The sequence below is a fragment of the uncultured Bradyrhizobium sp. genome (assembly GCF_947648125.1).
Classification (GTDB): domain Bacteria; phylum Pseudomonadota; class Alphaproteobacteria; order Rhizobiales; family Xanthobacteraceae; genus Bradyrhizobium.
The window spans coordinates 1-57,131 of sequence record NZ_CANSMR010000026.1; the positions used below are offsets into that span (position 1 = coordinate 1).

51 protein-coding genes and 2 pseudogenes are annotated in these 57,131 nt (G+C 63.9%); 34 read left to right on the top strand and 19 right to left on the bottom strand.

All coding sequences use genetic code 11. The annotated features are described in order from the left end of the window. Positions 1-103 precede the first annotated feature (103 nt). Entirely contained in the window at positions 104-1,441 is a 1,338-nt protein-coding gene (locus tag Q0030_RS31770; protein ID WP_298376313.1) for an MFS transporter, read from the bottom strand. Between the two features lie 214 nt (positions 1,442-1,655). On the opposite strand from Q0030_RS31770, the gene Q0030_RS31775 reads away from it, so the two are divergent. Next, the gene (locus tag Q0030_RS31775; RefSeq protein ID WP_298376315.1) at positions 1,656-2,687 is read left to right on the top strand and encodes an alpha/beta fold hydrolase; all 1,032 of its coding nucleotides are present in this window, start codon (positions 1,656-1,658) and stop codon (positions 2,685-2,687) included. A 14-nt stretch (positions 2,688-2,701) separates the two neighbouring features. Next, complete coding sequence (locus tag Q0030_RS31780) at positions 2,702-3,649, top strand: fatty acid desaturase (protein ID WP_298376317.1); 948 nt, start codon at positions 2,702-2,704, stop codon at positions 3,647-3,649. Position 3,650: 1 nt separating this feature from the next. On the opposite strand, the gene Q0030_RS31785 is transcribed toward Q0030_RS31780, so the two are convergent. Beyond that, a complete protein-coding gene (locus Q0030_RS31785) occupies positions 3,651-4,262 on the bottom strand; it encodes a TetR/AcrR family transcriptional regulator (protein ID WP_298376319.1) in 612 nt (203 codons plus the stop codon). Positions 4,263-4,413: 151 nt separating this feature from the next. On the opposite strand from Q0030_RS31785, the gene Q0030_RS31790 reads away from it, so the two are divergent. The 8 genes from Q0030_RS31790 to Q0030_RS31825 all read left to right on the top strand — a co-directional run bounded on the left by Q0030_RS31790 (position 4,414) and on the right by Q0030_RS31825 (position 12,074). Then, positions 4,414-5,439: a histone deacetylase family protein gene (locus tag Q0030_RS31790; RefSeq protein WP_298376321.1), complete on the top strand. Its 1,026-nt coding sequence runs from the start codon at positions 4,414-4,416 to the stop codon at positions 5,437-5,439. A 236-nt stretch (positions 5,440-5,675) separates the two neighbouring features. Then, entirely contained in the window at positions 5,676-6,605 is a 930-nt protein-coding gene (locus tag Q0030_RS31795) for a Gfo/Idh/MocA family oxidoreductase (protein ID WP_298376323.1), read from the top strand. A 2-nt stretch (positions 6,606-6,607) separates the two neighbouring features. Further along, entirely contained in the window at positions 6,608-7,678 is a 1,071-nt protein-coding gene (locus Q0030_RS31800) for an aldose epimerase family protein (RefSeq protein ID WP_298376325.1), read from the top strand. Positions 7,679-7,713: 35 nt separating this feature from the next. Then, entirely contained in the window at positions 7,714-8,592 is an 879-nt protein-coding gene (locus Q0030_RS31805; RefSeq protein ID WP_298376497.1) for an SMP-30/gluconolactonase/LRE family protein, read from the top strand. A gap of 53 nt (positions 8,593-8,645) precedes the next feature. Next, positions 8,646-9,392: a TetR family transcriptional regulator gene (locus tag Q0030_RS31810; protein WP_298376327.1), complete on the top strand. Its 747-nt coding sequence runs from the start codon at positions 8,646-8,648 to the stop codon at positions 9,390-9,392. Between the two features lie 19 nt (positions 9,393-9,411). Further along, positions 9,412-10,281, top strand: a complete 870-nt coding sequence (locus Q0030_RS31815) for an ABC transporter substrate-binding protein (protein ID WP_298376329.1) — start codon at positions 9,412-9,414, stop codon at positions 10,279-10,281. Between the two features lie 5 nt (positions 10,282-10,286). Continuing rightward, positions 10,287-11,204 (top strand): DUF1932 domain-containing protein, encoded by a 918-nt coding sequence (locus Q0030_RS31820; RefSeq protein ID WP_298376500.1) that lies wholly within the window; start codon positions 10,287-10,289, stop codon positions 11,202-11,204. 87 nt (positions 11,205-11,291) lie between these two features. Next, entirely contained in the window at positions 11,292-12,074 is a 783-nt protein-coding gene (locus Q0030_RS31825; protein WP_298376331.1) for an SDR family oxidoreductase, read from the top strand. 374 nt (positions 12,075-12,448) lie between these two features. Here the strand turns inward: Q0030_RS31825 and Q0030_RS31830 are convergent, their stop codons facing one another. Continuing rightward, positions 12,449-13,261, bottom strand: a complete 813-nt coding sequence (locus Q0030_RS31830) for an enoyl-CoA hydratase (RefSeq protein ID WP_298376333.1) — start codon at positions 13,259-13,261, stop codon at positions 12,449-12,451. 404 nt (positions 13,262-13,665) lie between these two features. On the opposite strand from Q0030_RS31830, the gene Q0030_RS31835 reads away from it, so the two are divergent. After that, positions 13,666-14,319 (top strand): PilZ domain-containing protein, encoded by a 654-nt coding sequence (locus Q0030_RS31835; RefSeq protein ID WP_298376335.1) that lies wholly within the window; start codon positions 13,666-13,668, stop codon positions 14,317-14,319. 166 nt (positions 14,320-14,485) lie between these two features. Here Q0030_RS31835 and Q0030_RS31840 read toward each other — a convergent pair. Together Q0030_RS31840 and Q0030_RS31845 are read right to left on the bottom strand one after the other, a co-directional pair. Then, a pseudogene (locus tag Q0030_RS31840) lies at positions 14,486-14,620 on the bottom strand (hypothetical protein); the annotation flags it as partial. Between the two features lie 1,214 nt (positions 14,621-15,834). Continuing rightward, positions 15,835-16,059 (bottom strand): annotated as a pseudogene (locus Q0030_RS31845) (winged helix-turn-helix domain-containing protein); the annotation flags it as partial. A 169-nt stretch (positions 16,060-16,228) separates the two neighbouring features. Here Q0030_RS31845 and Q0030_RS31850 point away from each other — a divergent pair. Beyond that, the gene (locus Q0030_RS31850) at positions 16,229-16,453 is read left to right on the top strand and encodes a DUF1127 domain-containing protein (RefSeq protein ID WP_298376501.1); all 225 of its coding nucleotides are present in this window, start codon (positions 16,229-16,231) and stop codon (positions 16,451-16,453) included. Positions 16,454-16,629: 176 nt separating this feature from the next. On the opposite strand, the gene Q0030_RS31855 is transcribed toward Q0030_RS31850, so the two are convergent. Both Q0030_RS31855 and Q0030_RS31860 read right to left on the bottom strand, forming a co-directional pair. After that, on the bottom strand, positions 16,630-18,000 hold the full coding sequence (locus Q0030_RS31855; protein WP_298376336.1) for a (Fe-S)-binding protein: 1,371 nt from the start codon (positions 17,998-18,000) through the stop codon (positions 16,630-16,632). Positions 18,001-18,892: 892 nt separating this feature from the next. Continuing rightward, entirely contained in the window at positions 18,893-19,597 is a 705-nt protein-coding gene (locus tag Q0030_RS31860) for a hypothetical protein (RefSeq protein ID WP_298376337.1), read from the bottom strand. 184 nt (positions 19,598-19,781) lie between these two features. Between Q0030_RS31860 and Q0030_RS31865 the strand changes: the two genes are divergently transcribed. From Q0030_RS31865 to Q0030_RS31895, 7 genes are all read left to right on the top strand, one after another. Further along, positions 19,782-20,402: a class I SAM-dependent methyltransferase gene (locus Q0030_RS31865; RefSeq protein ID WP_298376339.1), complete on the top strand. Its 621-nt coding sequence runs from the start codon at positions 19,782-19,784 to the stop codon at positions 20,400-20,402. Positions 20,403-20,425: 23 nt separating this feature from the next. After that, positions 20,426-20,836, top strand: a complete 411-nt coding sequence (locus tag Q0030_RS31870) for a DOPA 4,5-dioxygenase family protein (RefSeq protein WP_298376341.1) — start codon at positions 20,426-20,428, stop codon at positions 20,834-20,836. 145 nt (positions 20,837-20,981) lie between these two features. Then, positions 20,982-23,363 (top strand): EAL domain-containing protein, encoded by a 2,382-nt coding sequence (locus tag Q0030_RS31875; protein WP_298376344.1) that lies wholly within the window; start codon positions 20,982-20,984, stop codon positions 23,361-23,363. Positions 23,364-23,653: 290 nt separating this feature from the next. Next, positions 23,654-24,610 (top strand): DUF2778 domain-containing protein, encoded by a 957-nt coding sequence (locus tag Q0030_RS31880; RefSeq protein WP_298376347.1) that lies wholly within the window; start codon positions 23,654-23,656, stop codon positions 24,608-24,610. 250 nt (positions 24,611-24,860) lie between these two features. Then, entirely contained in the window at positions 24,861-25,910 is a 1,050-nt protein-coding gene (locus Q0030_RS31885) for an aromatic ring-hydroxylating dioxygenase subunit alpha (protein WP_298376350.1), read from the top strand. An 8-nt stretch (positions 25,911-25,918) separates the two neighbouring features. Beyond that, entirely contained in the window at positions 25,919-26,665 is a 747-nt protein-coding gene (locus Q0030_RS31890) for a GntR family transcriptional regulator (RefSeq protein ID WP_298376353.1), read from the top strand. Positions 26,666-26,677: 12 nt separating this feature from the next. Next, entirely contained in the window at positions 26,678-27,658 is a 981-nt protein-coding gene (locus Q0030_RS31895; RefSeq protein WP_298376355.1) for a PDR/VanB family oxidoreductase, read from the top strand. An 18-nt stretch (positions 27,659-27,676) separates the two neighbouring features. On the opposite strand, the gene Q0030_RS31900 is transcribed toward Q0030_RS31895, so the two are convergent. Then, complete coding sequence (locus Q0030_RS31900) at positions 27,677-29,638, bottom strand: EAL domain-containing protein (protein ID WP_298376358.1); 1,962 nt, start codon at positions 29,636-29,638, stop codon at positions 27,677-27,679. A gap of 266 nt (positions 29,639-29,904) precedes the next feature. On the opposite strand from Q0030_RS31900, the gene Q0030_RS31905 reads away from it, so the two are divergent. From Q0030_RS31905 to Q0030_RS31915, 3 genes are read left to right on the top strand one after another with little or no spacing between them, the layout of a single operon-like run. Beyond that, complete coding sequence (locus Q0030_RS31905; RefSeq protein WP_298376360.1) at positions 29,905-30,900, top strand: VOC family protein; 996 nt, start codon at positions 29,905-29,907, stop codon at positions 30,898-30,900. 1 nt (position 30,901) lies between these two features. Beyond that, a complete protein-coding gene (locus Q0030_RS31910) occupies positions 30,902-32,503 on the top strand; it encodes a bifunctional 3-(3-hydroxy-phenyl)propionate/3-hydroxycinnamic acid hydroxylase (RefSeq protein WP_298376363.1) in 1,602 nt (533 codons plus the stop codon). Between the two features lie 59 nt (positions 32,504-32,562). Further along, on the top strand, positions 32,563-34,176 hold the full coding sequence (locus tag Q0030_RS31915) for a choline dehydrogenase (RefSeq protein ID WP_298376365.1): 1,614 nt from the start codon (positions 32,563-32,565) through the stop codon (positions 34,174-34,176). A 217-nt stretch (positions 34,177-34,393) separates the two neighbouring features. Here the strand turns inward: Q0030_RS31915 and hemE are convergent, their stop codons facing one another. The 4 genes from hemE to Q0030_RS31935 form a co-directional block, all read right to left on the bottom strand. After that, positions 34,394-35,440, bottom strand: coding sequence for a uroporphyrinogen decarboxylase (hemE, locus tag Q0030_RS31920; RefSeq protein ID WP_298376367.1), 1,047 nt, complete (start codon positions 35,438-35,440; stop codon positions 34,394-34,396). A gap of 347 nt (positions 35,441-35,787) precedes the next feature. Continuing rightward, complete coding sequence (locus Q0030_RS31925; protein WP_298376369.1) at positions 35,788-36,078, bottom strand: PilZ domain-containing protein; 291 nt, start codon at positions 36,076-36,078, stop codon at positions 35,788-35,790. Between the two features lie 158 nt (positions 36,079-36,236). Continuing rightward, positions 36,237-37,907, bottom strand: coding sequence for a pilus assembly protein TadG-related protein (locus tag Q0030_RS31930; RefSeq protein ID WP_298376372.1), 1,671 nt, complete (start codon positions 37,905-37,907; stop codon positions 36,237-36,239). A gap of 1 nt (position 37,908) precedes the next feature. Beyond that, the gene (locus Q0030_RS31935; protein WP_298376375.1) at positions 37,909-38,322 is read right to left on the bottom strand and encodes a TadE/TadG family type IV pilus assembly protein; all 414 of its coding nucleotides are present in this window, start codon (positions 38,320-38,322) and stop codon (positions 37,909-37,911) included. Between the two features lie 397 nt (positions 38,323-38,719). Between Q0030_RS31935 and Q0030_RS31940 the strand changes: the two genes are divergently transcribed. Then, complete coding sequence (locus Q0030_RS31940; protein WP_298376378.1) at positions 38,720-39,607, top strand: LysR family transcriptional regulator; 888 nt, start codon at positions 38,720-38,722, stop codon at positions 39,605-39,607. Positions 39,608-39,637: 30 nt separating this feature from the next. Here the strand turns inward: Q0030_RS31940 and Q0030_RS31945 are convergent, their stop codons facing one another. Beyond that, positions 39,638-39,853 carry a SlyX family protein gene (locus Q0030_RS31945; protein ID WP_050401697.1) on the bottom strand — a complete coding sequence of 72 codons (216 nt, stop codon included), beginning with the start codon at positions 39,851-39,853 and terminating at the stop codon, positions 39,638-39,640. Continuing rightward, a complete protein-coding gene (locus Q0030_RS31950; protein WP_298376383.1) occupies positions 39,846-40,598 on the bottom strand; it encodes a rhodanese-related sulfurtransferase in 753 nt (250 codons plus the stop codon). Before Q0030_RS31950 ends, Q0030_RS31945 begins: the two co-directional genes overlap by 8 nt. Positions 40,599-40,782: 184 nt before the next feature. Between Q0030_RS31950 and ggt the strand changes: the two genes are divergently transcribed. The 5 genes from ggt (at position 40,783) to Q0030_RS31975 (ending at position 45,302) form a co-directional block, all read left to right on the top strand. Further along, positions 40,783-42,369: a gamma-glutamyltransferase gene (gene ggt, locus Q0030_RS31955; protein WP_298376385.1), complete on the top strand. Its 1,587-nt coding sequence runs from the start codon at positions 40,783-40,785 to the stop codon at positions 42,367-42,369. A gap of 34 nt (positions 42,370-42,403) precedes the next feature. Further along, the gene (locus tag Q0030_RS31960; RefSeq protein ID WP_298376388.1) at positions 42,404-42,862 is read left to right on the top strand and encodes an FKBP-type peptidyl-prolyl cis-trans isomerase; all 459 of its coding nucleotides are present in this window, start codon (positions 42,404-42,406) and stop codon (positions 42,860-42,862) included. A 46-nt stretch (positions 42,863-42,908) separates the two neighbouring features. Next, positions 42,909-43,898, top strand: coding sequence for a D-2-hydroxyacid dehydrogenase family protein (locus tag Q0030_RS31965; RefSeq protein ID WP_298376389.1), 990 nt, complete (start codon positions 42,909-42,911; stop codon positions 43,896-43,898). Between the two features lie 87 nt (positions 43,899-43,985). Continuing rightward, positions 43,986-44,510, top strand: coding sequence for a cupin domain-containing protein (locus tag Q0030_RS31970; RefSeq protein ID WP_076866333.1), 525 nt, complete (start codon positions 43,986-43,988; stop codon positions 44,508-44,510). A gap of 54 nt (positions 44,511-44,564) precedes the next feature. Next, positions 44,565-45,302 carry an enoyl-CoA hydratase-related protein gene (locus tag Q0030_RS31975; protein ID WP_298376394.1) on the top strand — a complete coding sequence of 246 codons (738 nt, stop codon included), beginning with the start codon at positions 44,565-44,567 and terminating at the stop codon, positions 45,300-45,302. Positions 45,303-45,401: 99 nt separating this feature from the next. Here Q0030_RS31975 and Q0030_RS31980 read toward each other — a convergent pair whose 3' ends face one another. Next, positions 45,402-46,928 carry an amidohydrolase family protein gene (locus tag Q0030_RS31980; protein WP_298376396.1) on the bottom strand — a complete coding sequence of 509 codons (1,527 nt, stop codon included), beginning with the start codon at positions 46,926-46,928 and terminating at the stop codon, positions 45,402-45,404. 216 nt (positions 46,929-47,144) lie between these two features. On the opposite strand from Q0030_RS31980, the gene Q0030_RS31985 reads away from it, so the two are divergent. Together Q0030_RS31985 and Q0030_RS31990 are read left to right on the top strand one after the other, a co-directional pair. Next, the gene (locus tag Q0030_RS31985) at positions 47,145-48,161 is read left to right on the top strand and encodes an alpha/beta fold hydrolase (RefSeq protein ID WP_298376398.1); all 1,017 of its coding nucleotides are present in this window, start codon (positions 47,145-47,147) and stop codon (positions 48,159-48,161) included. 103 nt (positions 48,162-48,264) lie between these two features. Then, positions 48,265-48,702, top strand: coding sequence for a VOC family protein (locus tag Q0030_RS31990; protein ID WP_298376401.1), 438 nt, complete (start codon positions 48,265-48,267; stop codon positions 48,700-48,702). A 77-nt stretch (positions 48,703-48,779) separates the two neighbouring features. Here the strand turns inward: Q0030_RS31990 and Q0030_RS31995 are convergent, their stop codons facing one another. Both Q0030_RS31995 and Q0030_RS32000 read right to left on the bottom strand, forming a co-directional pair. Continuing rightward, positions 48,780-50,225 carry a HAMP domain-containing sensor histidine kinase gene (locus Q0030_RS31995; protein ID WP_298376503.1) on the bottom strand — a complete coding sequence of 482 codons (1,446 nt, stop codon included), beginning with the start codon at positions 50,223-50,225 and terminating at the stop codon, positions 48,780-48,782. After that, entirely contained in the window at positions 50,225-50,896 is a 672-nt protein-coding gene (locus tag Q0030_RS32000) for a response regulator transcription factor (protein ID WP_298376404.1), read from the bottom strand. The genes Q0030_RS31995 and Q0030_RS32000 overlap by 1 nt, the downstream gene beginning before the upstream one ends. 469 nt (positions 50,897-51,365) lie before the next feature. Between Q0030_RS32000 and Q0030_RS32005 the strand changes: the two genes are divergently transcribed. The 4 genes from Q0030_RS32005 (at position 51,366) to Q0030_RS32020 (ending at position 55,050) form a co-directional block, all read left to right on the top strand. Continuing rightward, positions 51,366-53,135, top strand: a complete 1,770-nt coding sequence (locus Q0030_RS32005) for a glycosyltransferase family 39 protein (protein ID WP_298376406.1) — start codon at positions 51,366-51,368, stop codon at positions 53,133-53,135. A 115-nt stretch (positions 53,136-53,250) separates the two neighbouring features. Further along, positions 53,251-53,574: a hypothetical protein gene (locus Q0030_RS32010; protein WP_298376408.1), complete on the top strand. Its 324-nt coding sequence runs from the start codon at positions 53,251-53,253 to the stop codon at positions 53,572-53,574. Positions 53,575-53,639: 65 nt separating this feature from the next. Further along, positions 53,640-53,969 carry a hypothetical protein gene (locus Q0030_RS32015; protein ID WP_298376410.1) on the top strand — a complete coding sequence of 110 codons (330 nt, stop codon included), beginning with the start codon at positions 53,640-53,642 and terminating at the stop codon, positions 53,967-53,969. Positions 53,970-54,150: 181 nt separating this feature from the next. Next, entirely contained in the window at positions 54,151-55,050 is a 900-nt protein-coding gene (locus Q0030_RS32020) for a carotenoid biosynthesis protein (RefSeq protein WP_298376411.1), read from the top strand. On the opposite strand, the gene Q0030_RS32025 is transcribed toward Q0030_RS32020, so the two are convergent. After that, positions 55,040-56,194, bottom strand: coding sequence for a hypothetical protein (locus Q0030_RS32025; protein WP_298376414.1), 1,155 nt, complete (start codon positions 56,192-56,194; stop codon positions 55,040-55,042). The two genes, Q0030_RS32020 and Q0030_RS32025, sit on opposite strands and share 11 nt — an antisense overlap. Positions 56,195-56,196: 2 nt before the next feature. After that, positions 56,197-56,901, bottom strand: coding sequence for a FecR family protein (locus Q0030_RS32030; protein ID WP_298376416.1), 705 nt, complete (start codon positions 56,899-56,901; stop codon positions 56,197-56,199). Positions 56,902-57,131 lie beyond the last annotated feature (230 nt).

Consider the following 57,131-nt stretch of genomic DNA (forward strand, 5'->3'; position numbering starts at 1 on the left):
AGACAAACAAGAAGACAAACAAGAAGACAAACAAGAAGACAAACAAGAAGACAAAGACGGCGGCCGAAGCCGCCGTTGATGTGTTGTTGCTGTTGCGGCCCGCTCAGGCCGCCTTCAGCTGCACCCGCTTGATCTCGCCGACGATGAACAGATAGGCGATCGCCGCGACCAGCGCGTTGGCACCGACGAACACCAGCGCGCCGTTGAACGAGCCGGTGGCGGCGAGGATGTAGCCGATGATGATCGGCGTCGTGATCGAGGACAGATTGCCGAAGGTGTTGAACAAGCCGCCGGAGACGCCGCCGGCTTCCTTCGGCGAGGTGTCGGAGACGACAGCCCAGCCGAGCGCGCCGATGCCCTTGCCGAAGAAGGCGAGCGCCATGAAGCCGACCACCAGCGCCTGGCTGTCGACGTAGTTGCAGGCGACGATCACCATCGACAGCAGCATGCCGCCGACGATCGGGATCTTGCGCGCCATGGTCAGTGAGCCGGTGCGGCGCAGCAGGTAGTCCGAGATCACGCCGCCGAGCACGCCGCCGACGAAGCCGCACAGCGCCGGCAACGTCGCGACGAAACCGGCCTGCAGGATCGAGAGCCCGCGTTCCTTCACCAGATAGACCGGGAACCAGGTCAAGAAGAAGTAGGTCAGCGTGTTGATGCAGTACTGGCCGATATAGACGCCGAGCATCATCCGATTGGCGAGCAACTGGCGGATATGATCCCAGCCGGGGCCGCTGTCCTGCGTCTTGCCGGCCTTCGCCGCGTCCATGTCGACCAGCGCGCCGCCCTGCTTGATGTAGTCGAATTCGGCCTCGTTGATCCCAGGATGGTCCTTCGGCTCGTAGATCGTCTTGATCCAGGCGATGCCCATGATCATCCCGAGCCCGCCCATCACGTAGAACACGTGGCGCCAGCCGTATTCGTGCGCGATCCAGCCCATCAGTGGGGCGAAGATCACGGTTGCGAAATACTGTCCGGAGTTGAAGAACGCCGATGCAGTGCCGCGCTCATTGCCGGGGAACCAGGCCGCGACAATGCGGGCATTGGCCGGGAACGATGGCGCTTCGGCGAAGCCGACCAGGAAGCGCAGCCCGAACAGCAGGGCTACGGCTGCGCCCGCGGAGAGGAACCCGACCAGGCCCTGCATCGCCGTGAAGATCGACCAGACGATGATGCTGATCGCATAGACCCATTTGGAGCCATAGCGGTCGAGCAGCCAGCCGCACGGCACCTGCGCGATCACATAGGACCAGCCGAACGCCGAGAACACGTAACCCATCGCGACGGGATCGAGATGCAGTTCCTTGGAGAGGGCAGGGCCGGCGATCGAGAGCGTGGCGCGGTCGGCATAGTTCACGGTGGTGACGAGAAATAGCATCGTCACGATCAACAGCCGGACGCGGGATCGCCGCGCGTCCGTGGCGGACACAATTGCGCTCATTCGCGCCTCCTTGAAAGATTTCCTCGGGGTCTGTCCTAGAGAGATGACGGCAATGGGTCCAAGCCGAAACGGGTATTGATCGATGCCGATTTTGAATGGATCGGCCCGGTGTCATTCCACCTTCACCGCTCTTGCTTCGATTCCTAATTAATGTACCATAAGTACAGTTATTGAGGGTGCAGCGTCGCGCCCAGCCGATCGAGGTCGAATGCGCATGACCACGTCACGCGACTATGAGGTGTTCGAGGCAGGCAGGGTGACCTTGCAGGGCGGCGCGGTGTTTCCGCAGCTTGCGCTCGCCTACAAGACCTACGGCACGCTGAATGCGGCCAAGGACAACGTCATTCTCTATCCGACGTCGTTCGCCGCGCAGCATTACGACATCGAATGGCTGGTGCAGCCGGGCGGGGCACTCGATCCCGGGCGCTACTTCATCATCATCGCGAACCTGTTCGGCAACGGCCTGTCATCCTCGCCGTCGAATTCGAGCGAGGTGCTCGGCGGCGCGCCGTTTCCCGCCTTCACCTATCATGATGCGATCGCCATCCAGCGCCGGCTGCTGGTCGAGCGGTTTGGCGTGACCAAGCTCGCGCTGGTCTACGGCTGGTCGATGGGCGGCATGCAGGCCTATCACTGGGCCGCGCGCTATCCTGACATGGTCGAACGCGCAGCGGTGGTCTGCGGCAGCGCGCGGTGTTCGCCTTACAACCACGTCTTCCTCGAAGCTGTGAAGGCTGCGCTGACAACCGACCCCGCCTATCAGGATGGCCGGTTCGTCACCAAGCCGACAGCAGGCCTTCGCGCGATGGGGCGGGTCTATGCCGGCTGGGCGATGTCGCACGAGTTCTATCGCGAGGAAGTCTGGCGCGAGGCCGGCTTCAACTCGTTGGAAGACTACCTCGCGGGATCCTGGGACGGCGCCTTTGCGCGGCGCGATGCCGATAATCTGCTGGCGCAGATCGCGATCTGGCAGGCCGGCGATATCAGCCGCTGCAACGAATTCGGCGGCGACCTCGACCGGGCGCTGGCCGCGATCAAGGCGCATGTGCTGCTGATGCCCGGTCGCACCGACCGCTATTTCGACCCGCGCGACAACGAGGATGAACTCGGCCGCCTGGTCAATGCCCGCTCCGCGGCGCTGCATGCGATCCCCTCGATCCACGGGCACCGGGCCGGCAATCCCGTCAACAACGCCGAAGACCGTGCCTTCATCAACGCCGAAATCTCGGCGCTCCTGCAACGCTGACAGGTGAGACGACCATGAGCACCGCAGAGACCAGTGATGTCGGACCCCGCCTGAAGCCGCTCAACCCGCTGACCTTGCGCGACCTGTCGACCAAGTCGAACCTTGCCGGCGCGGTGCGCGCGGCAAGCCACTACGGGATGATCGTTGTTGTCGGCGCGCTGATTTGGCTCGTCTCGTCGCATTACGGCTTGCCATGGGCGTTGCCGCTGATTGCCATCCAGGGTTATTGCGTCGCGTTCCTGTTCATGGTTGTGCACGAGACCGCGCACAAGACGGCGTTCCGCAGCCATGCGCTCAATCTTCTGGTCGGCAATCTGTCCGCCTTCATGATCGGATTGCCTTACCAATATTACTGCCTGTTTCACTGGGACCATCATCGCTACACCCAGGATCCGGAGAAGGACCCGGAGCTGATCGTTGGTCCCAAGCCGGCGTCGGACACCCAGCTCGCGATTGCCTATTCGGGGCTGTTGCAGGTGCTGGTCCGGATTCGGCTGATTTTTCGGCATGCACTCACCGGGAAGGTGATCGTGCCGTGGATTCCGCAGCACAAGCGCGCCTCGATCGTGCTGGAAGCCAGGCTCTATCTTGCAGGCTATCTGCTGTTGTTGGCGGCATCATTTGCGCTGCACAGCGCGATCCTGCTCTGGGTGTGGATCGTGCCGCTGCTGGCCGGTCAGCTCATCCTGCGTCCGTACCTTTACGCAGAGCACACCGGTTGCGAGCGTACGCGGAGTGCATTCGAGAACACGCGCACCACGATGACAGGCCGGATCATGAAATGGTTCGCCTGGAACATGCCTTACCACGTCGAGCACCATGCCTATCCGACGGTGCCGTTCCATGCGTTGCCGAAGCTGAATGCGATCGTCGACGGCCACATCGTGTATCGCGGCCGCAACTACCGCGCCGTGACGCGCGAGACCTGGGCCTGGTTCCGCCGTCAGCGCGCTGTTTCGTGACTCAAGCGTCGGCGCGCGGCCGCAGCACCAGGTTGACGAGATTGCGGGCATAGGCCGACGTCAGCGGCTTGATGCCGAAGACATAGCGGTAGAACAGGCTGCCGTAGATCGCGTCATAGATATCGCCGGGTACGCCCGGCGCGCCGATACTGCCGTCCTTCTGGCCGGCGGCGATGATTTCCAGCATCCTGCTGCGGCGAAGGCCGAGGTAGCGCGCGTAGAACAATTCCGCCGTGCCGGTCTGCGAGATGCATTCCGAGATCACCGCGAGCTGCACGCGTCCGAACTCGCCCTGTAGCGCCTCGACATAGGTCGCGACATGGCGGCGGATGCGGGCCACCGGATGGCCCGCCTCGGGCAGCGGCACCGCGCGCGAAGCCTGGTCGAGGAAGGCATCGATCAGCAAGGCTTCACGCGACGGCCACCATTTGTAGATCGTCATCTTCGAGACATTGGAGTGTCTGGCGATCGCGTCGATGGTAGTGGCGGCAAGGCCGGTGGTCGCCATCAGCGTATAGGCGCTTTGCAGGATCGCGGCCGTGGTCGCGGCAGAGCGTGGCCGGCCGCGCCGCCCCGTTGTCGCATCCGCCGTCACCATCTTGCTTCCCGCCATGGCCGGGATTCGTATCCTGCGTACTTGAATCATTGCGCTGCCTGCGGACATAGCATGAAATCGCCCTCTGTTTCAGATCATCGCCGCCGCTGATACTGTACAACCCGCCAGCGAAGGCTCACCCCAACCGCTCATCCAACAGGAGTATCCCGTGAAGGCCGTCTACAGTGATCTGCACCGCAGCCATGATCCGCAATTCTTCCTGGTCCGTGGCGTGATCCAGCGCACCACCGAGCAGCCCGAGCGCGCCGACCGCCTGCTGGCGGGCCTGAAGGCCGGCAAGCACACGCTGATCGAGCCGACCAAATTCGGGCAGGGACCGCGGGCGCGGGTCCACAGTCCGGAATATCTGAGCTTTCTCGCCGATGCCTGGGACGAATGGTCGGCGCTCGGCAATGCCGGGCCGGAGATGATCGCGAACATGCATCCGGTGCGCAACGCCGGTACCTACCCCACCCACATCGTCGGCAAGCTCGGCTGGCATACGGTCGACACCGCGGCGCCGATCGGACCCGGCACCTGGGCCGGGGCCTGTGCCTCCAGCGACGTCGCGGTCACCGCGGCGCAGATGGTGCTCGATGGCGAGGACGCGGTTTACGCGCTGTGCCGTCCGCCGGGCCACCACGCCTATCGTGATCTCGCCGGCGGCTTCTGCTTCCTCAACAACAGTGCGATCGCGGCCGAGCATCTGCGCCAGAAGCACGAGCGTGTCGCGATCCTCGATGTCGACGTGCATCACGGCAACGGCACGCAGGGCATCTTCTACGAGCGGGGAGACGTCTTCACCGTCTCGATCCATGCCGATCCGTCGTTCTTCTACCCCTTCGTCTGGGGCTATGCGCATGAGCGCGGCGCCGGGCCCGGCCTCGGCACCAATCTCAACATTCCCCTCGCCAAGGGTACCGGCGACGACGACTACATCACGGCGCTCGCGGCGGCGGAGAAGGCGATCCGCTCCTTCGCGCCGACCGCGCTCGTGGTCGCGCTCGGGCTCGATGCCTCCGAGAAGGACCCGCTTGCGGGCCTCGCCGTTACCACTGACGGCTTCCGCCGGATCGGCGAAGCGCTCGCCCGGTTCGGCCTGCCGACCGTGCTGGTGCAGGAGGGCGGCTATCTCTCCGACATCCTCGGTGCCAATCTGACGGCAGTGCTCGACGGATTCGAAGCCGCGCGCTAGCGCGGTTTCGAATGATGCGGCGACCGGTTCGCGTGAAGAAAGCCCGTCAAAACAATGATCTGGAGCATCGGTTGTGATCGATCAGGACCGATGCCCCCGCCATGCGGCGCACAACAAGGCGTCGTGGATTTGCGCCTTGCAACCAAAGTCGGGTCATACCGTTGGTATCCGGCGCTGGCCCATGATCCTGTCTGGCGGCATCGGCCGGCCGGGCGGGCAGTAACGCGAGGACGGTCATGAGCGATCTGCTTCGCATCGCCATCGTCGGTTTCGGGGAGATTGCGTGCCGGCAGCACGCGCCTGCGATCGCGAAGACATCGGGCGCCGCACTCGTCGCGGTGGTCGATCCGGCCAAGAGCCCATCCGGCCTGCCGCATTTCCGCGATTTGAAGGAGTTGCTGCGCGACGGGCCGGAGATCGATGCCGTCGCGCTGTGCACGCCGCCGCAGGCGCGCCACGCGCAGGCCGCCGCTGCGCTGGCTGCTGGCAAGCATGTGCTGCTGGAGAAGCCACCTGGGTCTACGCTCAGCGAACTCACGCCGTTGATCGCGGCCGCGCACGAGGCGGGCCGGACATTGTTTGCGACATGGCACTCGCGCTACGCACCCGCGGTTGGACCGGCGCGGCAATTGCTCGCCGGCCGCACGATCAGCAAGGTGACCATCATCTGGAAGGAAGACGTTCGCGTCTGGCATCCAGGCCAGGCCTGGATATTCGAGGCCGGTGGCTTCGGCGTGTTCGATCCCGGCATCAACGCGCTGTCGATCCTGACTGAGATCCTGCCGCGTCCGGTCTTTGTCAGGAGCGCGATGTTGGACGTTCCTTCCAACCGGGAGGCGCCGATTGCAGCAGTAGTCGAACTCTCCGATGAAAACGGCCTACCGATCCACGCTGAGTTCGATTTCCGCCAGACCGGGCCGCCGAGCTGGGACATCCTGTGCGAGACCGAGGCCGGGCCTGTGACGCTGTCGAAGGGCGGACGGCAGCTGCGCGATGGCAACAGGTTGGTGGTCGATGCCACCGATGAGGAATATCCCACGCTGTACCGCCGCTTCGTCGCGCTGACGTCGGACGGAAAATCCGAGGTCGACCTCGCGCCCTTGCGGCTCGTCGCCGATAGCTTCATGCTGGGGCGACGGCGCCTTGTCGAGGCGTTCGGGGACTGACAATGACATCAGCCAACATTGCTCGCGCGCCCTTCGGCAAATTGCCCGACGGCACCGTGGTGGAGCGCGTGACACTGCGCGGCGAACACGGCTTCGATGCCAGCATCCTCACCTTCGGTGCCACGCTGCAAGCGCTGCTCGTGCCCGATCGCGCCGGGCATTGCGACGACGTCGTGCTTGGCCATGACGAATTCGACGGTTATGTCGCGCAGCGCAAATTCTTCGGCGCGACCATCGGGCGCTATGCAAACCGGATCGCCGGCGGGCGCTTCGTACTCGATGGCGAGACGGTGAAACTTGACGCCAACAACGGCCCCAACGCGCTGCATGGCGGCCCACAGGGGTTTGATCGCAAGCTGTGGCGCATCGTTGAGCTATCAGATGATCCGGGGCCGGCGCTGGTGCTGGAGCGCGAAAGCCCGCATGGCGAAGAGGGCTATCCGGGCAATCTTCAGACCCGCGTGACCTATCGCGTGCGCGACCCGATGGAACTCGCGGTCACCTATGAGGCGACCGCCGACCGGCCGACCTACGTCAACCTCACCAATCACAGTTTCTTCAATCTCGACGGCGCGCGCTCGGGCACGCAAATCCTCGATCACAGGCTGACGATCGCCTCAGATCATTTCCTCGCGGTGGACGCCACCGCGATCCCGTTGCCAGAGCCGCCGCGGCCGGTTGGCGGCACGCCGTTCGACTTCCGCAAGCCGACCGCGATCGGCGCACGGATCAGGATGAATGACGAGCAGCTGCAGCTCGGGCGCGGCTATGACCACAATTTCTGTCTGGCCTCGGGGACAGGCGCTCACCTCGCCGCGCGCCTCGAGGCGCCGCACAGCGGCCGGGTGATGGAGCTGTTCACCGATCAGCCGGGGTTGCAGTTCTATTCCGGCAATTTCCTCGACGGCTCGAGCGCCGGCAAGGGCGATCGGCTCTATCGTCAATCCGATGCGCTATGTCTGGAGCCGCACGCCTGGCCGGATACGCCGAACCGGCCCGACTTCCCGTCGGCGCGGCTCGATCCCGGGCAGGTCTATCGGCGCACCGCAATCTATCGATTCTCGACCATGTGAGTGATGCCATGACCGACCGTGCCGCCGAGCCGCTGATCGAACAGGTGCCGACATCGGTGCTATCAGCCGAGCGCTGTCATCTCGGCGAGGGCCCGACCTATGACGCGGCGACCGACACCGCATGGTGGTTCGACATCCGCGAGCGCCGCCTGTTCGAGCATCGCTTTGCAAGCGGCCGCACCGTCATTCACGCGCTGCCGAAAATGGCGAGCGCGTTGGCGCGGATCGATAGCGAGCGGCAGCTGATCCTCACCGAGGATGGGCTTTACGTCCGGCAGGTCGCCAGCGGCCGGCTGGAGCTGTTCGCCGCACTCGAAGCCGACAATCCGGTGACGCGCTCCAATGATGCGCGCGTGCATCCGTCGGGCACGTTCTGGCTCGGCACAATGGGGCGTCAAGCAGAGCACGGCGCCGGCGCGATCTACGCGCTCCATCACGGCCGTATCACGCGGCTCTATCCCGGGATCACGATCCCCAATGCGATCTGCTTTTCGCCCGCAGGCGACGTCGGCTATTTCGCCGATACCGCGACCAACGTGCTGCATCGCGTACCGCTCGATCCATCGACGGGATTGCCGACCGGCGAGCCGATCGATTTGATCAGACATCAGGGCACCAGTGGGCTCGACGGCGCGATCGTCGATGCCGATGGAATGATCTGGAACGCGCGCTGGGGCGGTGGCTGCGTCGATGTCTACGACCCCAGCGGCCGGCACCTGCGCTCGCTGAAGGTGCCGGCGAAGCAGTCGAGCTGCCCGGCCTTTGTCGGCCGCGATTTTTCGCGCGTGCTGGTCACCTCGGCCTGGCAGGACATGGACGAGGCACAGCGCGCCGCCGATCCCGGCCACGGTCAAACCTTTCTGCTCGATGCCGCGGCACGCGGCCGTGCCGAGCCCGACGTCAAACTGTCCTGACCCAACTCGCCGCCTTGTTGACGTGACCTGAATATTTGGACGATAGTACAAATATGGTCCGTAAACCTGCCAAGTCCGGCATGAAGGCCGACGCCAAGGTCGCCAGCACGCGCAAGCCGAACATGCGCGAGGCGATCCTCGCCGCAGCGGAGGAGCTGTTCTCGACCTACGGCTTCAACGCCGTCTCGGTGCGCGACATTGCGCAGGCCGCCGGCGCCAATCCCGGCAGCGTGACCTATCACTTCAAGACCAAGGACGGCCTGCTGCTGGAGATCTATCGGCGCCATTGCGGCCCGATGAACCGGCGGCGCTCGGAGCTCCTGGCGGCGGCGCGGCGGGTCCGCGACCTGCAGGACCGGCTGGAGGCGATCGTGCGCGCCTATGTGCTGCCGGCCTTCACCTCGGGCAGCGATCTTACCGGCGGCGGAACGCGGTTCACGCGGCTGCGCGCGATCATGTCGGCCGAGGGCAACGAGGTCGTGCGCAAGATCATCGCGCAGACCTTCGACGACACCAGCCATGCCTTCATCGACGCGATCCATGAAAGCCTGCCGCATATTCCGCGCACCGATCTGGTCTGGCGCGGCCACTTCCTGCTCGGCGCGCTCTACTACACGCTGGTGACGCCCGAGCGCATCTCGCGGCTGTCGCGCGGCAGCGCCGACGGCACCGACGCCGGCCATGCCATCGAGGAGCTGGTGCGCGCGACGGTTGCCGCGCTGCAAGCCGCGCCGGTCGATCAAGGGGCGCCCGCGCCGCGCAAGGCGCCGGGCGTGAGTCTAGGGCGAATGCTGACCTGACCCAGCGGAGTTCGTCGCCGTGGAGAAACTTCGGCTGCGCACGGTGCTTGGCAATCACCCGCACGTCCAGGCGGTGAAGCGCGGTGAGCTGCGCTCGGAGCTGTTCGATCTCGACTTCACCGAGTTCACGCCGACGAACGCCGCGTTCAAGCCGATGGTGCGCGAGCAGGTGTTCGACGTCTGCGAGATGGCGATCGTGACCTATTTGATGGCGAGGGCGCACGGCAAGCCGCTGGTGCTGCTACCGGCTGCGATGGTCGGCCGCTTCCAGCATGGCCACGCGCTCTATCGCGCCAACCGCGGCACGCTCACGCCCGCCGATCTCGAAGGCAAGCGGGTCGGCATCCGCTCGTTCACGACAACGACGGGCGCATGGATGCGCGGCATCCTTGCCAACGACCATGGCGTGAACCTCGACCGGATCAATTGGGTGACGTTCGAGGACCCGCATGTCGCCGAATATGTCGACAGCACCGAACGTGCCCCGAAGGGCAGGGCCATCATCCAGATGCTGAAGGACGGCGAGCTCGATGCCGTGCTGGGCGAGACCTCGAGCGATCCGGCGCTCAAGCCGTTGTTCGCCGATCCGGTCGCAGAGGCGGCGCGGTGGTACGCCCGGCATGGTGTCGTGCCGGTCAATCATCTGGTGATGGTAACCAAGCGGCTTGCGGCATCGCGCCCGGACGTGGTGCGGAGCCTCTATGAGCTCCTCAAGCGCGCCAAGGCGAAGGCCGGTCCGGCTGACGTGCCGGACCTGTTGCCGTTCGGCGTCGAGGCAAACCGCAAGCCGCTCGAACGGATGATCGACTATTGCGTCCAGCAGACATTGATCCCCCGGCGCGTCACGGTCGACGAGCTGTTCGACGACACGACACGGGACTTGAACTGATGACAATCTCCAGCGATCCGCGGCAGTGGCAGGTCGGTATGCTCGGCTATGGCGAGGTCGGACGCATCCTCGCCGAGGACCTGCGCAAGCAAGGCGTGAAGGTCGCTGCCTACGACATCAAGCTCGACCGCGACCATGGCGCACCGCTGCGTGCGCATGCGGCGGAGATCGGCGTCGCGCTCGCGCAGTCCCACGCCGGTCTTGCGGCGCGGGCCGATTTCATCATCTCGGCGGTGACCGCGAGCCAGGCAGTGCCGGTGGCCGAGGCTTGCGTGCCCGCAATCCGGAGCGGCGCCTGGTTTCTCGATTTCAATTCGGCCTCGCCCGGCGCCAAGCAGCGCGCGGCGGCCCACATCGATGGCGCCGGCGGCCGCTATGTCGAGGGCGCGGTGATGACCTCGCTGCCGCCCTACCGGATCAAGGTGCCGCTGCTGCTCGGCGGCCACGGCGCGCGGGAACTGGCGCCGCTATTGGTCGCGCTTGGCTTTGCGGCGAAAGTCACGAGCGACGAGCTTGGCGTGTCCTCCGCGGTCAAGATGTGCCGCAGCATCATGATCAAGGGCCTCGAGGCCATGGTGATCGAGAGTTTTACCACCGCACGCGCCCATGGCGTCGAGGATGCGGTGCTCGCCTCGCTCAAGGAGACCTTTCCCGGCATCGATTGGGAGAAGCAGGGCGCCTATTTCTTCCAGCGGGTGATCGAGCATGGCCGGCGGCGGGCCGAGGAGGTGCGCGAGGTGGCGGAGACCGTGCGTGAGGCCGGACTGACGCCATGGTCCGCGTCCGGCACCGCCGAGCGGCAGGGCTGGATCGCCGATCTTGCCGATGAAGGCGTGTTCGGGGTCAAGGGAACGCCGGACTTCGCCCGCAGCGCCGATTGGCGCACCGAGGCCGACCGGATTCTCGCGCGCATCAAATCCTGAGTGCTGCGGGTGGAGAATCCGCCGCGTTCCCTGCCGACGCGCAATGCGCTATTGCTCTGCGAACAGTTTTGTTCTGGAGGTTCTCCCATGAAGAATTCCGGCAAGGTCGTCGCCATCACCGGGGCGGCGCGCGGCATAGGCAAAGCCTGCGCCGTGCGCTTCCTGTCCGATGGCGCCAGGGTCGTGATCTCGGATGTCGACGCTGCGGGGCTCGTCCACACCGCCCAGGAGCTCGGACACGAGGATCGGTTGCGGGCGGTCGAGGCCGATGTCAGCAAGCGCGCCGATGTCGATCGCATCGTGGCCACCGCGGTGAAGGAGTTCGGCCGGCTCGACGTCATGGTCAACAACGCCGGCGTCGCGCGCAACCGTGACTTCCTCGATATCAGCGAGGCCGAGTTCGACGACGTGATGGGGATCAACCTCAAGGGCGCGTTCTTCGGCGTCCAGGCCGCGGCGCGCCAGATGATCGCGCAGGGCGGTGGCGGCGTCGTCGTCAACATGTCCTCGGTCAATGCGCTGCTCGCGATCCCCTCGCTTGCGACCTACGCGATGTCGAAGGGCGCGATGAAGCAACTCACCTCGGTGGCGGCCGTCGCGCTGGCGCCGCACGGCATTCGCGTCGTGGCGGTCGGGCCCGGCACGATCCTGACCGAGATGGTGGCGACGGCGATCTTCTCGTCGGAGGACGCGCGGCGCAGCGTGCTGTCGCGCACCCCGGCCGGCCGTTGCGGCGAGCCGAGCGAGGTTGCCTCGGTCGTGGCATTCCTCGCCAGCGACGACGCCTCCTACATCACCGGCCAGACCATCTATCCCGACGGCGGGCGGTTGATCCTCAACTACACGGTGCCGGTCAACGAGAAGAAGTAGGCGGCAGGTTCAATCGCGAGCCCACTGCCAAAATATCGAAAACAACCCCATGCAAAGTAGCCGCCGGCGGCTGCCGGCGTTCGTCACGGCAACTTGACATGTCGGGCAAATCAGGGGTATTCTTCTAATATTCAGAAATCGCTTGACATCGTCATCTGTCATCGCCCGGTTTAACCGGGCGATCCAGTACGCCGCGGCCCATCGGCTCAAGCACAACCGCCTCTGGAATACTGGATCGCCCGGTCGAGCCGGGCGATGACAGTGTGTTGCGTTGCAATGACGATGGCGGGTTGGACCACCGCTGTTACCGCACTCTCAGCTGTCACTACCCGCGAAGGCATGCGCGGGCGATGACAGGTGAGGATGAAGACGGTCTACCGGCCCTTGAACTGCGGCTTACGCTTTTCCATGAAGGCGTTGCGGCCTTCGCGGAAATCCGCGCTGTCCATGCAGTCGATGCCGATCTGCTTGATCGCGGCCATGTCGCGATCGGCGGGATCCTTCAGCACCTGCGCGATGGTGATCTTGGCGGCCTTGATCGCCAGTGGCGCGTTGCCCGAAATGGTGCGCGCGATCTCCATGGTCGCATCCCACAGCTCGGCGTCCGGCAGCACGCGATCGACGAGGCCGATCCGCAGCGCTTCCGCGGAGTCGATCCGCATGCCCGTATACATGATCAGCCGCGCCCAGGACGGGCCGACCAGCGACACCAGGTGGCGCAGCCCATCATAGCCGTAAGCGATGCCGAGCTCGGCGGCGGGAATGCCGAACTGGCCGCTGGTGCCGGAGATGCGGATATCGGTCAGCATCGCGACCTGCATGCCTCCGCCGAGGCAGAAGCCGCGGATGCAGGCGATGGTCGGCTTTGGGTAGTCGGCGAGCAGGGCGCGCTGGGCGGCGCTGCGCCGTGAATATTCCTCGGAGGCTTCCGCGTTGTGGCGGGTCTTCTCGAACTGACTGATATCGGCGCCGGACACGAACGCCTTGTCGCCGGCGCCGACCAGGATCACGACACGGACCGCCGGATCGTCGCGCAACGCGGTCAGCGCCTCGCCGAGCCCTTCCCACATCTCCAGCGACATCGCATTGCGCTTGTCGGGATTGTTGAAAGTGATGACGCCGACGCCATCGACCACGCTTTGCAGGATCTTGCCGTCGGCAAGCGACTTGTCTGAGATGTTTGGCATATGAGGATCCGGTCTGATTTCGGCCAAGGCTGGCATCAAAGGGCTGGCATCAAGGCTAGCACCGGGTTGCGGGCCGAGGCAGGCCGTTTAGAGCACGGCGCGATTGCAACGGCGTGCGGCAGCTCTCCCGGTAGTTGTACGGCTCGCAAAATAAACCGACGCGAAAGGGTTGCGCCATAGAGTGTGCCGCCCGCGCTCTGTCCGGCTTAACTTTTTCCTAGTCTTTCGACGGTACGACTGTACGCACCTGCGCGCCAGGACGATGCACGACGCGCTGGGACGCAACCCGCAGCCTTTCCGCTGCAATCGCGTCGGTAACGGATGTCCCCGCCACCAGACCGACCACGGATGTCGGTCATCTCCAGACCTCCGTGCACTCAGATCGCCTCGGGCGAGGTCCAGTCGTGTCTGTCGAAAAGTTTCTCAAGCAACGCGCGGTCAGGATCATCGTCAACGGCAGCTACACGCTGCCGAACTGGTACGATGCGCAGGGCAAGCTGCGCACCTTCGCCTGCCGCACCACGCGCGTCTCGCCGTTCCGGATGATCGTGGACGTGCCTGTTGTCGGCAAGGTCGGTGACCGGCTGACCTCGTATTTCGAGGAGTTCGGCAAGTTCGAAGGCTGCATCACCGACACGATGAGCGGCAGCTTCCTGGTCGAGCTCGAGATGACGCATGCCAGGCGCGAGAAGTTCGCCGACAAGCTGACCTGGATCGAGAAGAAGCAGAAGGATCCGAGCGTCCGCGAAGCGCGCAACAATCCGCGTTTTGTCCCCGTCGCGCCGCATGCCATGCTGACGCTGGCGGACGGTACCATGCAGAGCTGCTTCATCATTGACATGTCGCTGTCGGGCGCGGCGGTGTCCTCCGAGTTGCAGCCGCCGGTCGGCATGCCGCTGGCGATCGGCGCCTGCGTTGGCCGCGTGGTCCGCCATCTGCCGAACGGCTTCGCCATCAAATTCGTCGAGACCTACAAGCACGGCGACCTCGGCCGCCTGATCGCGCGCAAATCCAAGGACCTGCTGGTGGTGTCCGCCGACGCGGATCCTGTTGCCTAGGGCGTGTGCTCATAAATCTGGTACGCGCGTCCGGAGATAGCGAGGTCCGAGTTGTCCTCCGAAGCAGACATCGACGGATGCCTAAGTGATGTCCGCAAAGGGCCAATTGCTGACTCATGCGCCGCAGCAAAAAAGGACCCGACTCGTCGATGCCCACGAGCACGGTTCATTCGGGTAACCCCGCTTTGCGAAGGCCCTCAATCAAGAGCGCCGCAGCTCGTTTCGACGTGTATGCTCCGCCCCGGGCGATCCACACCGATATTGTGGCGGGATCGATCTCAAGTAGACGCGCCGCCGCCTCGCGCGCCTCAGCGTCACGTCCGAGATGAGCGAAGGCAGACGCGAGGCAGCGGTAAGGTCCCGCAAAGGGGGAGTTTGACGTAGGGCTTTCTTCGCGGCGACGATGGACTCGTCAAATCGACGAACCTCGATATACGCCATCGCCATCCCGAGAAACGCCATGTGCAGCTGTGGGTCCACTGGGCTCATGCGCATGGCCCGTTCCCAGCTCCGCACCGCTTCATCCGACAATCCCGCTATTTTATAGACCCAGCCCCTGCTGGCCGATGCGATAAATGAATTCGGGTTGAGCGCAACCGCCCGGTCAGCCATTTCGATCGCACCTTCACAATCGCCGGCCATGTAAGCCGAGACTACGGACGCACGTGCTAACGTATCTGGATCACTGTCGTCGAGGCTCAAGGCCAGGCGAACAAGCCGAATTGCTTCCTTGCACTCGAATTGCGGATCGACAGCATAGCCAAAAAGGACGTTGAGCATGTGGCAGCGACCTGCCAGAGACGCGGCTAGGCCGAACCGAGGGTCCAGCTCCAAAGCGCGACGAGCCAGCCTTAGCGCCTCGGCCAAACCTTCGCCGGTTGTTAGGTAATACTGCGGCATGGCGCGGAGATAATAATCATAAGCGGTGAGGTTCTCTGGTCGCCGCCGCGTTGCCATTGTTATTTCTGTTTGAAGCAGTTTTGGCTGAATGACCGAGACAACAGCGACCGCTACTTCGTCCTGCAGGGCGAAGACGTCAGTTAACTCACGCTCGAACCTGTCGGCCCAGATGTGCGCGCCCGTCATCGCATCAATCAACTGCCCGGTGATGCGTACCTTCCCCGACGCCTTGCGCACCGACCCCTCAAGGACATAGCGCACACCAAGCCTGCGTCCGACTTCCTTGACATCGACGACTTTGCCTTTGAACGTGAAGCTCGAATTACGAGCGATCACGAACAACCATTTGAAACGCGACAGCGCTGTCGTGATCTCCTCAACCATTCCGTCCGCGAAGTATTCCTGTTCGGGGTCGCCGCTCATGTTCTCGAACGGCAGCACGGCGATGGAGGGCTTGTCCGGGAGGGCGAGCGCGGTCTCTGGTGATTCCGCGTGGCTGTCTGAAAGGGCCGCGGTACCAGTCGGCCGGTTCGTGTCTTGCACCGCGCCGACGAAACGAACGCCCTTTCGTGGCAGCGTTTTGATAAAACGTTGTTTTTCGCCGGAATCGCCGATCGCGCTTCGAGCGGCGTTTAGGCGGGTTGTCAACGCCGCATTGGATACGGTGCGTCCCTGCCAAATTGCGATGACGAGATCGTCTTTGCTGACGACGCGCTCCCTGTTGCGGATCAAAAAATCGAGCAGATCGAAAACCTGCGGCGTTGTCGGGACCACGTCCGCCCCGCGGCGTAGCTCGCGCCGATCGGTGTCGAGCGCGTAATCCTCGAACAAATAGCGCACCTTGCGAACCCCTCAGGCGGCCACCCGCATGGAAGGAAAAGAATAAGCCGCCGGAGAGGAAAATGTAAGCCTACTATCGAGCGTAACCCCCCATGCCTCGGCATCCTCGTCCGGGTGGAAAACCTTGCCCCAGGGAGATGCAGCGATGAACCACGGCACCCGGCATAGCATGGCTGGAGCAGACGTTTACATCGACACGGCACGTCTCCGGCCTCTTCTGGAGATATTGGGGGCGTTCCAGCAACCACGCCAATGCCAAAGGTTACGAGCCGTCTTGTCGGACCTAACTGACAGGGAGCTGATAGATATCGGCACTACACGCTTTAGATCGACTACGTCGCCTCCGAGGTATCGACCCGCGAGGTATCCAGAGTGGGATGATCCATTAATCTAGCGCCGACTGGGCGGCCAGAAGGGCGAGACGACCAGATGCAGCGGAGCTCGACTTCCGCTGTGGGTCATTCGCGTCTTCTTTTCAGTCGGCCAGCCACTTCCGGTCTACCCTCAACTTCGGACGTGTCGCTGCACTGCGCCAACTGACGCGATGGGCCAATAGGCGACGTCAAGCTGCTACGACGGCGCCACACCCCCCGCGCGCGGCTTTGGGAGCGCGCCGCCCCTCAGGGGAAGCGGCTGGTCGCCAAGCAGCACCTTCACCACCACGTCACGCACATTGCTGGGATCAAGCGAGTGCTTTGCGATCAGGTCGCTACAGTCGGCGACGATCTGGTCGGCGTCCTGCATGATCTTGAGCTCCTTGTAGCGATCGTGCCGATGCAGGCCCATGCTTTCGCCAACCACTTCAAGGATATTTATGATGCGGAATGGCCAGTCGCGCTCGTGCGCGCACAGTTCGCGATGATCGGAATGATAGACCGCGACCAGTGCATCGACACCTGCATCGCGCGCCGCCTCAAGTTCCATAAGTTGCAATTCGCGCTTGAACTTTGGAAGGACGCCGACATCCACGCTCTGCAAACCCACCGCCGGCTGGTTCAGATCGACGAGCTCGATACCGGGGACCGTCGTCAGGATTTCAGCGGCGGCTTCCACGACGCCGGCCACGCCGGGATGCTTGTGCAGCGCGACCCGCATTTCGACCCTGCGCTGAAGGTGCGGCTTTAGCTGCGCCAGCCGGTCACCAAGAAAGCGCATGAACGGGTTCATCTCGAACGGGCGGGAGCCACGCTGCCGCTCCACCGTCGGCAGGATGGTTTCCGTGTACTGGACGTAGCACGACGGGCACCAGGAGATCACCTGCCCCGAGTTGGAGTGCGACAGCTTTTCCATAGTACTCGAGCCCATACGGCCGGCCATCTCGGCGTCCCCAGACTTAAGTTGGAGGATACCGCAACAATGGCTCGGTCCGCCCATCACCTGGTAACTGACGCCGAGCGCATCCATGATATCGAGGGCAAGCAAGGCGATGTGCGGCGTCTTGAGCACATTGCAGCCGGTGTAAAACACGAAATCCGCCGCCTCAACGGGCGTGGAGACCGACGCCGATTTCTGACCCAGTCGTTCGAGCACGTCCATATCGAGTTGCAGGCGCGAAAGCACGCTCACTCCACGACTGCCGTCGCGGTACTTCTCGACACCCCGTCGGCGTCGTTCGGCAAGCTCATTGTCCGACTTCGCGATGCCAAGCCGCGCCATGCTCAGCAAGAAGCGCGGATTGACGCCATAGTCACACGCCTTGATGCATGCCCCGCTCCGCATGCAGGACTGCGCCCATTTGCGCGACGCTTCCGGGCCGTTGCCGGTACGTACCAGTTCGAGGATGCCGCCGATGATGTCTTCGGACTTTGTCCCCAAGATGCCGGCAGGCTCGACACTCGGACAAGCCTCGACGCATTTCCCGCATCGCGTACAGGCGTCGAGCATTTCTTCGACATATTCAGCTAGGGTCGTCTCGAATAGGACCTCGTTCATCGGTTGCATGACCAGCTCCAGCTACGCGCGGCACATGACAACTTGGGAACCTAACCCACAAATGGCGAGCTGTACACGAGCAGGCCGCAATCGGGATTTGTCGCCTTTGGGTCATGAGCGTCGGTTTGAACGTTCGCGGGTGACTTCCGGTCTTACCTTGACTTCGGACGTTTCCCCGTGCCGCGCGAACGGTCGCGATGGGCCATTGGCGGACTCGTGCACCGCAGCAAAGAAGCGCTATTCGTGGTTTGAAAATGACTTCGACTGACTGGCCGATCTGATCTCCCTGGAGTTACCGACTCCCCCAAGCCTTTGCGCACTTCGCAAATTGTTCCTGCGTAGCCGTGTTTTGCGTGTTCGCTGCTAGTTTTGAACTAGTTACCCTGGCGGCTTTGTCAGTTATGCTGAAGGGTGCGGTAACGATAGTCGTGCCGTTGTTTTCAGTATCACGGCACCCAATTTGATATTCTTGAGCCTGAGCGCCGACTGCAATTTGCCTGCATGAATTTGCGTCGTCGCCGTCGTCGAGTACTCTCAGGTTTTCGCTCACCCGACAAACCTTCTTGTAATCGCCTTCGGCAGTTGCTCGTGCCGCCGTAAGAGTGACTAATATGGCGGTTATAGTGTTCACAATTGCTATGCGCTTCATCATCACCAACCCTCCGCTATGCCGCATTGAGGACTACGCTTCGCGCAATGCCTGAAGCTTAGCACTTCACGACGGGAAGACGGGTAGGAAATGGCCCACAAATCGGCGGCAGCTTAACTATGCCCGATGTCCGGTATGGGTCAAAAGACGACATCCCTGTGGTCGGGGCCGCGAGTCCGCTTACCTCTCGAAAGCGGACATCCTGAATTTATGAGTACGCACCCTAACCTGCGGCCGCGCGTCCGATTCGCGCTACGTCAGCTCTTCCGGATCTTCGGCCGCGCGCATGCGCGCAATACCGTCTTCGGTCGCCGCCACGCCGGCTGCGGCGATCGCGATCTCGCGCGCCAGATTGGTGCATTCGGCCCACAGCAGGAAGAACACCAGCGGCGGCCGCTCCCGCGCCTCCAGCATCTGTCGGCAGCGCTCCGCGGCGCCGTCGAGCGCCCACCACTGCCGGGCGACGACCATCACCTTGCGGAAGCTGCGCAGCGTGCCGGAGAATTTTTGCGGATCGGCGCCCACGATGGCGCCGCAATGGTTCAGCCAGTTCAGCGCCGCATAGATCGCGATGCCGTAATCCTCGATCGCCGTGCCAGTGAAATCGACGACGGTGTTGTCGTGCGCGCGCTGGCGCAGGAAGGCGTCGATCATCTCGGCCTGGCGCGCCGGATCGACCAGCAGCGAGGTGTCTTTCCGCGGCACCATCGGGACATAGCGCGTCGCCTCGAGCCGCGTGTGCTCCCAGATCGCCCTGACATCGCCGAGCAGGTCGCCGGGCTTGCGCTTGCAAGCCGGATAGACCAGCACGCCGTTGTCGGCGAGATCGAGATAGCGCGGCACCACCTTGTCGAGCGCGGCGAGAAACGCCGATGGATCGGTGAGGCCGCGCAAGTCGCTGGCGGCGTCCTCCGCTTGTGCAGGCTTGTTGCCACGTGTCCAGCCGAAATTGGCCATCCCCGGACGCCCCGATCTCAACCTCGCCATCAGGTTAATTGGAAAATGTGGCGATGCAAATGCGGCATTTGCTGCCGCGCGGCCGTGCGTGTCGCCTGCTGCCGGTTGACGCGGGAGACCGCCGCGCCTAGCTCATGGTTAATGGTGCGCAACGCGGGTTGTCGCCGCTTCGGGACGTATCGCCATGACCGCTTCTGATCGACAATCGCATTGGCAGACTGTCTATCTGACCAAGGGCGAGCAGCAGGTGAGCTGGTCGCAGGCCGATCCGCAGCCCTCGCTGCGTCTGATCGAATCGGCCGCGCCCGGCCGCGACGCGTCGATCATCGACATCGGCGGCGGGGCTTCGCGCCTCGTCGATGCGCTTTTGGTGAGTGGCTTTCATGATCTGACCGTGCTCGATCTCTCGGAAGCTGCGCTGGCGAGCGCGCGGCAACGGATCGGCGCGAGCGGCCCGTCGGTGCGCTGGGTCGCCGATGATGCGACGGTCTGGCAGCCGCCGGAGGCCTTCGACATCTGGCACGATCGTGCGGCATTTCATTTTCTGGTCGCGGAGAGCGACCGCGCGGCCTATCTCGAAAGACTGCATCGCGGCGTCAAGGCAGGCGGCCACGCCGTGATCGGCACCTTCGCGCTGGACGGTCCGGAAAAATGCAGCGGCCTCCCGGTGCAGCGCTATGATCCCGCAACGCTGAGCCGGACCATCGGTCCGGCGTTCGAGTTGATCGCGCATGAGGCGCACCGGCACGTCACCCCCTGGGGCGCGACGCAGTCGTTCCAGTTCAGTGTGCTGCGGCGCAGGTGACCGGCCGCGGAAGGAGAGGCGAGATGACGGACGGGCCACGGGCGATCGGCGAGATCGCGAGCTATCACGCCCATGTCTATTACGACCCCGCCACCAGCCGGGGCGAGGCCGAACGCCTGCGCGACTGGATGGGCGAGCGCTTCCTGGTCACGCTCGGGCGGTGGCACGACGTCAAGGTCGGCCCGCACGATCAGGCGATGTATCAGGTGGCGTTTGCGGCCGAGCTGTTTCCGACCCTGGTGCCGTGGCTGATGCTGAACCACGGCAGCCGGAGCATCCTGGTCCATCCCAACACCACCAATCCACGCCGCGATCATCGCGACGATCCGCTCTGGATCGGCACGCCGCTTGCCGTCCATGCCGACAAGCTGCCCGAAGAGGCCGAAATGGAGCAGGCGCCGGTCCCGAACACGTCGCCGACATTACGTCCCTGAGCGCCGGCTGCGGTCGGACGGGATGGGTAAAGTTTGACGCAATTGCGTTACAGCGAAGTCGTTTCAAACTCATCGCGTTTTGCAACGTGAGGTTAAGCCGACATTCCTAGGCTTACCCGACATTTCAGGGTCGGGCGCATTAGGCATGTTCTTTTCGTTTCGAAGCTGGTCACTGTGGCGGGTGGTCGGGCCTCTGCTCGCCATCGTGTTGCTGCTGGGCGGTCTGTCCGCCGGCAGCCTGCAGGTGATGTCGGCGGTGCGCGCCTATGTGGCGGGCGAGAGCCTGTGGTCGAAGGGGCAGAAGGACGCCATCTACTACCTTCAGACCTATGTCAGCACCGGCGCGCCGCTCTATCTGCAGAAGTTCGATGATGCGATCGCGGTGCCGCTGGCCGATCGCACGGCGCGGCGCGCGCTGGAAGCGCCCGGCAACAACGACGCCGTGGCGAGGAGTGGCTTCGCCAAAGCGGGCAATCACGACGACGACATCGGCGGCCTGATCTGGCTGTTCAAATATTTCCGCACGATGCATCACGTGGCCGGCGCGGTGACGGCCTGGCGGAATTCGGATGCGCTGCTCGATCAGCTGATCGAAATCAGGAACGAGGCCGCCAACGACATCGCGCTGCATGATCCCTCGGCGGCGACCATCAAGCACTGGGCCGAGCGGATCGGTGCGGTCGACGCCGCGCTGAGCACGCTCGCCGTCGATTTCTCCGACCAATTGGGGAAGGCGTCGCGTCAGGTCTCCGCGCTGCTGCTGCTGGTCAATCTCGTGATCGCGGCCTGCCTGGCCGGCATCGTCCTGTTCCACACAAGGCGGATGCTGTGGCGACGCTGGCTTGCCGAGACCGCCCTCGCGGTCGAGAAGGAGCGCGCCCAGCTCACGCTGGCCTCGATCGGCGACGCGGTCATCGTGACGACGCAGGACGATCGCGTCGGCTACATGAACGGCGCCGCGCAGCAGCTGATCGCGTCGGGGCGGGACGTGACCGGATGGCAGCTTTCCTCGCTGTTCAACATTGCCGAGCAGCCGGTGCGGGGATCGTTCCAGAGCGCTGATGCCGACGACGAAAGCCGGCCGCAGCAGCGGCTGCTGGTGCGGCCGGATCGTTCCAGCGTGCCGGTCTCGGTGGTCGAGACCCCGATCGTGCATGCCGGCGAACCGGCCGGCCGCGTCATGATCATTCACGACATGACCGCCGAGCGGCGGCTGGTCGAGGAGCTGGCGTGGGCTGCGTCGCATGACGCGCTCACCGGCCTCGCGAACCGGCGGCAATTCGAGTTCGAGCTGCACAAGGCGATGTCGGGCTCGCCGGTCGTCGGCGCCGATCTGATGCTGATCGACCTCGACCAGTTCAAGATCGTCAACGACACCTGCGGCCACATGGCGGGTGACCGGCTGCTGAAGCAGGTGGCGAAGCTGCTGGCGGCCGAGGTCGGCGACAGCGGGCTGGTTGCACGTCTCGGCGGCGACGAATTCGGCATTCTGCTTTGTGACGATGGCTCCGCCACACACGACGTTGCTGCCGATGTCGCGGAGCGGATCAGGGCGGTGGTCGAGCAGTCGAGCTTCGTCCATGAGGGCTCGAGCTTCCGGATCAGCGCGAGCATCGGCCTGGTCGCGCTTTGCGACAGCGCCGGCGTGCAGGACGCGCTGCGGCTCGCTGACGTCGCCTGCTTCCTCGCCAAGGACAAGGGACGCAATCGCGTCCAGGAACACCGTCCGTCCGATACCGGCACGGCGGTGCGCGTCGCCGAGATGAGCTGGGTCAATCGCATCCGCAAGGGATTGGACGAGGGGCGCTTCTGCCTCTACGAGCAGGAGATTCGTCCGATCAATGGCGCGCTGAAGGGCAATGAGCGGCGCGAATTGCTGCTGCGGCTGCGCGACGAGAGCGGAGCCCTGGTGCCGCCCGGCAGCTTCCTGCCCGCGGCCGAACGCTACGGGCTGATGCCGCTGATCGACCGCTGGGTGGTTCGCCGCGCCTTCGAGATCATCGCCGAGCGCAAGCACCACCCGCGCAAGATTGCGAGCTACGCCATCAATCTCTCCGGTGCCACCATCGGAGACGGCGATTTCGTCGACTTCGTCGCCGAACTGTTCGCGCAGTATGATGTTTCGCCGGCCTTGGTGTGCTTCGAGATCACCGAGACCAGCGCCATCTCCAATCTCGACGAGGCGCAGGCGTTCATCGCGCGGCTGCGCGAGATCGGCTGCAGCTTCTCGCTCGACGATTTCGGCACCGGCATGTCCTCGATCGCGTATCTGAAGCACCTGCCGGTCGACATCATCAAGATCGACGGCTCGTTCGTGAAGGAGATCCTGAACAGCAAGGTCGATCGCGCGATGGTCGAGATGATCACCAAGACAGCGAAGATCATGCAGAAGCAGGTGGTCGCCGAATTCGTCGAGAGCCTCGCGATCCTGGACGAGCTGCGCCTGATCGGGGTCGACTACGCGCAGGGTTACGCCATCGGCAAGCCGGTCCCGGTGCTCACCCTCCGGGAAGAAAAGATCGCCTGAGTCGCCGAGATTGTCCCGAAACGGGACTTTTTCGGCCATTTCGCCCCGCCCGGGGCTGATTCGCCGGCACTTTCCATCCGAAAAACGTTTAAAAATCCTGTCGTTGCCCGCGTCGTCTCGATTATGCCTTACTCTAATTCCCTGATATGATGTGCGAACGGTGAATCCAACGTGGGCCGGGTAACAGGCCCCAGAGCACCGACTTGGGGATGATGGGTCAACGTACGACGAAAGCAGCCGCGCGTAAGTCGAACCGCGGCGTGTCTCTGGTGGGCAGCACGGCGTTCGCCGTGAGCGCGCTCGTCCTGTCGTCTGGCCTTGCCGCCTGGATGGTCGGCATCGACCCGACCGCTTGGCTGCATGGACCGGCACTCGCCAACACCACCGCCTCGCTGAATTTCGACGATCGCTTCGGCTCTCGCTCCACGATCAATACGGCCTCGCTCTATTATCCCCTGCGCCGCGGGTTCCGTTCGAGCCGCGGCGATTTCAATTCCGAGTTCGGCCAGATCGAGGATGCGCTGGCCGGCCAGCTGCGTGACACCCAGACCGAACTGCCGGCCAGCCAGCCGGCGACCGCATCGGTCGCGGCCACGACCTCGACCGCAGCTTCCGCTGTGCCGATGCCGCGATCGCGGCCGGTCGAGGCCAATCTGCTTGCGCGCAACGATCAGCCGCCGCCGCAGGCGCCGGTGCAGCAGGGCGACAACCGGACGTTCCTGCAGAAGATCGCCGACATGATGCCGGGCAAGCTGCAGCTGGCCTCGATCGATCCGAATGATGGCTTGTTGTCCGGCCCAAGCCCCGATCTCGGTGCGCTCGGTTATGACAGCACCACGGCGGTCTACGACATCACCGGCCGCATCGTGTACATGCCCGACGGCACGAAGTTCGAAGCGCATTCGGGGCTCGGCAATCTGCTCGACGATCCGTCGCATGTGACCGCCCGCAACGCCGGTGCGACGCCGCCCGGCGTCTACGAGATGAAGCCGCGCGAGAAGCTGTTCCACGGCGTGCCCGCGCTGCGCATGACCCCGGTCGATGGCAGCGATACGTTCGGGCGTGTCGGCCTGCTCGTGCACAGCTACATGCTCGGGCCGAACGGCGACTCCAACGGCTGCATCTCGGTCAAGCACTACGACAAATTCCTGCAGGCCTATCGCAGCGGCACGATCAAGCGCATCGCCGTCGTGGTTAGCATCAAGGACGTCAAGTCGGCCTCGACCCGCGCGGCGTCGAACTCGTAAGCCGGCACACCGGCACGGCCGGTCAGCGAATCCTTCAAATCCTCAGTGAGTGTCCTCGTCTCGGGCGCGAAAGCGCCGGGCGATGCGCCGTTGGCGCGGCGGAATGCGCCGGCAGAGCCTCCCTAGCTTCCGATATTGTCAATCAGTATACAGAATTATCCAATAAAGGTATGATAATGCAGCAATTTTCTGCGTATGAAAAATTAATGTATACATTGCGTATCCGAAGAGACCCCAAGAGGGCGAACCGATGCCAAAACCCTTTCCAATGAACGCTTGGTACGCGGCCGGCTGGGATGCCGAGATCAAGCACGCACTGTTGCCGCGGACGATCTGCGGCAGGCACGTCGTGATGTACCGGAAGGCCGACGGCGAGGTCGTGGCGCTCGAAGATGCGTGCTGGCATCGCCTCGTGCCGCTCTCCAAGGGCCGGCTTGACGGCGACACCGTGGTCTGCGGCTATCACGGCCTGAAATACAATGCGCAGGGCCGTTGCACCTTCATGCCCTCGCAGGAGACCATCAATCCGTCGGCCTGCGTCCGCGCCTATCCCGTCGTCGAGCGCCATCGCTTCATCTGGCTCTGGATGGGCGATCCCGCGCTGGCTGATCCCGCGCTGGTGCCCGACATGCACTGGAATCACGATCCGGCCTGGGCCGGCGACGGCAAGACCATTCACGTCAAATGCGATTACCGCCTCGTCGTCGACAATCTGATGGACCTGACCCACGAGACCTTCGTGCACGGCTCGAGCATCGGCAACGACGCGGTCGCCGAAGCGCCGTTCGACGTCACCCATGGCGAGAAGACCGTGACCGTCACGCGCTGGATGAGGGGCATCGAGCCGCCGCCGTTCTGGGCCAAGCAGTTGCAGAAGCCGGGCCCGGTCGACCGCTGGCAGATCATCCGCTTCGAGGCGCCGTGCACCGTCAATATCGACGTCGGCGTCGCGCCGGCCGGATCGGGCGCGCCGGAGGGCGATCGCTCGCACGGCGTCAACGGCTATGTGCTCAACACCATCACGCCGGAGACCGAGAAGACCTGTCATTATTTCTGGGCCTTCGTCCGCAATCACCGCATCACCGAGCAGCGCCTGACGAGCGAAATCCGCGACGGCGTTGCCGGCATCTTCCATGAAGACGAGATCATCCTGGAGGCGCAACAGCGCGCGATGGACGAGAATCCGGACCGCGTGTTCTACAATCTCAACATCGATGCCGGCGCGATGTGGGCGCGGCGCGTCATCGACCGCATGGTGGCGAAGGAAAATCCGCCACAGCAGTTGCAAGCGGCGGAGTAGGCCGAGCCATGGCGGAGCGCGAAGCCGATCGTTCAGTGTCGCAGACCGTGCGGGCGCAGCTCGCGCTGCGCGACCTGGTTCTCTCGGGCCGGCTGCGGCCCGGCGAGCGCATCTCGGAGCTGCAGGCAGTCGAGATCACCGGGGTGTCGCGCACGCCGGTGCGGATGGCGCTGGTCCGGCTGGAGGAGGAAGGTCTGCTGGAGGCGATCCCGTCCGGCGGATTCATGGTGAAGGCCTTTTCCGAGCGCGACATTCTCGATTCGATCGAGCTGCGCGGTACGCTGGAGGGGCTCGCCGCGCGCTTTGCCGCCGAGCGCGGCGTGTCGTCGCGCGATCTCGAGCCGCTGAAGGAGTGCCTCAACGAGATCGACGGCCTGGTGCGGCAGGACCCGATCTCCGTCGAAGCGTTCTCGTCCTATGTCGCGCTCAATGCGCGCTTCCACGCGCTGCTTACCGAGCTGTCGCGCAGTCCGCCGCTGATCCGGCAGATCGACCGCGCCTCGGCGCTGCCTTTCGCCTCGCCGAGCGGCTTCGTGATGGCGCAATCGGCCTTGCCCGAGGCGCGCCAGATCCTGCTGATCGCGCAGGACCATCATCGCGTGGTGGTCGACGCCATCGAGAACCGCGAGGGCGCGCGTGCCGAAGCGATCATGCGCGAGCATGCCCGGCTTGCGGCACGCAATCTGCGGCTGGCGCTGCGCAACCGCACCCACCTCGATCTGCTGCCGGCGCTGGCGCTGGTCACGGCCGGCTGAACGGAGCGCGCCATGCGATTCATTGAAACCTGGACATCAGCCACGCTGCTTGCAACTCGCGACCTCACGCCCGGCATCCGCGAATTCCTGCTGCGGCCGGACAATTTCACCGGCGCGCCTTATCCCGTCGGCAGCCATATCGACGTCGGCGTCACCATCGACGGCCAGCCGCACACCCGGTCCTATTCGCTGGTCGGCGAAGTCGATCCGCAAGGTTTCCGGATCGCGGTGCGACACGCAGCGGATTCCCGCGGCGGCTCGCGCTACATGTGGTCGCTCGCGCCGGGGGCGCGGCTTGCCATCACGCTACCGACCTCGCTGGTGCAGCTCGACTGGACGCGGCGGCAATTCTGCCTGATCGCAGGTGGTGTCGGCATCACGCCGATCGTCGGCGCGACGCAGGCGCTGGTCCGCCGCGATGCCGGCGTGACACTACACTATGCTGTGCGCACGCGCGGCGATGCGGCCTATCTCGATACGCTCGATCGTCTGCTCGGCGACCGCCTCATCGTCCATGCCGGCGACGAGGGCAAACGGCTCGACCTCGACGGCGTCTTCGCAGGCTTGCCGCAGCATACGATGACATTGTTCTGCGGCCCGATGCGGATGCTGGATGCGGCGCGGCGGGCTTGGGAAGCGTCCGGCCGCCCGCTGACCGATCTGCGTTACGAGACCTTTGGATCGAGCGGGCTGCTGCCGACTGAGGCGTTCCGCGTGCGGCTCAGGGGTGAGGGGACCGAGTTCGTGATCCCGCGCGACCGCTCGATGCTGGACGTGCTCAACGAAGCCGGCCATGAGGTGATGAGCGACTGCCGGCGCGGCGAATGCGGCGTCTGCGCGATTGACGTGGTCGATGTCGACGGCGAAATCGACCATCGCGACGTCTTCTTCAGCGACCACCAGAAGCGGGAGAGCCGCAAGATCTGCGCGTGCGTCTCGCGTGCCCGCGGCACCATCACGGTGGACACCCTGCATCGCGCCGATGCGCTTTGACGCGGCGCTCGATCCGGGTTAGGCCGCGTGCACCGAGTGCTGCGCATTGTGATCGAGCAGCGCGGAGATCTCGCTGCCCGACATCGGCCGGCCGACCAAATAACCCTGGACCTCGTCGCAGCTGGTCTGGCGCAGATATTCGAGCTGATCGGCGGTCTCGACGCCTTCGGCCACGACGCCGATCTGCAGGTCCTGCGCGAGGCCGATCACCGATTTGACGATCGCGGCGCAATCCGGCTGGGTCAACATGTCCCGGATGAAGGATTGATCGATCTTGATGCGGCTGAACGGCAGCTTGCGCAGATAGGTCAGCGACGAGAAACCGGTGCCGAAATCGTCGAGCGCGACGGTCAGGCCGAGCTCGAGCAGCCCGTTCAGGATCGCGGGCGCCGATCCGTATTTCGAGATCAGCATCGATTCGGTGATCTCGATCTCCAGCCGGTTCGGTGCAACATTGGCCTCGGCAAGCGCCTCGACGATGGTCTGCAGGATGCCGACGTTCTGGAATTGGACAGCGGAAAAATTCACCGCGATCCTGATGTCATCAGGCCAGCGCGACAGCATCGCGCAGGCGCGGCGGATCACCCACTCGCCGAGCTGATGGATCAGCCCGCTCTCCTCGGCGATCGGAATGAAGATGCTTGGCGGGATCAATCCACGCGTCGGATGCTGCCAGCGTAGCAGCGCCTCGAAGCCGGTGACGCGGCCTTTGCGGATGTCGAGGAAGGGCTGGTAGACGAGAAACAGCTGGTCCGCCTCGATGGCCTGTTCGAGGTCGCGCTGCAGGGCGCGGCGGTCGCGCGCCGACTGGTCGTCGCTGGCCTCGAAGAAGCAGATGGTGCCGGGACCGGATTTCTTCGCCCGGTAGAGCGCGATGTCGACATGCTTGAGCAGTTCGTGGGACGTATTGCCGTCCCGCGGCGCGAGCACGATGCCGATGCTGATCGCGCTGGTGATCTCAAATCCGTCGATCGGGAACGGATCGGCAAACGCCGCGACGAACCGCTCGGCGATCGCGAGCGCATCCTCGGGCCGCGTCAGATTGGACATGATCAGGGCGAATTCGTCGCCGCCGATCCGCGCGACATGCTCAGCCGCGCGCGTGCAGCGCTGCAACCGGGCCGCAAGCTGCACCAGCAGTTCGTCGCCGGCCGGATGGCCGAACCTGTCGTTGATCTCCTTGAGGCGATCGAGATCGAGCAGCAGCACCGCGAATTCCTCGCCCGAGCGCTCCAGCCGGCTCAGCGCAGCATTGAGCGCCTCGTTGAAGGCGACGCGGTTCGGCAGATGCGTCAGCGGATCCTGCCGCACCGTCCGTTCGGCCTCGTGCTGCGCGATGATGCGGCGCCTGAACTCGAACGCATTGAGGAACACGCCGCGTAGCAGCACGGAGCCGTAGACCAGGACGAGGACGACCATCAAGAGATAGATGAAGTCGCCGTCCCTGCCGAGGCAGATCGCCGTGCCGACGAAGATTGGTGCAGTGAAGGCAATCGCGGCGATCGGGATGGTCGAGAAGGCGAAGGCGCCGCCGGCCAGCATGCCGGCGCAGAGACACGTGATCACCAATTGGGCGCCGCTCGATGCGTTCGCGAAGAAGGCGACCGGGACGACACCCCAGGCGGCGCCGAGCGCGAATGCATTGCGCACCAGCCGGTACATGGTTCGGCGCGACACGAATTGCGGCTTGGCGATGCGGCGCGAGGCGCGCGCCTGCAGGCCGAAGAACAGCGCCGCGCTGCTCACGGCGGCGGCCCACACCAGTGCGAAGGCCCAATCCGGCGATTGCCACAGTGCAACCGCGAGCACCAGCGCGTTGCAGGCGTTGGCCAGCATGATGCCGAAGGAATAGCGGAGCACGAGCGAAACCTGCTCGGCGCGGATGTGGCCGGCAAGCGCTTCGTCGGTCGGTGGTGCGCCGAAGGTCGCGAGGTCACCCGCGAACAGGGCCGCGAAATATGATCTGAGATCGATACGCATCTCACTAAATTGCCTGCGTGGTTTGACCATGCGCAGGGACCAAGAATTCTCTGCAAACCTTTGACAAACTATGAACTATTGGAACGAACTGGGCCACGGCGGGCTCACGTTTTTGTTCCACCGGCAGGCATCGCTCACAAATCGATAGAAATGCGTGACGTGACGTCACGGACCGGCAGATATTGCCCAGCGCCACGCGGCTTGATCGCCCGCCGGTTTTTCGCAATGAGTTGGGTTCCCGCGAACGGCAAAACCAGAAGGTGCACATGAGCTTGCCGACCACGAACCACGATCCCGGGTTTCGGATCACGCGGGCCAGCCATGTCGTTCTCACCGTCCGTGACCTCGCGGCGAGCCGGCAGTTCTACGAAAAGGTGATCGGGCTGATCCTGACTGCGGAGGAGGGCGATGCGCTGTATTTCCGCGGGGTCGAGGAGGCCTGTCATCACAGCCTTGTGTTGCGCAGGGGCGCGGGCGCCGTCTGCGCGCGGCTCGGCCTGCGGGTGTTTAGGGATGATGACCTCGACCGGCTCAAGGCCTTCTTCGAAGCGCATGGCTGCGAGGCCGGCTGGGCCGAGGTGCCGCACCAGGGCCGCGCGCTGCAGGCGACCGATCCGGCCGGCACGCCGCTGGAATTCTGCGCGACCATGCCGGTCGAGCCGCGCATGATCACCAAATTCACCCGCCATGCCGGCGGCTCGGCGCTGCGGCTCGATCACTATCAGGTGCTGACGCCCGACGTGCGCAAGGCGTGTGAGTTCTACACCGCGGCCGGCTTTCGGCTCAGCGAATATATCGCGCCCGCCGGCACGTTCGATCTGCGCGGCGTGTTCCTGCAGCGCAAGGGCAATCCGCACGACATCGTGTTCTTCAACGGTGCCGGACCACGGCTGCATCATTTCGCGTTTCTCGCGCCCGAGGTTCATCACCTGCTGAACGCCTGCGATCTCGCCGGCGAGCTCGGTTATGGCGCGACCGTCGAGCGCGGTCCGGGCCGGCATGGGCCGGGCCACGCGATGTATGTCTACATGCGCGATCCCGACGGGCACCGCGTCGAGCTGTTCAACACGCACTACCAGATCATGGACATCGAGAACGAGCCGATCGGCTGGGATCCGTCCGACCACAAGATCTCGTTCCCCTGGGGCCTGCCGGCGCGGCAGGCCTGGTTCGAGGAGGCGACGCCGTTCGAAGGTGTTGCGATCCGCGAGCCGCAAATGAAGCCGAAGCCGTTGACGCTCGAGAGCTACCTCGCGAAATAGCATGTCATTGCCAGCAGCGAACCCCGGGCTTGATCCGATGTATGACGTGGCCATCGTCGGCCTCGGGCCGGTCGGCGCTATCTTCGCCAATCTGCTCGCGAAAGCCGGCCTGAGCGTCGGGGTCGTCGAGCGCGCTGCCGACATCTACGACAAGCCGCGCGCGATCACGCTCGATCACGAGGCGCTGCGCGTGCTGCAGGCGATCGGGCTCGGCGATTTCATGGAGCAGGCGATCGCCCCGCATAACGGCTCGCATTATCTCGGCGTCGACGGCGAGATCATCAAGATCTTCGACCCGATGCCGCCGCCGTTTCCGCTCGGCTGGATTCCGAACGTCACCTTCGTACAGCCGGATGTCGAGCAGGCGCTGCGCGACAAGCTCGCCGAATATCCGCAGGTCGACGTTTTCCTCGCTGCCGCCGGCATGGCGCTCGAGCAGGACGAGCGCGCGGTGACGCTGACCGCGCGGCGCGAGCGCGGTGAGGAGTTCCGGATCCGCGCGCGCTATCTGGTCGGCTGCGACGGCGCCAACAGTTTTGTGCGCAAGCAGCTCGGCATTGGCCTCGACGACCTCGCTTTCGATGAATGGTGGATGGTGGTCGACACGCTGACCAGCGATCCCGCCAAGCGGCCGGCCAGGAGTTTTCAGTATTGCTGGCCGTCGCGTCCCGGCACTTTCGTGCCGGGGCCGCGCAATCTGCGGCGCTGGGAGATCAAGCTGTTGCCGGGCGAGGATCCCGAGGCGGCCGGCGCACCCGACAATGTCGTGAAGCTGCTGAAGGGCTTCACCGATATTTCCGACCTCACGATCTGGCGCTCGGCGGTCTATCGCTTCCACGCGCTGCTCGGGCAGCGATGGCGCGACCGCCGTGTGCTCCTGATGGGCGATGCCGTGCACCAGACACCGCCGTTCCTTGGGCAGGGGCTGTGCGCCGGCATCCGCGATGCCGTGAACCTTGCCTGGAAGCTGAGGCTGGTTCTCCGTGGCGACGCCGACGAGACGCTGCTCGACGCTTACGAGATCGAGCGCAAGCCGCATGTCCGCGCCGTCGTCGCCAGCGCCAAGGAGTTCGGCAAGATCATCGGCGAACTCGATCCGGAGGCTGCCGCCGAGCGCGACGTCCGGCTGCGCGCCGACCTGAAGGCCGGCAAGGCCGAAACCATCCGGCAGAAATTCATTCCCGATCTCGTGTCCGGTCTGATCGCGCACGATGCTGTTCTTGCCGGGCGGCTGTTCGTGCAGCCGCATGTGCGCGCGCCGGATGGGCGGACGTGCCGGCTCGACGATCTGCTGAGGCCGCAATTTGCGATCGTGACAGCGGCCGCAGGGCCGATGGCGTGGCTGTCGGACGCGTCCGGTGCCGCCTGGCAGCATCTCGCCGGCGAACGCGTCGTCATCACCACGTCAGGTGAAAGCACCGATGCCAACGGCATTCTGAGCGTGGTTGAGCGCGACGGGCTGTTCGCCGACTGGATGCGGCAACATGGCGCCGCCGCGGTCATCGTGCGGCCCGACCGTTACGTCTTTGGTGCCGCCGGCAGCGCCGACGAGCTCAATATGCTCGTCGGGCACCTGCTCCAGAACCTCAGCGCAGGGCGCTAGTCTTTTCAAGCCGCCGCTTTGTCTGTACCACCGGAAGAAAGAAATTCCGGGGGAAACCAGTGAACAACAATAATGATGTGGCCGAGTATGATTACGTCATCGTCGGCGCCGGCTCGGCCGGCTGCGTGCTTGCCAACCGCCTGAGCGCCGATGGCAAGCATTCGGTGCTGCTGCTTGAGGCCGGGCCGAAGGACACCAACATCTGGATCCATGTCCCGCTCGGCTACGGCAAGCTGTTCAAGGAAAAATCCGTCAACTGGATGTACCAGACCGAGCCTGAGCCCGGCCTGAACGGACGCCAGGTGTTTCAGCCGCGTGGAAAAGTGCTCGGCGGCTCCAGCTCGATCAACGGCCTGCTCTATGTGCGCGGCCAGCACGAGGACTATGACCGCTGGCGGCAGCGCGGCAATGCCGGCTGGGGCTTTGACGACGTGCTGCCCTATTTCCGGAAGGCGGAAGATCAGCAGCGCGGCGGCGACAAGTATCACGGCGCCGGCGGTCCGCTGCCGGTGTCGGACTGGCGGCACCACGATCCGCTGTCGGAAGCCTTCGTGCATGCCGCGGCCGAGGTCGGCATCCCGACCAATCCGGATTTCAACGGCGCGACCCAGGAGGGCGCGGGCTTCTTCCAGACCACGACGCGCCGTGGCCGGCGCGCCTCGACGGCGCGGTCCTATCTGCGGCCGGCGCTGACGCGCGGCAATCTGCATGTCGAGACGTCGGCGCTGGCGCAGCGCGTCCTGTTCGACGGCAAGCGCGCGAGCGGCGTCGCGTACAGGCAGAACGGGCAGTTGCGCACGGCCAAGGCGCGCAAGGAGGTGCTGGTGTCGAGCGGCGCGTACAATTCGCCGCAATTGCTGCAGCTCTCCGGTGTCGGCCCCGCCGATCTGTTGAAGCAGCACGGCATCGAGGTTCTGCTCGATGCGCCCGGCGTGGGCAACGATTTGCAGGATCACATGCAGGTGCGCATCGTCACGCGCTGCGCGCAGAGCGTCACGCTGAACGACGTCATCAACAATCCGGTGCGCCGCGTCATGGCCGGCCTGCGCTACGCGGCGCTGCGCAAGGGGCCGCTGACGATTGCGGCCGGCACGTCGGGGGCGTTCTTCAAGACCAGTCCGCGGCTGGCCTCGCCCGACATCCAGATCCACTTCCTGCCGTTCTCGACCGACAAGATGGGCGAGAAGCTGCATCCGTTCTCGGGCTTCACGGCTTCGGTCTGCCAGCTGCGCCCGGAGAGCCGCGGCTCGCTGAAGATCCGGAGCGCGGACCCGAGCGTGCCGCCGGAAATCCGCATCAATTATCTGGCGACCGAGACCGATCGGCGCGCCTTCATCGACGGCATCCGCATCCTGCGCAAGATCCTGGCGGCGCCGGCGCTGAAGTCATACTCGGTCGGGGAAGTCGATCCCGGCGCCAAGGTGGTGAGCGACGACGACCTGCTCGAGTTCTGCCGCCGCACCGGCAGCACGGTCTATCATCCGACCTCGACCTGCCGGATGGGCAACGATGCGCTCGCGGTCGTCGACCAGCGGCTCAAGGTGCGCGGTGTCGAGGGCCTGCGCGTGGTCGATGCGTCCGTCATGCCGGACCTGATGTCGGGCAATACCAACGCGCCGACGATCATGATCGCGGAGAAGGCGTCGGATATGATTTTGGATGATGCAAGGTAGCATCTCGACCCGTCTCCCGAGAGGCTGTGATGCTTTCGTCGCCGTCATTGCGAGGAGCGATAGCGACGAAGCAATCCATTTCTCCGCTTGCGGCGCGATGGATTGCTTCGCTTCGCTCGCAATGACGAGGATGGAGCGAGGCTTACTATCCCGTCACCCCCGCGCAAAGGCGAAGCCTTTGCGCGGGGGTGACGGTGATAGAATGGGCCACTAGGCCTCACCCCTTATACGCGCGCACCCGTGCGACCATCTGCTCGACATGGGCGATCGGCGTCTCCGGCAGGATGCCGTGGCCGAGATTGAAGATCAGCCGGCCGCTGCCGAAATTCTCCAGCACATCGTCGACCGCGCGGTCGAGCGCGGCGCCGCCGGCAATCAGGGCCAGCGGATCGAGATTGCCCTGCACCGCGACGCGGCTCTGCACCCGCTCGCGGATCATCGACGGCTCGGTTGCCCAATCGATCGAGACGGCATCGACGCCGGTTTGCTCGACATAGGCCGGCAGCATGCCCGCCGCGCCGCGCGGAAAGCCGATGATCCGGGCACCGGGGACCTGCTTGCGCACCCCGGCAACGATGCGCCGGGTCGGCTCGATCGACCAGCGGGCGAACTCGCGTGGCGGCAGCACGCCGGCCCAGGTGTCGAAGATCTGCAGGCAATCGGCGCCGGCCTTGAGCTGGCCGACGAGGTAGTGGATCGAGTTCTCGACCAGGACGTTGATGATCTTGGCGAAGGCGTCCGGATGCCGATAGGCGAGCATCCGCGCCGGCGCCTGGTCCGGCGTGCCCTGTCCGGCCACCATGTAGGTCGCAACCGTCCATGGCGCGCCGCAGAAGCCGATCAACGTGATCCCGGGCGCAAGCTCGCGCCGGACGCGGCGCAGGGTTTCAAAGACTGGCTCGAGCTTGTCGAAATTGGCCTCAGTTGCCAGCGTCGCGATCTCGCCGGGCGTTGCCAGCGGATCGAGCCGCGGCCCTTCGCCGGCCTCGAAGCGCACCGAACGGCCGAGCGCGTAGGGGATCACCAGGATGTCGGAGAAGACGATCGCGGCGTCGAAGTTGAACCTGCGGATCGGCTGCAGCGTGATCTCGGTGGCGAATTCGGGCGTGAAGCAGAGATCGAGGAAGCCGCCGGCCTTGGCGCGCAGCTCGCGATATTCCGGCAGATAGCGGCCGGCCTGCCGCATCATCCAGAGCGGTGGCACGGCCTGCCGGTGGCCCGACAGGAGGTCGATGAGCGGCTTCTTGGTGGGATCCTGGGGCACGCGAAAGTTCCTGATCACGGTCAAAATTTGGCCCCTGATACACGCTGCGGCGCAATGGGCCAAGGCGGTTCTGGAACCCCCTTTGCGTGGGCGCGTTGCAAAGAGGGCTGGAGGATACCTTCCCGGCCTCCGATCCGGTCAGCGCCACGCCACCGGCGCCGTCGAAGTACGACGACAATCCGGACAATTAGCTGGTTTATCCCAGCGAGCGCTAACCACGATACGAAATGAGTTCGGCCCTGCGAGGAACGGCTCACCGCGCAGCGGCGGTTCGAAGCGCATGCGTGACATGTTTGCGGGCGGCCTCGACCAGCGAAGCCGCCACATGTCGCGATGGTCCGGACCGGCTACACCGGACCGCCTTCGGGGCGCTGCACTCGGTCAAATTCGAAGGTCACGCCGAGCCGGCGCTCCAGGCGCCAGACCAGAATGCAGTGGCGCCAGATCGGCTCGCCCTCGATCTCGAGATCGAAGGCGAACGGGATTGCGACGTCGCTTTCCACCGCCAGCCCCGCGCCGCCGGTCGAGATATTGAGCACAAGGCATTCAACGCTGGTGTTGCGGAAGAAGAGCGTTCCGCGCTTCATCAGGGGCGTTCGCTGGCTGTCGGTCTTGTATCTTTTTATTGTTGTACTCACAGCAGTCTCCTACCCCGATGTGACGCCCGCTCGCGATCGTTCCCCCAGAGAACGCCCTAGAGCGGGATGACCTTTCTTCGAAACATCATCCCGCTCTATCTCTTTGTTTTGAGCATGATCGTTTCGGAAAACCGCTACACACTTTTCCGGATCATGCTCTAGTTCACCAGCACCGCGCCGTCGCAGCGAATGCCCAGCACCCAGACGTCGACCTGGCCGAGCCCGATGCCGAGCGTCGAGAGCAGGGACGCCAGCACCTGATCGATCGGACTCGTCACGGCGTTGAGGATGCCCATGACGAGCGCGCCCAGTCCCGGGATCGGAAGCCCGAGCGGTCCGACATTGATGGTGAGCGAGAGGTCGCCGAGCAGGGTTGATGTGAGCGACGTGAGGAAGTTGGTGGTCGTCACCGTCTTCTTCGTCCCCGACTGGATGTCGCTGTAGCTGAAATTGACGTTGGTCGGCGTGGTGTTGCCCATGCCGGCATGGGCGAGGCCGGTGACGGTGACGAGGCCAAGATTGACCAGCAGCGCCGGCGGCGGATTGGGCTTGGTGGTGAAGTTGGTCATGTCGGCAACCGTGACGTTGCCGATCCAGGCGTCGACGATTCCCGGCGTCACGCCGATCGTGACCTGTGAGGTGTTGATGTTCGGATGGCCGCAGGACACCGCGTTGAGCGTCGCGGTACCCGAGGCGACCTCGACATAGACCGGGAGGTTGATCGCGGAAACGCTGCCGGAACCGAGCACATTGATGGTCGCCAGGATCCTGGTCTGCGCGGTGTGGACGCTCACGCCCTGGGTGCCCATCGCGATCCAACTCGAGCCGACCGGGCGCTCGCCGATCGTCGCGATCACGGATACGTTGGCGATACCGGGCAGCCCGAAATTGACTGAGGTTGCGATCTGGTTGCTGCCGTTGGCGATCTGCGCCACCGTGTTGATGAGGTCGAAGACCGAAACGCTGGCGCCGACCTTCGGTTTCTGGCCCACCGTCAGGTTGGCAAACGGGCCGAGGTCGATCAGGGTGCCCGGCGAAACCTTGGTTGAGGAGCCGGTGACGGCCTGGGAGATCGTCGACAGCGCGGTCGTCGCCCCGTTCGCGCCGTTGGTGATCTGCTGTGTGGTCAGCGCCGCCGCCATGAGATCGCCGACCTTGACGTTGCTGCTCAAGAGGTCGCTATAGGTGACGCCGGTCAGGTTGATCCGGGTCGCCAGCGCCGACAGGAAGTCGAGTGCGTCGATCTTGGCGCTGATCAGCGAATTGTAGTCCATCACCGAGAGCGACAGCGTGGTGCCGAGCATCGAGCCGAGCAGCGCATTGATCACGCCGCCGTTGACCGAGAGCAGCCGCGAGCCGATCTCGAACGAAGCCATTTCGGTCGAGGTCGCGGTGGCGGTCGTCGTGATGTTGAAGCTGCTCGCGCCGGTCAGGTAGCGCGCGAAGTAGAGCGGGGTCTTGGTTGTCAGCGTGACACGTGCGGCATTGGGTATGCCGACCGCCGGGGTCACGAAACGGGCCTGCGGCGCGACGGCGCTGTTTGCGGTGTAGGTCCCGGTCTCGACCTTGACCAGCGCGCTGGCCGGATAGTTGTTCTGGGTCACGGTCGCGGAGGCGGCGTTGACCGGATTGCTCAGATTGGCGGCAGCGACGATCGCGGCGAGGTCGGCGGTGCTCTGCGTCTTGCGCCGGTCGGCGAAGATCGTACCGAGATCGATGGCAAGCCCGGCGCACCCGATCAGGAGCGTCATCAGGCCGGCCGAGATCATCGCGAAGTTTCCTCGTTCGTCGGCGCCGAAGCGCCGCATCAGCATGAGGATGCCGCTCATGCTAGAATCCCCCGTACTGTATCGCAGCGGAGCGGACGATGGTGCTCGCCGGAGCGGGGACGAAAGGCAGCTTGTAGATGAAGTTTCCGGCCGCGTTGTAGTTGACCGTCACGACGTAGACGTTGGCGTTCGCTGGGGACGGCGCGGCATTGACGGTGAGATTGCTAGCGACGAGCAGCGGATAGGTCGATGCGTTGGCGGTGACGTAACTCGTCGCGAGGCTGTTGCGCTCGGTGTCGGTCATTCCGGCAATCGACGACCGCGCCGCTTCGGCGGCGAGTTGCTGAACGCCATGCACCATCGCGAGATACGAACCGAATACAATGATGCCGAAAATGAATGCGAGAAACAGCGGCAGCATCAGCGCAAATTCGACAGCAGAAGCGCCGCTACGACAGCGAAAGAACCTGGTCATGGCACACCTCGAAACGCAGACTAGGGCGCCACGTTGCGATGGCTTTGATTAAGGAAAACTATGAAAAGGCTTCCGCGAATCGGTGACGTCAATTCAGATGAATGGCAGCGTTCAAACTTATTGGGTGGGCGACACGTTATGGGGCGATCAGAATCTTTGATGCCGTGTCCGCAGAAACCCGGGGTCTGATGGAGTTGAGGTGCTGCATATGCGTGCAGATGCAGTCGTCCGATACCGTAACACTACGTGGCAATGCACGTAACAATACATATGGTCTGCATTCACGGCGCCATAGCGACAAATTGAAACTAAACGAAAGTGCAACCAAATGTTAGTATAGCTGAATCACATACTGGAGAACGAAATTGCGTCCCGTGCTGAGATTGGAGGGCTCGCGATGCACAGACCACGTCAGCATTTGAATATTCCTACTGAGATCGTTCGCACCGTCGTTGCGATCGCGGAGACGGGAAGTCTATCGAAGGCCGGCGAGCGTCTCGGCCTCAGTCAGCCAGCGATCAGTTCGCAGGTCAAACGACTGCAGAGCCTGGTCGGCGGCGCGCTCTTCGTCAGAACGGCGAACGGCACCACGACGACGGAGCTCGGCAAGGTTGCCGTGCAGCAGGCAAGGCGAATCCTCGAAGCGAACGACCAACTGCTTCGGCTCGGCGGCAATCACGAAGGACCGCAGCCGTTGCGGCTCGGAATGAGCACGATGCTCGCCGAGGAATTCCTCAAGCTGCATCCGGCCGACGCACTTGCCGACGTGCTCATTCACGCCGACATGTCGCCGGTCGTCATCAGAGGATTGATCGACGGCTACATCGACATCGCCTTCGTCTACAGCAACCCTTCGCTGGAGAACGAAGACGAGGTGACGATCGCCGCCGAGGCCGACGAGCGCTCGGTTTGGGTACGATCACGCGATTTTGTTCTCCGGCCGGGCGCCCCGATCCCGATCCTGGCGTGGCCCGGTGACGACTGGATGATCCGGACGCTCGCCAAGCACAACATCTCGTACAAGATCGTGTTCAGGAGCCCGAACCATCAGTTGCGACTGGAAGCAGCACGGGCCGGATACGGCCTGACGGCCTGTCCCGAGCGGATGATCCCGTCCTCGCTGATTTCGGCGAAGGACTATTATCTTCCCGAGCTTCCGCTGCAGAAGCGTATGCTCTGTGTTCGCCCGGGCCTCGAGGGAAGCCGCGCGACGGCGATGGTGCAGCGGCTGTCCAGCCTGTTCTTCAGCGGCGCGAAGCCGATGCGTCAGGTGAGCAACATGTAGTCCGGCGCCGCCGGGCTCCGGCGGCACCGATCAGTAGTGCGGCGGGCGCTCGTTGGCCGGGCCCGGCGCCTGGCGTTCGGCTTCCTGAAGCCGGTCGCGCAGCTCGGCGAGCTGGCGCGTCAGCGCGTCGATCTGCTTCCATTGCGCCGTGATGGTCTGGTTCAGCGTTTCGATGGCCTCATCCTGGTAGGTCAGGCGGACCTCCAGCGCATCGATCCGTTCGCTCAGCTTTGCCGCGTCATTCATGCACGGCGTCCTCGTGCCCACGCTCGCGCAGGCCGTGGCCGAGCGCGACCCGTTCGTCGAACACAAAGCAGTTGCCGCGCCAGCGGCTGTCCTGCCGCGGCGTTTCCTCGAGATATTTCAGGATGCCGCCCTTGAGGTGATAGACCTCGCTGAAGCCTTGCGCGAGCAGATAGGCGCTCGCCTTCTCGCAGCGGATGCCGCCGGTGCAGAACATCGCAATCCTGCGGTGCTTCGCGGGATCGAGGTGCCGCGCGGCAAATTCCTTGAACTGTCCGAAGCTCGCGATCTTCGGATCGACCGCGCCTTCGAAACTGCCCATCGCGACCTCGAACGCGTTGCGGGTGTCGAGTACCATGATGTCGGGCGAGCCGATGAGTTCGTTCCAGTCGCCGGGGTCGACATAGGTGCCGACCTGCCGCGTCGGATCGACCGTGGTGTCGCCGAGCGTCACGATCTCCTTCTTCAGCCGCACCTTGAGCCGCTGGAACGGCATCTGTGCGGCTTCGGAGAATTTCAGCTCGAGATTGTCGAGGCGGCCGCCGAACAGCGGTCCGTCCTTAAGCTCCGCGACGAAGCGATCGATGGCTTCGTCGCTGCCGGCGATGGTGCCGTTGATGCCCTCATGCGCGAGCAGCACGCTGCCCTTGAGATCAAGCCCGGTGCAGAGCGCGCGCAGCGGCTCGCGCAACGCGCGGAAATCGGGCAGCGCGGCGAACTGGTAGAAGGCGGCGACCTTGAGGGGCATGGCCGGGGTTTATCAGGCCGGCCAGATCGGCGAAACCCCGCAAAGCCATGCATTATCGGGATAATTCCTCTGGCATACCATGCATTGCCCTGCCGGGGACGAATGTGCCATGTACTTCGCATCCCCTTGGCATCCATCCGCCGCAGCAGCATCAGACCATCACCGATCAAGCGAGCTCTCCGTTATGAGGAATTTCCACTTCGCCGGCCGTTCCACGGTCCACGCCCAGAACGCGATGGTCGCAACGTCGCATCCGGAGGCGGCCCTGGTGGCCATCGAGGTGATGCGCGCGGGCGGCACGGCCGCCGACGCTGCGGTTGCCGCCTGCGCGCTGCTCGGCGTCATCGAGCCGCAATCGACCGGCATCGGCGGCGACTGCTTTGCGCTGATCCAACCGAAGGGCGAGGGCAAGATCACGGCCTATAACGGCAGCGGCCGGGCGCCGATGGCCGCCACCGCCGAGTGGTATCTCGAACGAAAGATCCATTCGGTGCCGCTGACCTCGGCGCATGCCGTCAGCATTCCCGGCGCGATCGACGCCTGGAACGTGATCCTCAGGGATCACGGCAAGTTCGGCTTCGACCGGCTGCTGCAGCCCGCGATCAAGGCGGCCGAGGAGGGCTATGTCGTCGCTCCGCGCATCGCCTTCGACTGGAAGAACGGCTTCGAGAAGCTGAAGAACGGCACCAACACCGAGCGCTATCTGCTGCCGCACGGCAAGCCCGCGGCCGCCGGCGACGTGATCCGGCAGCCCGAGCTCGGCAAAACGCTGCGCGCCATCGCGCAAAAGGGCCGCGACGCCTTCTATAGCGGCGAGATCGCCGCCGACATGGTCGACACGCTGCGCGGCATCGGCGGTCTGCACACGCTGGAGGACTTTGCCGCGCACTCGACCGAGACGACCTCGCCGATCGGCACGATGTACAAGGGCCACGACGTCTGGCAGTGCCCGCCGAACGGCCCCGGCATCACCATGCTGGTCATGCTGAACATCCTGTCGCGCTTCGACCTGACCAAGTTCAAGCCGCTCAGCATCGAGCGCTTCCACCTCGAGGCCGAGGCGGCGCGCATCGCCTACATGATGCGCGAGCAGCATATCGGCGATCCCCAGCACGCGCATGTCGATGTTGCCGGCATCCTGTCGCGCGAATTCGCCGACGAGCACATCAAGAACATCCGGATGGACCGGCTGCTCGAGCTGCCGAACGTGGCTCCGCCGATGAATCCCTCGACCGTCTACATCACGGTGGTCGACAAGGACCGCAACGTCTGCTCCTTCATCAACTCGATTGCGCATTCGTTCGGCTCGGCGATCGTCTCCAACAAGACCGGCGTGCTGCTGCAGAACCGCGCCGGCGGCTTCCGCATCCAGCCCGGCCATCCGAATTGCATCGCGCCGGGCAAGCGTCCGCTGCACACCATCATCCCGGCGCTGGCCACAAAAAACGGCCGCGCGGTGATGCCGTATGGCGTGATGGGCGGGCAGTATCAGCCGGTCGGCCAGACCCGCGTGCTGACCAACATGCTCGACTATGGCTGCGACATTCAGGAGGCGATCGACATGCCGCGCGGCCTGCATTACGAGGGCGTCTACCAGCTCGAGGACAGCGTGCCGGCGGAGATCGTCGAAGGCCTGAAGAAGATCGGCCACAAGACCACCAGCGTGGTCGCGCCGCTCGGCGGCGGCCAGGGCATCTGGATCGATTGGGAGAAGGGCACGCTGACCGGCGGCTCCGATCCGCGCAAGGACGGCTGCGCGCTCGGCTACTGATCGGATCAACATCAATCAAGGAAGGACGTCCCAGATGCAATCTTCACGACGCGCGATCATCACGACTGCATTCGCCGGCCTTGCGGCGGCAGTCTCCACGTCCGTTGCCGGCAGGACGGCAACGGCCCAAACCGCAGGAAAGCCCATGACCACAGCTTCAGGCCTCCAGATCATCGACAGCAAGGTCGGCACCGGCGCCTCGCCGAAGACCGGCCAGACCTGTGTCATGCACTATACCGGCTGGCTCTACGAGAACGGCCAGAAGGGCAAGAAGTTCGACTCCTCCGTCGACCGCAACGAGCCGTTCGAGTTTCCGATCGGCCAGGGCCACGTGATCAAGGGTTGGGACGAGGGTGTCGCCACCATGAAGGTCGGCGGCAAGCGCACGCTGATCATCCCGCCGAACCTCGGCTATGGCGCGCGCGGCGCGGGCGGAGTGATCCCGCCGAACGCCACGCTGATGTTCGATGTCGAACTGCTTGGCGTAAAATGACTTGATGGCCGTCAAGTAACCGGCCCATGATAAGAGGGGCGCAGCGATGAAGATCTCGATCCTCGACGATTATTTCGACACGCTGCGCACCCTCGATTGCTTCCGCAAGCTCGACGGCTACGACGTCACGATCTGGAACGACCATGTCCAGAGCGTCGATGCCCTTGCAGAACGGCTGCGCGACACCGAGGTGCTGGTGCTGATCCGCGAACGCACCCAGATCCGCACCCCGCTGCTGGAGCGGCTGCCCAAATTGAAGCTGATCAGCCAGCGCAGCGTCTATCCGCATATCGACATCGACACCTGCACGCGGCTCGGCATCATCGTATCGTCAGGCCAGCATGCCGATACGCCGTCGTACGCTACTGCCGAATTCACCTGGGGTCTGATCCTCGCGGCGATGCGTGCGATCCCGCAGCAGATGGCGGCGCTCAAGGCCGGCAAATGGCAGATCGGCGTCGGCCATACGTTGCGCGGCAAGATACTCGGCATCTACGGCTATGGGCGTATCGGCGCCGTGGTCGCGGGCTATGGCAGGGCGTTCGGCATGAACGTGCTGGTCTGGGCGCGCGAGCCGGCGCTGGCCAAGGCTCGCGCCGACGGCTATGAGACTGCCGCCAGCAAAGCCGATTTCTTTGCCCGCTGCGACGTGCTGTCGCTGCACATGCGGCTGGTCGACGCAACGCGCGGCATCGTCAAGGCGGAAGACCTCGCGCGAATGAAGGACACCGCGCTGATCGTCAACACCAGCCGCGCGCCGCTGATCGAGCCGGGCGCACTGGTCAACGCGCTGCGCGCCGGCCGGCCCGGCATGGCCGCGATCGACGTCTACGAGAAGGAGCCGCTGCGCGACACGTCGGATCCGTTGCTCAACATGGACAATGTGGTCTGCACGCCGCATCTCGGCTACGTCTCGCGCGACGAATACGAGATTCAGTTCACCGATATCTTCGATCAGATATTGGCCTACGCCGCCGGTACGCCGACGAATGTCGTCAATCCGGATGTGCTGGCACATCCGCGCCCGCGCAGCTGACCGGAACGTTCCGATTTTCCGCTCGCCTGCGCGCGTGCTTTTCGGTAGCGTTCCAGGCACGAAACTTGACCAACGAAAGCAGGAACGATGAGCGGTTCCCACGATCACACCCATTCTCACGACCACGATCATCACCATCACGACGACGAGCGCTGGAAGCACGACGGCGTCCGGGTGATTCCAGGTAACCAGCTCGATCCGAACGTGCCGTCGACCGCCGGCATGGACCGCAAGGCCGCGATCAATTTCGCCCGGGTCGGCGCGCAGAAATTGTGGGCAGGCACCGTCAGCATCAAGCCGGACGCCAAGACCGGCGCGCATCATCACGGTCACCTCGAAAGCATCATCTATGTCGTGAAGGGCAAGGCGCGGATGCGCTGGGGCGAGAAGCTGCAGTTCACCGCGGAAGCCGGTCCCGGCGATTTCATCTTCGTGCCGCCCTACGTGCCGCACCAGGAGATCAACGCCAGTCCCGACGAGGTTCTGGAATGCGTGCTGGTGCGTTCCGACGGCGAGGCGGTCGCGATCAATCTCGACATCGAGCCGGTCGAGAAGCCGGAGAACGTGCTCTGGGTCGATCCCGTGCACCGGCATCCCGACGAGAAGAAATAACGTCGCGACGCAGCCGCGACGAAAGACAATAACAACAAAAGCAGGGAGGCCAGCATGACGCTCGTTCGTTACGAGAGCGTCGACCACGTCGCGACCATCACGATGGCGCGCAGCGATAAGCACAACGCGCTCAACAACGCGTTGTGCACCGAGCTGCGTGACGCCTGGCTGCGGTTTCGGGACAGCGACGATCGTGTCGCAGTGCTGGCTTCGGCGGAGGAAAAATATTTCTCAGTCGGCGCCGACGTTGGTGATCTCCCCGCCAACATGTGGCACGCCGTGCCTGGCCTCGGCGTGGAGCTGGACAAGCCGGTGATATCAGCGACATCCGGCTGGGTCGTGGGTGGTGCCTTCGTGCTGGTCCAGATGTCCGATCTATGTGTGGCGTCGGAGACGACGCGCTTCATCTACCCCGAGGGAAAGATCGGCACCACCGCGGGCGGCGTCTCGTCGGTGATGGCGCGGATGCCGCACAAGATCGCGATGGAGTTTCTGCTGGTCGGCGACGAGATGTCGGCGGAACGCGCCTTCCAGATCGGTTTCGTCAACAAGGTCGCACCGAAAGGTCAGCACCTCGCGCTGGCGCAGGAGATGGCTGCGAAGATCGCCGGCAACGCGCCGCTGGTGGTCCGCGCGCTGAAGAAGCTGGCCCGCGAAGCGATGCCGAAGGGACCGCTGGAAACGGTCGCGGATGCGCGGCGGCTGCTCGATGAGGTCAGGGACAGCGAGGATCTCAAGGAGGGCGTGCAGGCCTTCGCCGAGAAGCGGAAGCCGAAGTTCACGGGGAAGTAGCCCCGTCATTGCGAGGAGCGAAGCGACAAAGCAATCCATCTCTCCGGTGCGCGGCGCGATGGATTGCTTCGCTTTGCTCGCAATGACGGCGTCTGATGACTACGCAAATACCCGGTGATCGATCGCCGCGTTCGGCACCACATAGCCGTAACGCGTATTCGACGGCTCCGCACCGGCCTTCTCATACTGCGCCTTCATCATCGCAAAGCGGTCGCCCCTGATGTCGAGCATCGCGCGCTTCGGCTGGATGTTGTAGAGCCGGGCATTGTTGTCGCCGAAAATCGCGGTCTTCACCGGTCCATCGGCGGGCCCGAGCGGCGCGTAGCCGAACTTCTTCTGCATCACTTCGGGGATTTCGAGCCGCCGCAGGCCCTCGATCTGCCATTGTGGCGCACCGGTCCACAGCGCGTCGGTGCCCCAGCAAACGTGGTCGACGCCGAGGCCCTTGATCAGGGTGCCCATCAGCGCCGCGCAGACATTGGGTTCGGCGACCAGCGTGGTCGCGAACAATTGCCCGACATCGCCGTAGACATTGTTGACGCCATACTGCGCCGGGATGTCGGCGAGGTCGGAGGTCCAGGCGATCCGGCCGGTGCGTTCGAATTCGGCCAGCGCGACCTTGGGATCGCCGCCGACGTGACGATAGGCCGAGTGATAGATCACGAAGTTGAGCTGCGGCCAGTCCTTGGCCGCCTGGCCGACATCGGCAACGTCGGCGAAGCCGCGCAGGTTCGGATACTGCTTCTCGATTCCGGGCGGAAACAGTCCCTTGTGGACGCAGACATTCTTGATGCCCGCCTTCACCATCTTCTCATAGCCCTTGTAGGCGACCTTCTCGTCGTCCAGCCGCCAGGGGTAGCGGCTGATCTCCTTGTGGGTGTTGTCGCCGATCGTGTAGCCCTTGCAGGATTCCGGCTTTAGCGCCAGCGCGGCATCGAGCTTGTCGAGCCAGCCGGGCTGGCCGGGCGTGAAGATCGCGTGACAGAACACGCGGCGCGAACCGGCCTCGTCGTTCATTTTCTTGCGCGCATCGGCCATCTGCTCGTTGGTCAGGAACCAGTCCTGCTCGATGTCCGACGGCGCCGATGAGATCAGCGCGATCTTGGTATCGGAATCGAGAAACATCTCTTTCTTGTAGTTGTTGAACTTCAGATCCTCGATGGTCTGCTCGTGATCGTTGAGCTCCTTGTTCCAGCCGGCCTTGCCGACCGCCTTGCGCATTTCCACAAAGCCCATGATGCGGGTGTCGTCGCGCAGGAAATGCGTGTGCATGTCCATGATGAACTGGTCTTTCAATCCGTTGGCGCGCTCTTGCGCCATCGCCGGCGTTGCGGCCTCGGCCGGCGTCACATCGAACAACTCCCCATAGACCTGGTTCATCGCGACAAAGGAAGCGGCCATGCCGGCCGCGGTCTGGAAGAACCGGCGGCGATCGAGGCCCTGCTTGCCACCGAGATCGTCGGCCATCGCCAGCAGACGTGCCTCGACCTCGCGCTGCCGTTCGTTCTGCGGGTCGGGATAGAACTCGTCGCTGGAGACGATCTGGGTCGGGATCGGCGTCGGGTACTGGCACAGTTCGGAGGGCATCAAGGCGGCAAGTTCTTCGTCGGTGAGATTGCTGCTCATTCTTCGCTCCCGCATCGCGCCGGATTTTTCCGGTCGGGCCGCGGCGGAGACTAGGACCAAGTCCGTCCGTCGTCCGCGCCGATTGCCGGAAACCGCGTTCACAAAATCGTGCATCGCAGCTGCGGCCGCGAGATGCCGGCTTCGCACAACCGGTCCTGTGCGCTGCTATGCTCGATTACACCGGGTCGGACGAAGAAATCCGGAAGGGAGCGAACCATGATGCCGGCAGACCATTCGCGGCGCAGCATGATCAAGGCCATCGGCGTTACGACGGCAGCCGGTGTGCTCGGCGCAGCGCCGGCGCAGGCCGCGACCGCAGTTCCTGCTGAGGGAGAAATATGGAGCAACGAATATTGGGCGAAGAAGGGTGACATCCCGCTGTGGATGTTCCGCAAGCGGATCGGCGCGCCGAAACCAGGCGAGCCGGCGCGGCCCGTAGTGTTCTTCGTCCACGGCTCGTCGGTGACATCGAGGGTGTTCGACCTCACGGTGCCGGGCAAGGGCGAGTATTCGCTGCTCAATGTCTTTGCGCGCTACGGCTTCGATTGCTGGACCATGGATCACGAGAACTACGGCAAGTCGGGCCGCACCTCGGGCAATGCGGATATCGCGAGTGGCGTCGAGGATCTGAAGGCGGCCGTCGAGGTGATCGCGCGCGAGACCGGCGAGCGGCGATATCACTTCATCGGCGAATCCTCCGGCGCGCTGCGGGCGGGTGCCTTCGCGATGGCCGCGCCCGAGCGCATCGATCGCCTGGTGTTCGCCGCCTTCACCTACAAGGGCGAGGGCTCGCCGACACTGGCAAAGCGCGCCGAGCAACTCGCCTACTATCGCAGCCACAACATGCGTACGCGCGACCGCGACATGATCCGCTCGATCGCGACCCGCGACAGGCCGGGCACGTCGGACCCTGCCGTGGTGGAAGTGCTCGCCGATGTCGAAATGCAGTTCGGCGACCAGATCCCGACCGGCACCTATCTCGACATGACGGCCAATCTGCCGGTGGTGCATCCGGAGAAGGTGCTGGCGCCGGTGCTGCTGGTCCGCGGCGAGTATGACGGGATCGCGGCAGTCCCCGACCTCGAGGAGTTCTTCAACAGGCTGCCGAATGGCGACCGGCAGTTCATCATCCTGCCCGGCACCGCCCATTCGGTGGCGCTGGCCACCAATCGTGAGCTGTTCTGGCATGTGACGCGGGCATTCTTGACCATGCCGACGCCGATCGTGACCTAGGCGGCCTGCGGCAGGACGCCGCAAGAAAAATCTGCGCGGCAATGTCGGGATCCGGCTATTCGGTTCGTCCTCGGAGCACAAATTGCAAAATGGAGCGCCTTTCATGGCCAAGCCGACAATGATCTTCGTCAACCTGCCGGTCAGCAATCTCGCCCGCGCTACTGCCTTCTACGAGGCGATCGGCGCGACAAAAAATCCGCAATTCTCCGACGACACCGCCTCCGGCATGGTGATCTCCGAGACCATCCACGTCATGTTGCTGACGCACGACAAGTTTCGCCAGTTCACGCCGAAGGCAATCGCCGACGCCAGGACCACGAGCGAGGTGCTGATCTGCCTCTCCGCCGAGAGCCGCGAGGCCGTCGACGGCTATGTCACCAGGGCGAAGGGTGCGGGCGGCACCGCCGATCCGTCGCCGCAGCAGGATTACGGCTTCATGTACGGCCGCAGCTTCGAGGATCCCGATGGTCACATCTGGGAAGTGATGTGGATGGACGTCGAGGCTGCGATGAAGGCGCAGTCCGCGCCGGCCACCGCCTGAGCCGCCGCACAATGCAGGCATTCGAAGCCGGCCATGACCGACAGTTGGCAATCCGCCTGACGGATTGAGGCAGCACTTCAAGCAGCTGAGATGCCGTCCGGCCGGGCTTCGGTCATGGCTTGGACGGCTTTTCTCCCCTGAGGTAGATCGGCTTGCCGGCAGCCAGCGACCGGAAAGTTCAGTTCGACCGTGGTGCCGCCGCCGGGCGTGTCGCAGAGGGAAACGGTCCCGCCGTGGGTGGTCATCACCTGGGAGACAATCGAAAGTCCCAACCCTGTTCCTTCGGTGCGCGTGCTTCCGCGCTTGAAGGGCTCAAGCAGCAGTTCGGGCTCACCGAGTTGGAGCCCCGATCCGTAGTCGATAACGCTCAACCGCGCTGGTGCTCCGACTTCGATGAGGACGGAGCCACCTGCGGCGCCATGAGTCACGGCGTTTCGGATCAGGTTCGAGAGCGCGACGGCGATCGCGGTTTCCGAGCCGCGCACCCAGACCGGGTGACGAGGCTCGGTGAACTCGACATCGCTTCCGTTCTTCAACGCCATCGGCACGTGTTCGGCCGCAACCCTGCGCGCAAGCGCCGCAAGATCCATTTCGATCAGTTCGGCAGGTTCCGCGGAGATGCGCGCCAACTGGAGCAGCATGGTGACGATCGACGACAGCTTCTGGTTCTCGGCTATCAGCCTGGCACGCAATGGAGCGTCCTCGACCTGCTCGAGTATGGTGCGCGCATTGGTCAAGGGCGTACGAAGTTCGTGTGCCGCATTCGACAGGAAATTTCGTTGCGATTTCGAAGCGACGTCTATTCGCGATAGCGCGCGGTTGAAGGCCGCGACCAAAGGCAAGAGCTCGGCTGGCGCATCTTGTTCCGGCAGTCGTCGGCCATCCGAAACCCCATCGATCATCTCGGCGGCCGCCGCGACGGCCCGGACGGGACGCGCGATGAGCGTCGGTACGAAAACCATCGCGGTAAACGCCGTCGCCGCCAGGACAAGGATGATGGGCAGCGCGACAATCGTCGCATCGGTGAGCATTCCGGTCGTCAGTTGTGCTGCCGTATAGGCCACGCCACCGGTTTCAATCCACACCTCGCCCACGGGCGTATTTCTGACGACCGCCATCTTCCTCAGATTCGTGGTTTCGCCGTCAAACGCGTAGGCGATGAAACTCGTCCCGTCACGCGATGTCTGGGTCTTTTGCGGACGCCACTTCGGGATTGGGCCGTAGCTGACCTCTCCACCCTTGTCGGACACGACATACCAGAATGTCGGGAAATTGCGGGTAATCTCGTCCAGCCTCGAGGTTCGCTTGAGCGCCAGTTGCCCGGTCTCGTTGCGGGTGACGGCTTCCTTCAATGCATCGGCGACGTCGGCGGCGGCCCAGGTGCCGTCATCGTCGCCGCCAAACCGGATCAGCAGCGCTGCCGCGCAGAGCAGCATGATGGTCGTCACGGCGCCGATCAGCGTCGCGGACAGCACCGCGATCGAGCGATGGACGCGCTTGAGCCTTTGCCACTTCAACATCATCATTCGCCACTCAAGAGGTATCCGAGGCCACGGACAGGTTTGATGACGACCTTGCAGTTGGCCGCGCGGAGACGCCGGCGCAGCCGCGAAACGTGTGCCTCGATCGCGTTTGATTGAATCTCGTCATCAAAGCTGTAAGCGGCGACTTCAAGGGTCTCGCGCAGGACGACGCGCCCAATGCGCCGAACCATCGCTTCCAGAATCGCCAGCTCACGCCGCGGGACAACAATGGGAGCGTGATCGACGCAGACCTCGCGATTGAGGACGTCGTAGCTCAGATTGCCGATGCGAACGATCGCTCCTCGATCCAGAAACAGACGTCGGAGCACGGCCTTGGCTCGCGCAATCAGCTCAATCGGCTCGAAGGGCTTGGCCACGTAGTCGTCCGCCCCTTCGTCGAGGGCGCGAGCAATATCAAGGGGGTCATCAAGTGCCGTCAGCACGATCGTCGCGGGGCTCGGCTTCTGCTGCTTCAGGTCGCGCAGCAACGCCAGACCGTCGCCATCCGGCAATCCGCGGTCGATCACGACGAGTTCAAAGCTTCGCACGGCGACTGCGGCTCGTCCCTCCTCGAGCGTCGTGACCATGTCGGATGCGCCGAAGGCCGTAGCCAAGGTATCCCGCAGCCATGGCCCAAGCTGAGGGTCATCCTCCACGACCAGAACGCGCACCGCATTCTCCCAATTGTAAACCATTGTTTCTACCATTACAGACGGATTACAATAAGATTACGGCCGGCAAGAAAACTGCGGTGTTCACACGAATGCATTGATGTGATTGGCCTTTTCCTGGGGGCTTGACTGGCCATCCGCGAATGGCAGGGGTGATCGGATCGACACCTGATGGGGGGCAGTCCGAAAGACTCAATCAGGGGCGACGCACAGATCAGCGCTCCAGAGCCGATCAGCGTCATGACAGCGAGTGAGCTTTCGCATGTGCATCCCGTCTCAGCGATTTCCCCGCCAGAGACGTCGATCAACATGACCGGCGAATGACGGCGCGTCGCCGCGCGCAGGAATACGTCGACAGAGGCGTGAACGGAACCACGTCAGGCTATCGTAATGGTCGCTGTGAAAAGCATGTCGGACAACGCGGCTCGCATCGCGCTTTCCATCTCCGTCCCCCAGGCTTCCGAACGATATGCCGGTCGATTTTGCGTTCTCAGCGATGGCCAAGCGGTCGGATCGCAGCCCGGCGTCTTGGCGCCGTCCGTTCAATCGATGGCTGGATGGAGTCGAGGCGGGGTGGTCAGTGCCACTGCTGCTCGTTTGCTTCGTCGGCATCTGGACGGTGTATCTGTCAGTGGCCTATCACGGCGCCGGCCTGCATCCGGACGTGCTGGAGACCTGGACGTATGGCAGGCATTTCGCATGGGGTTATCCCAAGCACCCGCCGTTGATGGGGTGGACGACCGGCGCATGGACCTTGGTCTTTCCGCTCACCGACTGGTCGCTGCAGCTGATGGCGATGACGAATGCGGCGTTGGCCTTGTGGTTCGTCGATCTCATCGCAAGAAGGTTCGTGACCGGCCACAAGCGCCTGATCGTGCTGCTCCTGCTGATGCTGACCCCGGCATACCAGTTTCATGCGCAGCGCTTCAACGCCAACGCCGTGTTGCTCGCGGTCTGGCCGCTTGCGACTTACTGCTTCCTGCGCGCCTTTGAAACCAGGGCGCCGCTCTGGGCGATTGCTGCGGGTATCACGGCATCGCTTGCAATGCTGGGCAAGTACTATTCCATCTTTCTGATCGCCAGCTTCGCATTGTCGGCAATCATCCATCCCATGCGACGAGCCTATTTCACGTCCAGTTCGCCCTGGATCTCCACTGCCGTCGGGCTGATTGCGCTATCTCCGCATCTGCACTGGTTGGCCACGACAGGCGCGGAGCCTGTCCACTATGCCGCGACGCATGTAGGGGCCGATTTCCCCCGTTCACTGCGGGATGCCGTCAATTTCCTGTTGGGCCTTGTCGCGGCGACGAGTGTGTCCGCCGTGACGTGGGCGATGATCGTCGGGTATCGAATAAAGCGCCTTCCTCGGGATTTTGCGGCGGCAGATCCGAACCTGAAGCTACTCGGCCACGTTGCGATCGGCACGATCGCTCTTCCTTTCATCACGTCCATATTGCTCGGCACCGACCTGCCATCGCTATGGGCGCTTCAAGGATTGTTCCTGTTCGCTGTGCCCGTCGTGTGCAGCACGCGTTACCAGATCGAGCGGTTCTATACGGTCAATGCAGCGCTCCTGGTCGCCGGAATAGCGATCGTCGCCACCGTGATGGCGGCCCCAGCCCATGCGCTCTACCGCAACAGCTACGGTTATGAGGAAGGGCGAAACGTCTATCACCAGGCCGCCGACAAACTCACCCGGCTGTGGCACGAGCAGATGGGCACGCCGCTGTCGATCGTCGGTGGCAACGATAGCCTTGGGGTTGCGGTGGCCTTCTACAGCTCCGATCACCCGCATTACGGCGAGCCTTTCGCCTTCCAATATTCATTGGCGTTGCCTCGCGAGGTAACGCCGGAGCGCGGCTGGGCGGCGCTCTGTTTCGATGACCAGGACGATTGCCTTGAATGGACCGGGCGAATGGCAGCCCACGCCGGAAACTATGTCAAACGCGAGTTTTCCGTTCAATCGAGCCTGTTCGGAATTCCAGGCATCAAGCGAAACCTCGTTGCATTCCTGGTCGCGCCCCGTCGTGAGCCGGACGACGCACCGTCAAGCCTCGTCAATGATGCCGGTCAGGGCGGAGGACATGTCCCTCCGCAAACAGATCCGCCGCTCCGCGTGGAGCCGGATGTCGCGTTGCCGGAAAATCAGCCGCCGGGAAATGCGCCGCAGACGAACGATCCAGGAGCCAACATGCTTGTGCATCATGGAGCAGCAAAGCTCTTCGTCTTGATGCGCTGATCAAGCTCATCCTGGGAATGCCGCCGTGCCGATCGCGCGCGTAATCTTGCGGTAATCGGCCCCCGCTTTATCGGCGGCGGGGTCAAGGGCGTCATATCACGAAGGATAGCGGTCCATGCTTATCAGGTTGGTTTGCATCAGCCTCGGCGTTTGCGGCATCATCGGTGCCACCGCGGTCGCGCAGACGTCTCCATCGATGACCGGTTCAACTCACCCGGCCCCCGCAACACGAGCGTCGATCAGTCACGCCGACAAGATCAACCTCAACACCGCTCCTGTCAGCGAACTGGTGAAGCTTCCGCACCTCAGCGTGCGCGGTGTCACTGCGATCACGGAGGCGAGAGCAAAGTCAAAGTTCAAGGATTGGAATGATTTCGTGGCCAGACGGGTTGTGCCGCGATTCGTAAGGAACGAGCTCAAGGAGCTCGTCACGTTCTAGAGGGGCTCTGTCGATCGCTGCCGAGGGCGGGCGCGGTTGTTGAACGCGAACAAGGATATGCTTCAATGAAACGAGCAGCTGTTTTTGCGACCATGGCGGTGATCGCTGTGGGATGTCTTGCGTCGACAGAGGCCACGGCACGTGGCCGGCGGGGAGATGCGGTCGCCGTCGGCATCGTCGGCGGCTTGGCTGTCGGCGCCCTGTTGGGCTCGACCATGGCTGCCGGTGCGGCTCCGGCCTATGTCTACGAGAGAGACTATTATTCGCCGGCCCCTGTCGTCCACTACCATCGTCAAGTGTACGAATACGGCGACGAATATCCCGGCGGATATCACTACGGTTATAGATCCGGGTACCGGGAAGGCTACTCGGACGGCTATTGGGACAACGACTAAACGTAGATCGGCGTCGTCGCCGGCGGACAGCTGTGACACGATAGCGACCCGCGTTTTTGGACCAAACCTTTACCGTCGGCGCTGCCGCCGGCGGTTGATTGCCGAGGTCGGCTTGTCGCCGCCGGACCGATTGATTACCGTCGATCGGTGGATATGCGCGGCGATTGCGTGGGGCAGGGTGATGCGCGAGCGGACTGACGGTTCTTCGTTTGCATCGAAGGTAGACCTGGTGATCTGGCCGGCCGTCGCGGCCATCCTGGCGGCGGGCGTCGGCTTCTCCTGGAATCCGACGCCGATGGCGCAGCTGCTTGCGGCCCTGTTCGTTGCGTGCGGAATCGTGCACGCCGTCATCTCCTATGGATCGCGGGCCGCTCTCGTTTTCTTCGCGATGAGCGTCGCGGTCGGATTCGTCATGGAGAATATCGGTGTCACCACCGGCTTCCCGTTCGGCCGATATCATTTTGAGATCGGTGCTGGTCTTCCGAACGTCGGACGTATCCCGTTCGTCGTCGGCCCGATGTGGTTCGCTGCGGGCTATTTCTCCTGGGTCGTTGCCGCGACCCTGCTCGGCGGGGCCGACCGTCAACTGGATCGCCGGTTCAACCTGGTCGTCCTGCCTGTCATCGCGGCGTTCGTCACCGCGCAGTGGGACCTGGTGGTCGACCCTCCCAGCTCGACGATCGCCAAGGCCTGGATCTGGCACGAGGGCGGAGCCGTGTTCGGTGTGCCGCCGTCGAATTTCTTCGGCTGGCTGTTGACCTCATGGCTGTTCTTCCAGGGCTTTGCCTTGTACCTGCACCATCGCAACGGTCCGGTCAGGCCCGATCGAGCCGCCGATCGCAAGCTTCGCCTCGTCGGCGTCCTGTTCTATGTCTGCGGCGGCATCACGCACGTTGTGCCATGGATGTCGGGGCAGTCCGGCGACATCGTCGACGCCGCGGGCCAGTCCTGGCGCTTGCAGGATATCCGTGGCGCGACCGTCGTGATCATGGTGTTCACCATGTTCTTCACGTCGCTGTTGGCGCTGATCCGGTTGCTCGACAGTGCGGGGCCGGACGAGCGGCCCCGTCCTAGTAACTGATCCGCAGGCCGACGCCGCCGTGAAGCGTGTTGCCGACCGGCTGCGGTCCGGCGGTCCCGTTGAGGAAGAGATCGGCGATCCAGCCCTTGGTGATGCGGAAGCCGACGCGGCCGCCATATTCGAACCAGCCCTGGTTGCCGATCGTCGGCACGATGGTGCCATCGCCGGTGACGGTGGCGACGATGCCGGAATGGGTGGCGAAGGATTGCACCCAGCCGCCATTGATGTTGGTCTCGATGTTCGATCCGAACAAATGCGTCCACTGGCCGCCGATCTTGACCAGGCTGGTGCGATCGGTGCCGTCGGCGATGGTGGCGTCGAACGGATTGAAGGCAATCGCAGGATCGCTGTAGCCCTTGACCCGCTGCCATAGCTGCCAGACCTCGACCGAAGCCGCGACCTCGTCGCGCGCCGACAGCCGGTTGATCCAGCCCGCGCGCCCGTACACGCCGTAATTCTCGCTCGAGGTCTGGCCGGTGACCGACACCGGGCCGAGGCTGGTGGTGTAGCTGCGGGTGTAGCGTACCTTCTCCGACGGCGAGAGGATGGCGCCGATGTCGAAGAACGGCCGTGACGAGCCCCAGTCGACGAAGTCGTAGCGCAGCGCGAAGGCGCCGATCGGCGCGCTGGTGACGTTGTAGCCGCCCTGGCCATATTGCGTGTAGGCGATGCCGGCGAGCAGCGACAAATTCGGCGTGATGGTCTTGCGGCCATGGATGCCGGCCGAGAACGAGCCGGCGGAGCCGAAGGCACTGATGCAGTCGTCGCAATTGACCTGCTCGTTGACGCCGAGCAGCACCGATCCGAGCACGCGGTTGGTGATCATCTGGTTGAAGCGCTGGTCAGCAAGTCCGTTGATCGAACTGCCGCTCGACGGCGCGCCGGTGATCGGCGTCGGCGACGGGCTGGGCGTTGGTGTCGGTGTGGGGATAGGCGTGGGTGTTGGCGTTGGCGATGGCGTGGCAGTAGGTGTCGGCGTCGGCGTGGGGGTCGATGTGCAGTTCGACGACAGGTTGGTATCGGACGTGCAGTTCGGCGTTGGGCTTTGAGCGCGGGCTGGCGTAGCCAGCGCCGGCAGTATCGCGAGCGACAGCGCCAATATCAGAGCCGTCGACAGGATCACGTGATGGATACGCCGCGCCATCGTCACCGTCCGCACAGCATGCCGGTGTCGTCGACCGGCGGCGTCAAGGGTGTCGCATCCGCGAACTGGGTGACTGTGCAGAGCCCTGCGGCCTGGGTACAGGTCGCGGCAAAGGTCCATGGCGGGTTGTTGGTCTTCTGGATCGTGGTGCGGCCGCCGCTCGAGGTGATGATCGCGGTGTCGCCGGGCTGGGTCAGGTCGATGCATTGCCGGTTCGACGTACACACCGTCGATGCGCCTTCCTGCAACACCACGGTGGTCTTGCCGCGCTGCGATAGGATGTCGAGCACCGTGCCGCGAACGCCGATGGTCGCAAGCGGCGTCGTGATCGTGTAGGCGGCCTTCTCCGAATGGCCGGTGACGAAGCGGAACGCTCCCGAGGTCAGGCGGATTGCAACATCGCGATAATGATGCTCGTCGTCGAACACGGTGCGATCGAGCTTGAGCGAGGCATTCGGTCCGAGCGACAGGTTGGTGCTGTCGGCCATCACCAGCCGCGCAGCGCTCTCGAGGCCGGTGCGCACCATCTCGTCGCGCAGCAGCGCGTCGCCGACATTGATCGGCGTGGTCGCGGTCGCAACGCGGACGACCTCGTTCTTCACCATGGCCGCTTCGCCGACGCGCGTCTGCGCCTGAACGGGACGAGCCGTCAGCGCGACCGCAAGACCGAGTGCGAGGAGGGAGAAAAAGCTGTGGCGCGAATTCATTGCAATACCGATCGATCTACCCTCTCATCGTACCGGATCGCGGACGCAGCTGATATTGTATAATTGTCACAAGCCGTGTTGAGTTGCGCCGGATGGTTCGTGTCGACGGATTCGAAAATGCTCGCGGCTGCGGCCATCAACGTGAGATTTGATCACAATCGTCACATACATCACACTCGCGGCCGTCGTAGCTCACACTTCGCTCACACTGGGTCCCCTCGCAGCGTGCT

Excerpts from the sequence above, each read along its gene's own strand:
- Q0030_RS31770 (WP_298376313.1), bottom strand. The coding sequence starts at position 1,441 with ATGAGCGCAATTGTGTCCGCCACGGACGCGCGGCGATCCCGCGTCCGG.
- Q0030_RS31775 (WP_298376315.1), top strand. The coding sequence starts at position 1,656 with ATGACCACGTCACGCGACTATGAGGTGTTCGAGGCAGGCAGGGTGACC.
- Q0030_RS31780 (WP_298376317.1), top strand. The coding sequence starts at position 2,702 with ATGAGCACCGCAGAGACCAGTGATGTCGGACCCCGCCTGAAGCCGCTC.
- Q0030_RS31785 (WP_298376319.1), bottom strand. The coding sequence starts at position 4,262 with ATGGCGGGAAGCAAGATGGTGACGGCGGATGCGACAACGGGGCGGCGC.
- Q0030_RS31795 (WP_298376323.1), top strand. The coding sequence starts at position 5,676 with ATGAGCGATCTGCTTCGCATCGCCATCGTCGGTTTCGGGGAGATTGCG.
- Q0030_RS31800 (WP_298376325.1), top strand. The coding sequence starts at position 6,608 with ATGACATCAGCCAACATTGCTCGCGCGCCCTTCGGCAAATTGCCCGAC.
- Q0030_RS31810 (WP_298376327.1), top strand. The coding sequence starts at position 8,646 with ATGGTCCGTAAACCTGCCAAGTCCGGCATGAAGGCCGACGCCAAGGTC.
- Q0030_RS31825 (WP_298376331.1), top strand. The coding sequence starts at position 11,292 with ATGAAGAATTCCGGCAAGGTCGTCGCCATCACCGGGGCGGCGCGCGGC.
- Q0030_RS31830 (WP_298376333.1), bottom strand. The coding sequence starts at position 13,261 with ATGCCAAACATCTCAGACAAGTCGCTTGCCGACGGCAAGATCCTGCAA.
- Q0030_RS31850 (WP_298376501.1), top strand. The coding sequence starts at position 16,229 with ATGGCTGGAGCAGACGTTTACATCGACACGGCACGTCTCCGGCCTCTT.
- Q0030_RS31855 (WP_298376336.1), bottom strand. The coding sequence starts at position 18,000 with ATGCAACCGATGAACGAGGTCCTATTCGAGACGACCCTAGCTGAATAT.
- Q0030_RS31860 (WP_298376337.1), bottom strand. The coding sequence starts at position 19,597 with ATGGCCAATTTCGGCTGGACACGTGGCAACAAGCCTGCACAAGCGGAG.
- Q0030_RS31865 (WP_298376339.1), top strand. The coding sequence starts at position 19,782 with ATGACCGCTTCTGATCGACAATCGCATTGGCAGACTGTCTATCTGACC.
- Q0030_RS31870 (WP_298376341.1), top strand. The coding sequence starts at position 20,426 with ATGACGGACGGGCCACGGGCGATCGGCGAGATCGCGAGCTATCACGCC.
- Q0030_RS31875 (WP_298376344.1), top strand. The coding sequence starts at position 20,982 with ATGTTCTTTTCGTTTCGAAGCTGGTCACTGTGGCGGGTGGTCGGGCCT.
- Q0030_RS31885 (WP_298376350.1), top strand. The coding sequence starts at position 24,861 with ATGCCAAAACCCTTTCCAATGAACGCTTGGTACGCGGCCGGCTGGGAT.
- Q0030_RS31890 (WP_298376353.1), top strand. The coding sequence starts at position 25,919 with ATGGCGGAGCGCGAAGCCGATCGTTCAGTGTCGCAGACCGTGCGGGCG.
- Q0030_RS31895 (WP_298376355.1), top strand. The coding sequence starts at position 26,678 with ATGCGATTCATTGAAACCTGGACATCAGCCACGCTGCTTGCAACTCGC.
- Q0030_RS31900 (WP_298376358.1), bottom strand. The coding sequence starts at position 29,638 with ATGCGTATCGATCTCAGATCATATTTCGCGGCCCTGTTCGCGGGTGAC.
- Q0030_RS31905 (WP_298376360.1), top strand. The coding sequence starts at position 29,905 with ATGAGCTTGCCGACCACGAACCACGATCCCGGGTTTCGGATCACGCGG.
- Q0030_RS31910 (WP_298376363.1), top strand. The coding sequence starts at position 30,902 with ATGTCATTGCCAGCAGCGAACCCCGGGCTTGATCCGATGTATGACGTG.
- Q0030_RS31930 (WP_298376372.1), bottom strand. The coding sequence starts at position 37,907 with ATGAGCGGCATCCTCATGCTGATGCGGCGCTTCGGCGCCGACGAACGA.
- Q0030_RS31935 (WP_298376375.1), bottom strand. The coding sequence starts at position 38,322 with ATGACCAGGTTCTTTCGCTGTCGTAGCGGCGCTTCTGCTGTCGAATTT.
- Q0030_RS31940 (WP_298376378.1), top strand. The coding sequence starts at position 38,720 with ATGCACAGACCACGTCAGCATTTGAATATTCCTACTGAGATCGTTCGC.
- Q0030_RS31945 (WP_050401697.1), bottom strand. The coding sequence starts at position 39,853 with ATGAATGACGCGGCAAAGCTGAGCGAACGGATCGATGCGCTGGAGGTC.
- Q0030_RS31950 (WP_298376383.1), bottom strand. The coding sequence starts at position 40,598 with ATGCCCCTCAAGGTCGCCGCCTTCTACCAGTTCGCCGCGCTGCCCGAT.
- ggt (WP_298376385.1), top strand. The coding sequence starts at position 40,783 with ATGAGGAATTTCCACTTCGCCGGCCGTTCCACGGTCCACGCCCAGAAC.
- Q0030_RS31960 (WP_298376388.1), top strand. The coding sequence starts at position 42,404 with ATGCAATCTTCACGACGCGCGATCATCACGACTGCATTCGCCGGCCTT.
- Q0030_RS31965 (WP_298376389.1), top strand. The coding sequence starts at position 42,909 with ATGAAGATCTCGATCCTCGACGATTATTTCGACACGCTGCGCACCCTC.
- Q0030_RS31970 (WP_076866333.1), top strand. The coding sequence starts at position 43,986 with ATGAGCGGTTCCCACGATCACACCCATTCTCACGACCACGATCATCAC.
- Q0030_RS31975 (WP_298376394.1), top strand. The coding sequence starts at position 44,565 with ATGACGCTCGTTCGTTACGAGAGCGTCGACCACGTCGCGACCATCACG.
- Q0030_RS31980 (WP_298376396.1), bottom strand. The coding sequence starts at position 46,928 with ATGAGCAGCAATCTCACCGACGAAGAACTTGCCGCCTTGATGCCCTCC.
- Q0030_RS31985 (WP_298376398.1), top strand. The coding sequence starts at position 47,145 with ATGATGCCGGCAGACCATTCGCGGCGCAGCATGATCAAGGCCATCGGC.
- Q0030_RS31990 (WP_298376401.1), top strand. The coding sequence starts at position 48,265 with ATGGCCAAGCCGACAATGATCTTCGTCAACCTGCCGGTCAGCAATCTC.
- Q0030_RS31995 (WP_298376503.1), bottom strand. The coding sequence starts at position 50,225 with ATGATGTTGAAGTGGCAAAGGCTCAAGCGCGTCCATCGCTCGATCGCG.
- Q0030_RS32005 (WP_298376406.1), top strand. The coding sequence starts at position 51,366 with ATGCCGGTCGATTTTGCGTTCTCAGCGATGGCCAAGCGGTCGGATCGC.
- Q0030_RS32010 (WP_298376408.1), top strand. The coding sequence starts at position 53,251 with ATGCTTATCAGGTTGGTTTGCATCAGCCTCGGCGTTTGCGGCATCATC.
- Q0030_RS32015 (WP_298376410.1), top strand. The coding sequence starts at position 53,640 with ATGAAACGAGCAGCTGTTTTTGCGACCATGGCGGTGATCGCTGTGGGA.
- Q0030_RS32020 (WP_298376411.1), top strand. The coding sequence starts at position 54,151 with ATGCGCGAGCGGACTGACGGTTCTTCGTTTGCATCGAAGGTAGACCTG.
- Q0030_RS32025 (WP_298376414.1), bottom strand. The coding sequence starts at position 56,194 with ATGGCGCGGCGTATCCATCACGTGATCCTGTCGACGGCTCTGATATTG.
- Q0030_RS32030 (WP_298376416.1), bottom strand. The coding sequence starts at position 56,901 with ATGAATTCGCGCCACAGCTTTTTCTCCCTCCTCGCACTCGGTCTTGCG.